The sequence below is a fragment of the Rhodococcus sp. NPDC127593 genome (genome assembly GCF_042671975.1).
In the GTDB taxonomy this organism is placed as follows: Bacteria; Actinomycetota; Actinomycetes; order Mycobacteriales; family Mycobacteriaceae; genus Rhodococcus_F.
This window is the reverse complement of sequence record NZ_JBHXWI010000026.1, coordinates 57,672-112,376: the sequence shown is the minus strand read 5'-3', so window position 1 is coordinate 112,376 and position 54,705 is coordinate 57,672. Positions and strand designations below refer to the sequence as shown.

At 68.1% G+C, this 54,705-nt stretch carries 60 protein-coding genes and 1 pseudogene (2 of these 61 running past the window's edge); 26 read left to right on the top strand and 35 right to left on the bottom strand.

What is annotated here, in order from left to right:
• On the top strand, positions 1-608 hold the 3' portion of the coding sequence (locus tag ACFVJ3_RS24395) for a TetR/AcrR family transcriptional regulator (RefSeq protein ID WP_378454489.1). 82 nt of this gene lie to the left of the window's left edge; 608 of the gene's 690 nt are visible here — the last part of the coding sequence; its start codon lies beyond the left edge, outside the window; the stop codon is at positions 606-608.
• A gap of 9 nt (positions 609-617) precedes the next feature.
• On the opposite strand, the gene ACFVJ3_RS24390 is transcribed toward ACFVJ3_RS24395, so the two are convergent.
• On the bottom strand, positions 618-1,178 hold the full coding sequence (locus ACFVJ3_RS24390) for a MarR family winged helix-turn-helix transcriptional regulator (RefSeq protein ID WP_378454488.1): 561 nt from the start codon (positions 1,176-1,178) through the stop codon (positions 618-620).
• Between the two features lie 106 nt (positions 1,179-1,284).
• Positions 1,285-1,650 (bottom strand): RidA family protein, encoded by a 366-nt coding sequence (locus ACFVJ3_RS24385; protein ID WP_009477076.1) that lies wholly within the window; start codon positions 1,648-1,650, stop codon positions 1,285-1,287.
• A 105-nt stretch (positions 1,651-1,755) separates the two neighbouring features.
• On the opposite strand from ACFVJ3_RS24385, the gene ACFVJ3_RS24380 reads away from it, so the two are divergent.
• Together ACFVJ3_RS24380 and ACFVJ3_RS24375 are read left to right on the top strand one after the other, a co-directional pair.
• On the top strand, positions 1,756-2,406 hold the full coding sequence (locus ACFVJ3_RS24380) for a UdgX family uracil-DNA binding protein (protein ID WP_378454487.1): 651 nt from the start codon (positions 1,756-1,758) through the stop codon (positions 2,404-2,406).
• A 52-nt stretch (positions 2,407-2,458) separates the two neighbouring features.
• A complete protein-coding gene (locus tag ACFVJ3_RS24375; RefSeq protein ID WP_378454486.1) occupies positions 2,459-3,388 on the top strand; it encodes an NADP-dependent oxidoreductase in 930 nt (309 codons plus the stop codon).
• A 50-nt stretch (positions 3,389-3,438) separates the two neighbouring features.
• On the opposite strand, the gene ACFVJ3_RS24370 is transcribed toward ACFVJ3_RS24375, so the two are convergent.
• Genes ACFVJ3_RS24370 through ACFVJ3_RS24350 form a run of 5 tightly spaced genes read right to left on the bottom strand, consistent with a single transcriptional unit; the run spans position 3,439 to position 6,812 of the window.
• Positions 3,439-4,377, bottom strand: coding sequence for a CopD family protein (locus ACFVJ3_RS24370; protein WP_378454485.1), 939 nt, complete (start codon positions 4,375-4,377; stop codon positions 3,439-3,441).
• Positions 4,378-4,382: 5 nt separating this feature from the next.
• Positions 4,383-4,916 (bottom strand): copper resistance protein CopC, encoded by a 534-nt coding sequence (locus ACFVJ3_RS24365; protein WP_378454484.1) that lies wholly within the window; start codon positions 4,914-4,916, stop codon positions 4,383-4,385.
• A complete protein-coding gene (locus ACFVJ3_RS24360; RefSeq protein WP_378454483.1) occupies positions 4,913-5,581 on the bottom strand; it encodes a YcnI family protein in 669 nt (222 codons plus the stop codon). Before ACFVJ3_RS24360 ends, ACFVJ3_RS24365 begins: the two co-directional genes overlap by 4 nt.
• 40 nt (positions 5,582-5,621) lie before the next feature.
• Positions 5,622-6,140, bottom strand: a complete 519-nt coding sequence (locus tag ACFVJ3_RS24355) for a hypothetical protein (protein WP_378454482.1) — start codon at positions 6,138-6,140, stop codon at positions 5,622-5,624.
• Positions 6,141-6,158: 18 nt separating this feature from the next.
• The gene (locus ACFVJ3_RS24350; RefSeq protein ID WP_378454481.1) at positions 6,159-6,812 is read right to left on the bottom strand and encodes a DUF6474 family protein; all 654 of its coding nucleotides are present in this window, start codon (positions 6,810-6,812) and stop codon (positions 6,159-6,161) included.
• 162 nt (positions 6,813-6,974) lie between these two features.
• Here ACFVJ3_RS24350 and ACFVJ3_RS24345 point away from each other — a divergent pair, with 162 nt between their 5' ends.
• Together ACFVJ3_RS24345 and ACFVJ3_RS24340 are read left to right on the top strand one after the other, a co-directional pair.
• Complete coding sequence (locus tag ACFVJ3_RS24345; protein ID WP_378454480.1) at positions 6,975-8,531, top strand: TM0106 family RecB-like putative nuclease; 1,557 nt, start codon at positions 6,975-6,977, stop codon at positions 8,529-8,531.
• A gap of 36 nt (positions 8,532-8,567) precedes the next feature.
• Positions 8,568-9,242, top strand: coding sequence for a YoaK family protein (locus tag ACFVJ3_RS24340; RefSeq protein ID WP_378454479.1), 675 nt, complete (start codon positions 8,568-8,570; stop codon positions 9,240-9,242).
• Positions 9,243-9,293: 51 nt separating this feature from the next.
• On the opposite strand, the gene ACFVJ3_RS24335 is transcribed toward ACFVJ3_RS24340, so the two are convergent.
• From ACFVJ3_RS24335 to ACFVJ3_RS24315, 5 genes are all read right to left on the bottom strand, one after another.
• Positions 9,294-9,926: a hypothetical protein gene (locus ACFVJ3_RS24335; RefSeq protein WP_378454478.1), complete on the bottom strand. Its 633-nt coding sequence runs from the start codon at positions 9,924-9,926 to the stop codon at positions 9,294-9,296.
• 154 nt (positions 9,927-10,080) lie between these two features.
• A complete protein-coding gene (locus ACFVJ3_RS24330) occupies positions 10,081-12,366 on the bottom strand; it encodes a hypothetical protein (RefSeq protein ID WP_378454477.1) in 2,286 nt (761 codons plus the stop codon).
• Entirely contained in the window at positions 12,363-12,698 is a 336-nt protein-coding gene (locus ACFVJ3_RS24325) for a hypothetical protein (RefSeq protein WP_378454476.1), read from the bottom strand. Before ACFVJ3_RS24325 ends, ACFVJ3_RS24330 begins: the two co-directional genes overlap by 4 nt.
• Before the next feature lie 74 nt (positions 12,699-12,772).
• Complete coding sequence (locus tag ACFVJ3_RS24320; RefSeq protein WP_378454475.1) at positions 12,773-13,402, bottom strand: class I SAM-dependent methyltransferase; 630 nt, start codon at positions 13,400-13,402, stop codon at positions 12,773-12,775.
• Positions 13,403-13,486: 84 nt separating this feature from the next.
• On the bottom strand, positions 13,487-14,254 hold the full coding sequence (locus tag ACFVJ3_RS24315; protein ID WP_378454474.1) for an SDR family NAD(P)-dependent oxidoreductase: 768 nt from the start codon (positions 14,252-14,254) through the stop codon (positions 13,487-13,489).
• A gap of 166 nt (positions 14,255-14,420) precedes the next feature.
• Here ACFVJ3_RS24315 and ACFVJ3_RS24310 point away from each other — a divergent pair, with 166 nt between their 5' ends.
• Positions 14,421-14,768 (top strand): hypothetical protein, encoded by a 348-nt coding sequence (locus tag ACFVJ3_RS24310; RefSeq protein WP_378454473.1) that lies wholly within the window; start codon positions 14,421-14,423, stop codon positions 14,766-14,768.
• Positions 14,769-14,833: 65 nt separating this feature from the next.
• Here ACFVJ3_RS24310 and ACFVJ3_RS24305 read toward each other — a convergent pair whose 3' ends face one another.
• The 5 genes from ACFVJ3_RS24305 to ACFVJ3_RS24285 form a co-directional block, all read right to left on the bottom strand.
• Positions 14,834-15,181: a UBP-type zinc finger domain-containing protein gene (locus ACFVJ3_RS24305; RefSeq protein WP_378454472.1), complete on the bottom strand. Its 348-nt coding sequence runs from the start codon at positions 15,179-15,181 to the stop codon at positions 14,834-14,836.
• Entirely contained in the window at positions 15,174-16,619 is a 1,446-nt protein-coding gene (locus tag ACFVJ3_RS24300; protein ID WP_378454471.1) for an ATP-binding protein, read from the bottom strand. Before ACFVJ3_RS24300 ends, ACFVJ3_RS24305 begins: the two co-directional genes overlap by 8 nt.
• 13 nt (positions 16,620-16,632) lie before the next feature.
• Positions 16,633-18,309 (bottom strand): FAD-dependent oxidoreductase, encoded by a 1,677-nt coding sequence (locus ACFVJ3_RS24295; RefSeq protein WP_378454470.1) that lies wholly within the window; start codon positions 18,307-18,309, stop codon positions 16,633-16,635.
• A gap of 82 nt (positions 18,310-18,391) precedes the next feature.
• Complete coding sequence (locus ACFVJ3_RS24290) at positions 18,392-19,102, bottom strand: TMEM165/GDT1 family protein (RefSeq protein ID WP_378454469.1); 711 nt, start codon at positions 19,100-19,102, stop codon at positions 18,392-18,394.
• Positions 19,103-19,378: 276 nt separating this feature from the next.
• Positions 19,379-19,906, bottom strand: coding sequence for a peptidase (locus ACFVJ3_RS24285; protein WP_378454468.1), 528 nt, complete (start codon positions 19,904-19,906; stop codon positions 19,379-19,381).
• A gap of 255 nt (positions 19,907-20,161) precedes the next feature.
• On the opposite strand from ACFVJ3_RS24285, the gene ACFVJ3_RS24280 reads away from it, so the two are divergent.
• The 4 genes from ACFVJ3_RS24280 to ACFVJ3_RS24265 all read left to right on the top strand — a co-directional run bounded on the left by ACFVJ3_RS24280 (position 20,162) and on the right by ACFVJ3_RS24265 (position 24,355).
• Positions 20,162-21,016, top strand: coding sequence for a polyphosphate polymerase domain-containing protein (locus ACFVJ3_RS24280; protein WP_378454467.1), 855 nt, complete (start codon positions 20,162-20,164; stop codon positions 21,014-21,016).
• The gene (locus tag ACFVJ3_RS24275) at positions 21,013-21,690 is read left to right on the top strand and encodes a DUF4956 domain-containing protein (RefSeq protein WP_378454466.1); all 678 of its coding nucleotides are present in this window, start codon (positions 21,013-21,015) and stop codon (positions 21,688-21,690) included. The genes ACFVJ3_RS24280 and ACFVJ3_RS24275 overlap by 4 nt, the downstream gene beginning before the upstream one ends.
• Positions 21,690-22,940: a CotH kinase family protein gene (locus tag ACFVJ3_RS24270; protein WP_378454465.1), complete on the top strand. Its 1,251-nt coding sequence runs from the start codon at positions 21,690-21,692 to the stop codon at positions 22,938-22,940. Before ACFVJ3_RS24275 ends, ACFVJ3_RS24270 begins: the two co-directional genes overlap by 1 nt.
• Positions 22,941-23,005: 65 nt before the next feature.
• Positions 23,006-24,355, top strand: a complete 1,350-nt coding sequence (locus tag ACFVJ3_RS24265) for a hypothetical protein (RefSeq protein ID WP_378454464.1) — start codon at positions 23,006-23,008, stop codon at positions 24,353-24,355.
• Positions 24,356-24,358: 3 nt separating this feature from the next.
• Here ACFVJ3_RS24265 and ACFVJ3_RS24260 read toward each other — a convergent pair whose 3' ends face one another.
• Positions 24,359-25,798, bottom strand: a complete 1,440-nt coding sequence (locus ACFVJ3_RS24260; protein ID WP_378454463.1) for an amidase — start codon at positions 25,796-25,798, stop codon at positions 24,359-24,361.
• Positions 25,799-25,913: 115 nt separating this feature from the next.
• Positions 25,914-26,537: a superoxide dismutase gene (locus ACFVJ3_RS24255; RefSeq protein ID WP_012691075.1), complete on the bottom strand. Its 624-nt coding sequence runs from the start codon at positions 26,535-26,537 to the stop codon at positions 25,914-25,916.
• A gap of 258 nt (positions 26,538-26,795) precedes the next feature.
• On the opposite strand from ACFVJ3_RS24255, the gene ACFVJ3_RS24250 reads away from it, so the two are divergent.
• Both ACFVJ3_RS24250 and msrA read left to right on the top strand, forming a co-directional pair.
• Positions 26,796-27,989, top strand: a complete 1,194-nt coding sequence (locus ACFVJ3_RS24250) for an acyltransferase family protein (RefSeq protein ID WP_378454462.1) — start codon at positions 26,796-26,798, stop codon at positions 27,987-27,989.
• Positions 27,949-28,659, top strand: a complete 711-nt coding sequence (msrA, locus tag ACFVJ3_RS24245; RefSeq protein WP_378454461.1) for a peptide-methionine (S)-S-oxide reductase MsrA — start codon at positions 27,949-27,951, stop codon at positions 28,657-28,659. The genes ACFVJ3_RS24250 and msrA overlap by 41 nt, the downstream gene beginning before the upstream one ends.
• A gap of 9 nt (positions 28,660-28,668) precedes the next feature.
• Here the strand turns inward: msrA and ACFVJ3_RS24240 are convergent, their stop codons facing one another.
• Together ACFVJ3_RS24240 and ACFVJ3_RS24235 are read right to left on the bottom strand one after the other, a co-directional pair.
• Positions 28,669-29,136: a DUF1772 domain-containing protein gene (locus ACFVJ3_RS24240; protein WP_378454460.1), complete on the bottom strand. Its 468-nt coding sequence runs from the start codon at positions 29,134-29,136 to the stop codon at positions 28,669-28,671.
• Between the two features lie 2 nt (positions 29,137-29,138).
• On the bottom strand, positions 29,139-29,969 hold the full coding sequence (locus ACFVJ3_RS24235; RefSeq protein WP_378454459.1) for an NmrA family transcriptional regulator: 831 nt from the start codon (positions 29,967-29,969) through the stop codon (positions 29,139-29,141).
• 80 nt (positions 29,970-30,049) lie between these two features.
• On the opposite strand from ACFVJ3_RS24235, the gene ACFVJ3_RS24230 reads away from it, so the two are divergent.
• Both ACFVJ3_RS24230 and ACFVJ3_RS24225 read left to right on the top strand, forming a co-directional pair.
• Complete coding sequence (locus ACFVJ3_RS24230; RefSeq protein WP_378454458.1) at positions 30,050-30,991, top strand: AraC family transcriptional regulator; 942 nt, start codon at positions 30,050-30,052, stop codon at positions 30,989-30,991.
• A 108-nt stretch (positions 30,992-31,099) separates the two neighbouring features.
• Positions 31,100-31,693 (top strand): hypothetical protein, encoded by a 594-nt coding sequence (locus tag ACFVJ3_RS24225; RefSeq protein ID WP_009477090.1) that lies wholly within the window; start codon positions 31,100-31,102, stop codon positions 31,691-31,693.
• A gap of 6 nt (positions 31,694-31,699) precedes the next feature.
• Here ACFVJ3_RS24225 and ACFVJ3_RS24220 read toward each other — a convergent pair whose 3' ends face one another.
• Entirely contained in the window at positions 31,700-32,011 is a 312-nt protein-coding gene (locus tag ACFVJ3_RS24220) for a DUF3303 domain-containing protein (RefSeq protein ID WP_378454457.1), read from the bottom strand.
• A gap of 26 nt (positions 32,012-32,037) precedes the next feature.
• Positions 32,038-32,451, bottom strand: coding sequence for an ester cyclase (locus ACFVJ3_RS24215; RefSeq protein WP_378454456.1), 414 nt, complete (start codon positions 32,449-32,451; stop codon positions 32,038-32,040).
• Between the two features lie 181 nt (positions 32,452-32,632).
• Here ACFVJ3_RS24215 and ACFVJ3_RS24210 point away from each other — a divergent pair.
• Positions 32,633-32,866 (top strand): annotated as a pseudogene (locus ACFVJ3_RS24210) (RidA family protein); the annotation flags it as partial.
• On the opposite strand, the gene ACFVJ3_RS24205 reads toward ACFVJ3_RS24210, so the two are convergent.
• Complete coding sequence (locus ACFVJ3_RS24205) at positions 32,863-33,792, bottom strand: LLM class F420-dependent oxidoreductase (RefSeq protein WP_378454455.1); 930 nt, start codon at positions 33,790-33,792, stop codon at positions 32,863-32,865. The pseudogene ACFVJ3_RS24210 and the gene ACFVJ3_RS24205 overlap by 4 nt on opposite strands.
• A gap of 41 nt (positions 33,793-33,833) precedes the next feature.
• Here ACFVJ3_RS24205 and ACFVJ3_RS24200 point away from each other — a divergent pair, with 41 nt between their 5' ends.
• Positions 33,834-34,700 (top strand): S49 family peptidase, encoded by an 867-nt coding sequence (locus ACFVJ3_RS24200; protein ID WP_378454454.1) that lies wholly within the window; start codon positions 33,834-33,836, stop codon positions 34,698-34,700.
• On the opposite strand, the gene ACFVJ3_RS24195 is transcribed toward ACFVJ3_RS24200, so the two are convergent.
• Positions 34,701-36,482, bottom strand: coding sequence for a hypothetical protein (locus ACFVJ3_RS24195; RefSeq protein ID WP_378454453.1), 1,782 nt, complete (start codon positions 36,480-36,482; stop codon positions 34,701-34,703).
• Between the two features lie 456 nt (positions 36,483-36,938).
• On the opposite strand from ACFVJ3_RS24195, the gene ACFVJ3_RS24190 reads away from it, so the two are divergent.
• Genes ACFVJ3_RS24190 through ACFVJ3_RS24180 form a run of 3 tightly spaced genes read left to right on the top strand, consistent with a single transcriptional unit; the run spans position 36,939 to position 39,643 of the window.
• Positions 36,939-37,934, top strand: a complete 996-nt coding sequence (locus ACFVJ3_RS24190; protein ID WP_378454452.1) for a DUF4328 domain-containing protein — start codon at positions 36,939-36,941, stop codon at positions 37,932-37,934.
• The gene (locus ACFVJ3_RS24185; RefSeq protein WP_378454451.1) at positions 37,931-38,695 is read left to right on the top strand and encodes a glycerophosphodiester phosphodiesterase; all 765 of its coding nucleotides are present in this window, start codon (positions 37,931-37,933) and stop codon (positions 38,693-38,695) included. The genes ACFVJ3_RS24190 and ACFVJ3_RS24185 overlap by 4 nt, the downstream gene beginning before the upstream one ends.
• A gap of 33 nt (positions 38,696-38,728) precedes the next feature.
• The gene (locus ACFVJ3_RS24180; protein WP_378454450.1) at positions 38,729-39,643 is read left to right on the top strand and encodes a DUF5926 family protein; all 915 of its coding nucleotides are present in this window, start codon (positions 38,729-38,731) and stop codon (positions 39,641-39,643) included.
• 69 nt (positions 39,644-39,712) lie between these two features.
• Here ACFVJ3_RS24180 and ACFVJ3_RS24175 read toward each other — a convergent pair whose 3' ends face one another.
• Complete coding sequence (locus ACFVJ3_RS24175) at positions 39,713-40,258, bottom strand: ferritin (protein ID WP_378454449.1); 546 nt, start codon at positions 40,256-40,258, stop codon at positions 39,713-39,715.
• A 228-nt stretch (positions 40,259-40,486) separates the two neighbouring features.
• Here ACFVJ3_RS24175 and ACFVJ3_RS24170 point away from each other — a divergent pair, with 228 nt between their 5' ends.
• Positions 40,487-41,677: a lipase family protein gene (locus ACFVJ3_RS24170; RefSeq protein ID WP_378454448.1), complete on the top strand. Its 1,191-nt coding sequence runs from the start codon at positions 40,487-40,489 to the stop codon at positions 41,675-41,677.
• A 9-nt stretch (positions 41,678-41,686) separates the two neighbouring features.
• On the opposite strand, the gene ACFVJ3_RS24165 is transcribed toward ACFVJ3_RS24170, so the two are convergent.
• From ACFVJ3_RS24165 to ACFVJ3_RS24150, 4 genes are all read right to left on the bottom strand, one after another.
• Positions 41,687-42,238 carry a ferritin gene (locus ACFVJ3_RS24165; RefSeq protein ID WP_378454447.1) on the bottom strand — a complete coding sequence of 184 codons (552 nt, stop codon included), beginning with the start codon at positions 42,236-42,238 and terminating at the stop codon, positions 41,687-41,689.
• 23 nt (positions 42,239-42,261) lie between these two features.
• On the bottom strand, positions 42,262-43,470 hold the full coding sequence (locus ACFVJ3_RS24160; protein ID WP_378454522.1) for an LCP family protein: 1,209 nt from the start codon (positions 43,468-43,470) through the stop codon (positions 42,262-42,264).
• A 264-nt stretch (positions 43,471-43,734) separates the two neighbouring features.
• Positions 43,735-44,553: a CPBP family intramembrane glutamic endopeptidase gene (locus tag ACFVJ3_RS24155; protein ID WP_378454446.1), complete on the bottom strand. Its 819-nt coding sequence runs from the start codon at positions 44,551-44,553 to the stop codon at positions 43,735-43,737.
• A 37-nt stretch (positions 44,554-44,590) separates the two neighbouring features.
• Positions 44,591-45,355, bottom strand: a complete 765-nt coding sequence (locus tag ACFVJ3_RS24150; RefSeq protein WP_378454445.1) for a DUF2470 domain-containing protein — start codon at positions 45,353-45,355, stop codon at positions 44,591-44,593.
• Between the two features lie 116 nt (positions 45,356-45,471).
• Between ACFVJ3_RS24150 and ACFVJ3_RS24145 the strand changes: the two genes are divergently transcribed.
• Genes ACFVJ3_RS24145 through ACFVJ3_RS24130 form a run of 4 tightly spaced genes read left to right on the top strand, consistent with a single transcriptional unit; the run spans position 45,472 to position 49,263 of the window.
• Entirely contained in the window at positions 45,472-46,164 is a 693-nt protein-coding gene (locus ACFVJ3_RS24145) for a hypothetical protein (protein WP_378454444.1), read from the top strand.
• 36 nt (positions 46,165-46,200) lie between these two features.
• A complete protein-coding gene (gene pheA / locus ACFVJ3_RS24140; RefSeq protein WP_378454443.1) occupies positions 46,201-47,136 on the top strand; it encodes a prephenate dehydratase in 936 nt (311 codons plus the stop codon).
• Positions 47,133-47,804 carry a histidine phosphatase family protein gene (locus ACFVJ3_RS24135; RefSeq protein WP_378454442.1) on the top strand — a complete coding sequence of 224 codons (672 nt, stop codon included), beginning with the start codon at positions 47,133-47,135 and terminating at the stop codon, positions 47,802-47,804. The genes pheA and ACFVJ3_RS24135 overlap by 4 nt, the downstream gene beginning before the upstream one ends.
• Before the next feature lie 55 nt (positions 47,805-47,859).
• Positions 47,860-49,263, top strand: a complete 1,404-nt coding sequence (locus ACFVJ3_RS24130; RefSeq protein WP_378454441.1) for a lipase maturation factor family protein — start codon at positions 47,860-47,862, stop codon at positions 49,261-49,263.
• A 1-nt stretch (position 49,264) separates the two neighbouring features.
• Here the strand turns inward: ACFVJ3_RS24130 and ACFVJ3_RS24125 are convergent, their stop codons facing one another.
• The 5 genes from ACFVJ3_RS24125 to ACFVJ3_RS24105 all read right to left on the bottom strand — a co-directional run bounded on the left by ACFVJ3_RS24125 (position 49,265) and on the right by ACFVJ3_RS24105 (position 53,206).
• Positions 49,265-50,059 carry an ESX secretion-associated protein EspG gene (locus ACFVJ3_RS24125; protein WP_378454440.1) on the bottom strand — a complete coding sequence of 265 codons (795 nt, stop codon included), beginning with the start codon at positions 50,057-50,059 and terminating at the stop codon, positions 49,265-49,267.
• A complete protein-coding gene (locus ACFVJ3_RS24120; protein WP_378454439.1) occupies positions 50,056-51,258 on the bottom strand; it encodes a PPE family protein in 1,203 nt (400 codons plus the stop codon). The genes ACFVJ3_RS24125 and ACFVJ3_RS24120 overlap by 4 nt, the downstream gene beginning before the upstream one ends.
• A gap of 34 nt (positions 51,259-51,292) precedes the next feature.
• The gene (locus ACFVJ3_RS24115; protein ID WP_378454438.1) at positions 51,293-51,598 is read right to left on the bottom strand and encodes a PE family protein; all 306 of its coding nucleotides are present in this window, start codon (positions 51,596-51,598) and stop codon (positions 51,293-51,295) included.
• Between the two features lie 149 nt (positions 51,599-51,747).
• On the bottom strand, positions 51,748-52,098 hold the full coding sequence (locus tag ACFVJ3_RS24110) for a metallopeptidase family protein (protein WP_378454437.1): 351 nt from the start codon (positions 52,096-52,098) through the stop codon (positions 51,748-51,750).
• A gap of 1 nt (position 52,099) precedes the next feature.
• On the bottom strand, positions 52,100-53,206 hold the full coding sequence (locus ACFVJ3_RS24105; RefSeq protein WP_378454436.1) for a septum formation family protein: 1,107 nt from the start codon (positions 53,204-53,206) through the stop codon (positions 52,100-52,102).
• A gap of 81 nt (positions 53,207-53,287) precedes the next feature.
• On the opposite strand from ACFVJ3_RS24105, the gene ACFVJ3_RS24100 reads away from it, so the two are divergent.
• Together ACFVJ3_RS24100 and serS are read left to right on the top strand one after the other, a co-directional pair.
• The gene (locus tag ACFVJ3_RS24100; RefSeq protein ID WP_005260455.1) at positions 53,288-53,707 is read left to right on the top strand and encodes an ankyrin repeat domain-containing protein; all 420 of its coding nucleotides are present in this window, start codon (positions 53,288-53,290) and stop codon (positions 53,705-53,707) included.
• A gap of 33 nt (positions 53,708-53,740) precedes the next feature.
• Positions 53,741-54,705 carry the 5' portion of a serine--tRNA ligase gene (serS, locus tag ACFVJ3_RS24095; RefSeq protein WP_378454435.1) on the top strand. 292 nt of this gene lie beyond the right edge of the window, so 965 of the gene's 1,257 nt are visible here — the first part of the coding sequence; its start codon is at positions 53,741-53,743; its stop codon lies beyond the right edge, outside the window.

Below are 54,705 nucleotides of genomic sequence, written 5' to 3'. Positions count from 1 at the left end.
ACGGTGACGATCGAGGTCGGCTCGCGTTGGTCGAGGCGGCAGGGCGGTGTTTCGCGGAGCTGGGATACGAGCGCACCTCCGAAGCGGTCATCGCTGCCGCCGCCGGGGTGTCGCAGGCCGAATTCTCCGCCCGGTTCGCGTCCCGGGACGACGCCTTCCGTGCCGTCGCCGCAGCGGTGGTCGACACGTTCGTCGAGGCCCAGCGCATCCCGGTCCCGCCGGACGCGGACCCGCGCAGCGTCCTGCGGGCGGCCACCGCGGCGTTCATCGAGACCGTCTACAGCAGTGGCCGCCTGTTCACGATGATCGAGGACCGCGCCGCCGTCGACCCGGTGATCGGGGAACAGCTCGAGGCGGCACACAACCGGATCCTCGGCCGGTACATCCGGTTCATCGAACGGCTCAACCAGGCCGGGATAGCGACGCCGTGCGCCGAACCCGCCCAGCTCGCCCGCAAACTGTCCGAGGCGCAGTGGACGGGTGCGGCGCGGCTGATCGGTGCGTCGCAGGACGAGCAGAGGCGCTTCATCGTGGAGATGACGGCGGCATCCGAACGGTTCATCGGCTTCGGTGAGGTCGCCGATCTGACAGCCCGCGCGGCCAGCTGAAATTTCCGCTCAGGCGGTGGGGGCCTGGTTCTCGACGATCGAGTGCTCGAGCTTGCGGAGCAATTCGGCCAGCGCCGCCTGATCGTCCTTCGACATCCCGCTGAGGATCTGGGACTCGTTGGCGAAGTGGGCCTCCGCGACCTTCTCGATCACCCGCAGGCCCTCGTCGGTGAGCTGCGCGTGCACGATGCGTCGGTCCTCGGCGTCGCGCTCGCGCTGCACGAGTCCCGCCTTCTCGAGGCGGTCGACGCGCAGCGTGACTCCGCCCGTGGTGACGAGGGCCGATTCCGCCAGCTGTCCGGACGTCATCCGGTATGGCGGACCCGAGCGTCGGAGGGCGGCCAGAACGTCGAACGACGCCATGTTGATGCCGTGCTCCTCGAACACGGCGGCGAGGGACGTCTGGTAGCGCAGATACGAACGATGCAGGCGGCCCAGCACTTTCAGCGGACTTACATCCAGGTCGGGCCACTGGTGGGCCCACTGGTCGACGATGTCGTCGACGGCATCGCGATCTGGAACGGGGCGTTGCGTCACCGGGCGCACCTCCTGAATCCTCGAGGGTCTCATCTGTTTAGTACCAAGATATCGAACGAAGCATAAGTGACGGCGACGCGCCGCGGGTCCCCGTCGATTTCTCGGAACGGGGACCCGCGGCGCTGCCGGACGGGTGCTGTCAGCGCCCCTCGACCGCCGCGACGGCGTCGATCTCGGCGATGGCGCCGTAGGGGAGGCTGCTGACCTCGAGGAACGTGCGCGCGGGGCGAGGCTCGTCGAAGATGCGCTCGAACTGGCGGTTCGCCTCCTCGCGAAGCGACAGGTCGGTGACGTAGTAGGTGAGCTTGACGACGTCCTTCAGCTGTCCGCCGACGGTGGCGAGGCGATCGACCATGCGGTCGACGGCGGCGTCGAGCGCCTCGGTGCGGCCCGGGACAGCGGTGCCCTCGGCATCGACGGACAGTGCGCCGGAGACGAACGCGAGTCCGCCCGCGACCACGGCCGGGCTGTAGGGGTGGTGGGCGGTGACTTCGGTGAGGGACATGGAGGCTCGCTTTCTCGGTGGGCTTCTCCGGCGACTATATCTTAGCGCTAAACTAATTGACAGGGTTGCGCGAATGAAGCTCCGCCCGACGGGTACTCGACGCACATGTCACGAGCCACGAAGCCCTCGGCCGCACCGTTCGTGCCGGACACCGTCGACCTCGACGCGCTGTCCCACGCGGCGGACGGGTGCCACGGCTGCGATTTGTACCGCGACGCCGAGCAGACCGTCTTCGGCACGGGCAAGCGGTCCGCCCGGATGATGCTCGTCGGCGAACAGCCCGGCGATCAGGAAGACCGCGCCGGTGAACCGTTCGTCGGTCCGGCGGGGAAACTCCTGAACAAGGAACTCGACGCGGCGGGCATCGACCGGAACCTCACTTACGTCACCAACGCGGTCAAGCACTTCAAGTTCGTCCCCGCCGAACGCGGCAAGCGTCGAATCCACAAGAAGCCGAACCGCACCGAGATCGTCGCGTGCCGGCCGTGGCTGATCGCCGAACTGGCGGCGGTGCGGCCCGACGTCCTCGTGTGCCTCGGGGCCACCGCCGCGCAGGCATTACTCGGCCCGTCGTTCCGGCTCACCGAACACCGCGGAGAGTTGCTGCACCTCGACGGTGAGGTGGACATCGACGTGGATCCGGACGTCTTCGCGACGATCCACCCGTCCGCCGTGCTCCGCGGACCGTCGGAGGATCGGGACGGTGCGTTCGACGCCCTCGTCGCCGATCTGAAGAAGGCCGCCGCAGCGCTGTGATCAACCAGCCGAATGTCTGGCGCGACGGACCGCCGAGGACGAGATTGTTGACATGACGAATTCCAACGCGAAGCAGACCATGAAGGCAGTCTCCTACTCGTCCTACGGTGGTCCCGAGGTGCTCGAGACCCACGACGTGCCGGTGCCCGAACCCACCGGCAATCAGGTACGCCTCGTCATCCGGGCCGCCGGCGTGAACCCGATCGACTGGAAGCTGCGGTCGGGGTCGATGGCCGAGGTGATGTCGGTGCAGTTCCCGAAGATCCCGGGCAGCGAAGTGGCCGGCGTGGTCGATGCAGTCGGTCCGGACGCGACCGGTGTGGTGGTGGGCGACGAGGTGTTCGGCTGGTCCGACACCGGCGGCTACGCCGAATACGCGCTCGCCTCGATCGTCGTGCCGAAGCCGAGTGGGCTGAGCTGGACGGACGCCGCCACCATTCCCGTCGCCGGAGAGGCCGCCACTCGGGGACTGCGGCTCCTGAACCTGAAGTCCGGTGAGACGCTGCTGGTGAACGGCGCGTCGGGAGCGGTGGGAACCCTTGCGGCGCAGCTGGCGCTGGATTCCGGTGTCACCGTGATCGGCACCGCGAGCGAGAAGCACCACGACGCGCTGCGGGAGCTGGGCGTCACACCCACGACGTACGGCGACGGCCTGGCCGCCCGCGTGCGCGAACTCGCCCCGAACGGTGTCGACGCCGTCCTCGACGTCGGCTTCGGCGGACTCGAGGCGGCGATCGAACTGCGCGGCGGCACCGACCGGATCGTGACACTGTCGGACGGTGCCGCGTTCGGCCTGGGAATCACCTTCTCGTCCGGCAACGCCGACGACTGGAGCGCGGAGACACTGCGCCGGCTGGGAGCCCTCGCCGCGGACGGGAAGCTGGCCCTCCCGCCCGCCCGCACGTTCCCGCTGACCGAAGCGGGCGACGCTCAGCGCGCAAGCGAGAAGGGCGGTAGCCGCGGGAAGATCCTGCTGCGCTGACGCGCCCGTGAGTACTTATTAACCACGGGCGGTTAATAAGTACTCACGGGTCAGGCGGTGGTGGCGAGGGCGGCGGCGAGACCGAACGGAACGGCCATCACCACCACCTCGACAATCGCGCGTCGGAGGGACGCTTCGGCGCTGATCCGATGCGCGGCGGCCTGCCCGACCCACGTTCGCCGCCACCACCAGCCGAGCCCGAGGAGCGCCGCCAACGCCACCGCCTTGGCGAGCACGATGCGGCCGTAACCGGTATCGAACAGCGGCGTCACCCCACCCAGCCGGACCGCGGCGTCGACGATCCCCGTCGCGGTCAACAGCCACACACACCGCCACGCGACGACGGAATACCGCGGCAGCCACGACGACCAGTCCCCGCGCGACCGGAGCATCAGGCCGAGAGCGGCGAGGAGCCCGAACCACACGGCCGCGGCCAGTGCATGGACGACGTCGAGAACCGAGCCGAGAACCTGCTGCGACATGTGGCCGGTGATCGGCCGTGCCACCAGGGCCAGCGCCGCGAGCACCAGCACCGGGACGGGGAGCCGGGCATCGTTGCGGCGGAACGCGACCGCCGACCACGCGGTGGCCGCGGCCGTGCACACGAGAACGGCGAGGTCGACGCGTCCCGCGCTGATCTCGGTCACGTACGCGCCGAACCGTCCGACCGACAGCTCGGACAATCCCAGAGCGTCGGCCTCCGCCGCCGTCATCGACAGCAGCACGGCCTCGGCGAGCATCCACGCACCGGCGACCGCGGTCGCCAACCGCCACAGCCGTTCGTCCCGGATGAGGGGACGGCTGTCCGCGCGACTCCACCAGCCCAGCGCGGCGAGTCCGAGGACCGCCGAGCCGAGCACCAGGCACAGCGCCCGGACGGCGCTCGACGGTGAGGGGTCTTCCGGTTGCGCCAACGCCCAACCGCACGCGACCCCGACGAGCGATGTGGGTACGGCGAACAGCAGCCAGGACTGTCGCGCCGTACCCACCGTGCTCAGTTCTCGCCGCGAGGCTTGCGGAGCGCGAACCACAGCCCGCCGCCGAACACGAGCACACCGGCAACGATGAACGGCCACAGCGGAACTCCGCCGCTGCCGGATTCACCCGAGCTGTCGGCTGCGGCGCCGGGTGTGCCCGACCCCTCCTGGGTGAGGATGAACGTGCGGGTTCCGCTCACCGGATGTCCGTCGGCGGACGTGACGCGGAACGCGACGGTGTACACACCGGCCGGTCCCAGCTCGCCGAGTTCGGCACTGACCGTGGGTCCCTCGACGACCGGGTCGCCCTTGGTCCACAGGTTGCCGTCGGGGCCCACCACGGTGAGGGACGCGAACGATTCCTGCAGCGCCTCGTTGAACGTGACGCTCACCCGTTCCGGGCCGGACGCGATCTCCGCGCCGTTCTCGGGGGTGGAGCTGATCACGACGGAATGGGCGACCGCGGTGCCGGCCCCGAGCATGCTCGCGAGCATGGTCAGCAGGCCGACCGCGATCACCTTCGCCGACGTGAAGGTGGTGCGTCTTCTCATGAGCGACGGCCCCGGACCATGGCACCGAGACCGAGGGCCGCACCGAGCGCGCCGAGGACCAGGCCGATGCCGCCCAGCCAGCGGGCGGTGTCGTCGGTGCCGGACGCCGTCGTCTCGGTCTCCTCGGACGTCGTGGCGCCGCCTGCGTCGTGGCTGTGGTCTTCACCGGTCGCCGCGGCCAGCGTGAGGGTGGGTGCCGGCTTGTCGGGCTCCGCGCCGTCGGCGCCGACCGCCTGATCCCAGTTGACGATCTCGCCGTCGCTGTACGTCTGGGCGGCCGGGAACGACACCTCGTCCTGCTCCGGCAGCGGTCCGGCGGACAGCTCGAACTGCTGGAACTGGCCGGGCGCCACACCGACACCGGGGTCGGCGGTCCACGTCACGGACTTCGCGAGCTTGGACGTCGGGTCCTTCTCGACGACCGACGTCCACCCCGGCAGCGGGGTGGTGCGGGCCGACTTCAGGTCGGGGAGCGTGACGGTCAGCTTGGTGGTGGACGCCGTCTCGGACTCGGTGGGAACGCGGAACGTCAGGACGGAGTAGCCGCCCTGCTCGGCGCCGGGGGCGACGACGGTCACGTGGGCGGCGGCGACACCGGCCGCCAGCAGCATGGCGCTGCCGGCCGCACCGGCGGTGAAAAGGGCACGGGAAACGAGGGAATTCATCGAAGGTCCTTTGAGGGTCTGAAGGGAGAAGAGGTGAGAGTCAGACCGGGACCGGGGGACCGCGACGCGAAATGCTCGCGCGCAGCAGGGCGTCCACGGGACTTGCGGGACGCGCGGGGACATGTGTCGTCGTCACCGCCGAGACGGGTTGCGGTTCGCCGCGGAGCACCACCCGCCAGACGTGGACGAGGGGGCCGTACAGACGCTCGGCATTCGTGATCAGCAGCGCGCAGATCACAGTGGCGGCCGCGTGTGCGGCGAGCATCGGCACGGCGGGGACCGCCGAGTGCACGTGCGAGGTGAGCGTGAGCGCGAAGTGTCCGGCCACCTGGCCGACACCGAGGGCACCGACCAATGCGAGCGGCCCGTGGAAGCGGGCGGGCAGTTGCGCGGTGACCGCACCGACACCGCTGCACGTGACGACCAGCAGGGTCAGGGCCGCGGATTCGGGAAGGCCGCCCCCACCGATGCCGTGCGCGGCGACCGCGAGAGCGGCCACGAGCGCGCCGACCGCCGAGCCCCGAAGGGTGGCGGTCGCGGCGGGGCGGGCGGGGGACATTGCGGTGGGTCGGGTCGGTCAGCGCACGCCGAGGCGGGCGAGGAGATCGGCTTCGACTCCGTCGAGTTCGGACGAGATGGCGTGATGAGCGGCCTTGCGGCGGGCCTGCGGCATCTGCTCGGCCGCGCGGACGGCGGTGCTGAGATCACCGAGACGGTCGCGGATGGCGGCGGCGAACTTCTGCGTCTCCGCATCGTCCGGCTTCTGCCCGAGGATCTCGGTGGTGGAGCTTTCGGCACCGGCGATGCGGGCGCTGAGCTTGGCGCCGTGCCCGGTGAAGTTGGCGAGCTGGTCGATGTCGACGCCCATGCGGTCGGCACGGCGGGCATCGATCTGCCCGCGCACGACCGTGGCGGCGCGGTAGGCGATCGGCAGCAGCACCGGCGTCAGCAGGCGTGCGACACCGAGGTACTTGCGGACGGCGGCGACCGTGAAACCCTTCTGGGCCGCGGCCTTCTCCTCGGCCTTCAACGCAGAGATCTGAGCCTTCTCGACCTTCTTCAGCGACTTCAGCTCGGCAGCCTCGAGCTTGTGGCCGGCCTTGGCGGCCTGCTTGTCGCGCTTCCGTTCGTTCTTCGCGCTCAGCTTCGCCTCCACTCCAGCCTTGTGCTTGAGTGCCTTGGCTTCCGCCTTGCGGGTGGTTCGGGACTTGCGTTTCTTCAACAACCCCATCGAAAAGACCCCTTTTCCTGGTGTTTCAGCGCAGCCCACGCTACCAACTGCATCCGGTGCTTCGGGATCAGCCTAGGGGAGCACATAATCTTCGTCATCGTGTGTTCCCATATCGGTCAGCAATCAGAACCCGACACCTCTCCCGGAAAGGTGCCGGGGACGGTGATCGATGCCAGCGCCCTGACGCGGTGCCGCCACCGGGTGCACCTCGATGCGGCGTTCCCCGAACAACTCGCGGCCGCGCCCGAGGACCCAGGGGTCCGTCAGCGTCAGGATGCCGCCGCCGCCAAGCGTGAAGACGTCCGCCGAATCCTCACCGACCACGCGCCGGGACGGTGGGTGCAGATCGATACCGAGCAGAGCCTGCGCCGGCGGGCCGAGGACACCCTGGCTGCGTGCGAGGCAGGCGCGGACCGCATCTGGGGCGCCGTGTTCCCACTCGACCGGGACGCCGGCCGGAGGGCACGCTGCGAGATCCTCATCCGTGACGGGGACCACGGCGGGTACATCCCCGTGATCGTCGTCAACCACAAGGTCACCGATCCCGGCCGCGGTGCGGTGACGTCGGACCTGTTCGAGTGGCAACCGCGGGAGGACGCGGCGCGGAAGCCGCGCAGTCAGGTCCGTGACCAGATGCGCGTCGCGCAGGTGTACCGGATGCTCGAGCGGCACGGGCTCGCGAGTCCGGCCCTCGTCGCAGGCGCGATCGGCTACGGCTCCGACGTCATCTTCGTGCACGATCTCACCACCATCCTCGACGACTACGACGAACGCTTCGCCGACCGGCTCGCCGTCGCCCGCGGGGAATCGGCGACCGTGCCGTCGAGGATCGGCGAATGCCGTTCCTGCCCGTGGTGGCCCGGGTGCGAGGAGCAGCTGACGCAGACGCACGACGTGAGCCTGGTGGCCACCGGTTCGCGCGCCGACATGCTGCGCGATGCGGGCTGCCACACCATCGACGACCTCGCGGCGTGGGACCGCGAACCGCTCGAGGACTGGCCGCACGGCGCGTTCGAGGACGCCGTCGTCACCGCCAAGGCGTGGCTCGCCGGAGCGCCGCTGGTGCGACGGTTCCCGGAGATCCGGGTGACCCGCGCGGACGTCGAGGTCGACGTCGACATGGAGAGCTACCAGGAACACGGTGCCTACCTGTGGGGCACGCTGCTCAACGTGGACGGGGTGTCGGCGTATCGGCCGTTCGTCAGCTGGGATCCGGTGCCCACGCAGGACGAGGCACGGTCGTTCGCCGAATTCTGGACGTGGCTGATGGCGGAGCGGGAAGCGGCGGCGCTGAGCGGCAGAACCTTCGCCGCGTACTGCTATTCGCGGTCCGCGGAGGACAAGTGGTTGCTGGATTCCGCCCGCCGGTTCGCCGGGGCGCCCGGCATCCCCACCGAGGCCGAGATCCGCGAATTCATCGACAGCCCCCAGTGGGTCGACATCTACCAGGCGATCAGCGATCAGTTCATCTGCCCGGGCGGCAAGGGTCTCAAGAAGATCGCCCCCGTCGCCGGGTTCCGGTGGCGCGACGCCGACGCCGGCGGTGAAGCGTCGATGAGCTGGTACCGCGAGGCGGTCGGCTACGACGGCGAACCCGACCTCACCCAGCGCGAACGGTTGCTGCAATACAACGAGGACGACGTCATCGCCACGAAAGTACTGCGCGAATGGATGTCGGATCGGGCCGAGAAGGAGATCCCGCTCGCGTCCGACCTCTAGGCTGCAAGGCAGGCCCGATTCGGTGGGGGTGGTCAGGTGGAGGTGCCGAAGACATCCACGACGCTGCGGTTCGCTCTGCTCCTCACCGCCGCAGGCGGCTTCCTCGACGCCTACACCTACATCAGCCGCGGCGGCGTCTTCGCGAACGCTCAGACCGGCAACGTCATCCTCATGGCCATCGACCTGTCGGAACGGCACTTCCACGCCGCCCGGGCACACCTGTGGCCGATCCTCGCGTTCATCGTGGGTGTCGCGTTCGCGCACCTGCTCAAGGGTGAACTCGCCCACAGCGTCTTCGACCACCCGATCCGGATCGCGTTGGTCGCGCAGATCGTCGTCCTCGTCGCGGTCGCGTTCATTCCCGCAAACGTCCCCAACGCGCTGGTCACCGTTCCCATCGCGTTCGTCGCCGCCATGCAGTTCGGCCTGTTCCGCACCATCGGGTCGCTGTCGTACATCGCCGTCGCCACCACCGGCAACCTCATGCGCTTCACCGAATCGGCGTACGCCGCATACATCGAGAAGGTCCCCGAATCACGCCAGCACACCCGGGTGTACGCCGCCATCGTCGTCAGCTTCGCCGGTGGCGCCGTCCTCGGCGCGTTCGCCACCCGCTACTTCGGCGGATCCGCCGCGTGGATCCCCGCCGCCCTCCTGTGCGGAGCGCTCGTGCTGTTCTACGTCGACGACAGGCGGCGGCGCCGCCTGTGAGCGGTTGGCGAGTCCCTGGACTCCTCAGGCGCGCACGGGTGGCGAAGCCGCCTACTCGGAATTCGCGGGCCCGATCCACTCCGGATACTGCACCGCAACAGGCATGGTCGGCGGTTCGAACCCGGCAGGCGGTACGAGATGGCCGGACGCATTCGGGGCGAACGCCGGGAACTGCTGCTGCCACCAGTCCGTGCAGCCCTGCGGAATGACATCACCATTCAGCCGACGCAGGTAACGAAGTTTGGTGATCTTCCAGCCCTCGAACACATTCCACGTCGGTACTCGGTGGGCACGCGCATCCCGCTCAGCGGCGTCGGCGTCTGGAACGCTCGGCTGGCCCGGGTGGTCGGTAGTGCGCTCGAGTTCGACCTGGAATGCGACGTTGAGCCCTTCGACGCTGAGATTCGTTCCCGGAGCGGCATGCAGGTTGTAGCTACACAAGGTCGCACCGATACCTGTGCCCGTCTCTTCGTAAGCGGTGATGCGGACGAAGTTGGTGAGAGGAATTTGCTCGTCCTCGTCGGGCTCGAGCCAGGTGAAGAACTCTTCCTTGTCGGGGTCGCCGTGTCGAGCGGGGCCACCGACGGCAGCGGGATACCCGGGAAAGGAGTGGGCCTGTCCGACGAACCGCGTGTAGTCGGCAGCCTCGTAGGTAGCACGGACCAACTCAGGACCTCGCTGCATCAGATCGATGCCAGGATCGGCCGACCAGACGTTCGTGTAGAGAATGGTGGGTTCCTGTTCGACATCTCCGGGTTCATGTCCAACTCTGGGAGCGCAGCCTGTGGCAAGGATTGTCACAGCCGCGACCACCACGGACCGCAGGGAAGGCCTGCGCTCAACCGTCATTGCGGATCACATCGTCGTAGCCGTTGCGCATTCGCTCGCCATTGCCGTCTGCTGGATCGCCGAGACGACTGAACATGGTCTGATAGCCATCCTTGAGGAGCGAACGGGTCACGGAATCGGATTGGACATCCTCCCAACTTCGAAGCTCTCCGGAACTGTCGAATGCCCAGGGGAAGTCGACGCGCGACGATGGCGGGAGTTCCGGTGTCGCCCGCAGAATGTTGTAGTAGTCGCGGTAGAAGTCCGGAGCCTCCAGGGCGACGGATGGTGCCGGCCCCGGCGCCTTGCCGATGATGGCGTCCTTCAACGGGTCGCCGCCCGCATCGATCATGGTGTTGATGAACTCCCCGCCGGGAAGCCGGTCCAGGCCTACGGAGCCGACGCTGGTGAGCGCACCGTAGGCCGCCGCCTTACGGTCGTAGATGGCCTGCGCCTGCTCGGCCTTGTCGCTGTAGCTGTCCTCGGTCGAGAGGATCAGCCCCCTGTCCATGAGGCCGTGGATTCGGCCGGCGGTGGAGAGGGCGCCACCGGCTAGGGGTGCCGACGGGTCGTGCGCGTACCGGCCCTCGGCGGCGAGGATTTCCTGAATCGAGGACTGGGTGAAATGCGTTCCCGCCTCCGGGTCGGTGTTCATGACGGCGAAGACGTTCGACGAGCCGCCGAAGTGGTTGTTGTCGGCGGTGTCTGCCCAAGTGCCGATGTCGAATCCGGGGTTCTCCGGTCTGCCGGCGCCCGCGAGATCGCTGATGTACGGACTCATGCTGTGAGACACAGTCCGAAGGAGGTCCGGATTGATCTCCCCGACGGATTGCCCGTTGGTTCCGGGTATTCCCCTCAGTGTGTCCCAGTCGGTACTCATGTTCTCGGCGACGGCCGACATGATCTGTCCGCTGCGTGTGGCGGATTTGACGTCGGCCCGATTGTCGGGGTCCTCGACGGTTGCCTCTGCATCGGCGAACTGGAACATCGAGGCTGCCGCTTGCCCGTTGTCGGACCAGTTGTGAGTGAGCACGTCGCGAACGAGATTCTGGCCGGTGTCGGGATGCGTGACCGCGTCCTGGACGGCGACCCTGTCGTCGCCGACGGCGGTGAATATGTCTTCGGTGATTGCCGTGTTTTCGGTGCCCCGACCGTCGACTGTGAAGTATTCGAACGCGTGGTTAGGGTTCTGCTCGTGCGCGACCTGGGCGTCCAGGTACTGGCGACCGACGTCCAGTAGGTGCTGATCGAGGCTGCTGCCGCTCTTGTATTGCGGATCGGCGGCACGGACGATGTCGGCAATCGCCTGGTTGTCGGCGACTCCGTTCAAATCGACGCTGGATGCGCCGGCGGACCCGACCATCTTGAAATCCCGGACCACGAGGTCGTCGCGAGTCAGCGATTCACGCATCTTGTCGGGAAGCAGGTTCAGGCCGCCGTTCGTCGGCACCTGCGAGTCACCCTTGACGGTGGCGGTGACCTTGTCGTACGACACGATCTGGAGTGAGTTCGCCAGGGCGTGCCCGGAGTCCGGAGGCAGTTTGTCGATGATCTGCTGGATCTCCTGCGGGCTCTTTCCGTCCAGTGACCGGCTGATCTGGTTCAGATACTCCATCTGAGACGCAGGGATTGTTGCGGTGTTGCCGGAGTTGACGGCGTCGAGTTGTTCGGGTGTCAGTTCCCCGCCTTCAACCAGCCGCCGGACCTGCTCTGGATTCATTCCGGCGGGGTCGGACACGAGTTGCGTCCCGTCGGACGCACCTTGATCGGAGCCCAGTGTCGCGGCCGAAGTGAATGTGGCCCGCAATCCGTCGCGAGCCGAACTGAGAGCGTCCTTGACGGACGCGTCGGCGGTCTCCGTCGCCGAGGCCGCGTCGGTGATCTCGCGTTGCCATCCGGTCATCTCGATCACACGATCGTTGTCGGGATCGGGGTTCGTGGGATCGGTGACGATCAAGTCATCGGCTACACGGAAACCCGCAGACTCCGCGGCCGCGATCGCCATCCGTCCGCGCTGCAGAGGCGCGTCCACGTCGTGGAAACCCTGCTTCGCGCGGTTGGCGAGAGCTTCGAGCTGATCCACCACCACAAGGACTGTCTTCTTGTCGGCGTTCGCTCTGTTCTGGGCGGCCTCGGCGGTCTTACCCTCCCAGTAGGCGTCGTTGACCTTGGTCACGCCGTCGACGTATCGAGTGAAGAGATCTTCGACCTTGGTGCCGAGGGCGATCCAGGCGTCACCGATCTCGGTCAGCGTCGAGGGATTCCAGGATTCGATCTGGGTGCGAGTGATGCTCATGCGTCACCGCTCCAGTCGCCCGTTGCGTTCGTGTAGGCAGCGACGAATCGGTCGGCCGACGATTCGTCCTGGCTGCGGTACTCCTGCGCAACGTGGATCATCACGTCCCCGGTCTCGCCGAGTCTTTCCTTGATCGCTGGGACAAGCGCTGCATCAACGAGATCCGCCGAGATCCCGGCCGCCTCGATGACCGAGGACATCACGCCCCCCACGCTCGACGTAAACGGTCCCGCCGCCGGGCCGGTTCTCAAACCGCCGGCCTCGTCGGCAAACCCGTGCAAGGTTCCCCCCAGCTTTTCGAGCTCGTCCAGATCAGCTTTCAACGTTCCCACGAAGCCCCCCTCGTCTGTTCACGAATCGAGAGCAGCCTAGCGCCGCCTTCGTGCCCGACGAGTCCCTGGACTCCTCAACCGCGCACGGGCGGCGAAACCGCAACTCCGAGGGAGTAGGCCCCGACGATCTTCGGCGCGGATGCCTCGTAGAACCGGTCGAGGTCCTGCACGTCGAATCCGGCGTTCGTCACCAGGGTGGGAATGTCGCGGGTGAGGTGGCACCCACCGGCGACGGCCTTCTGGATCGGTTCGAGCCGGCGCTGCCACCGCTGGACGTTGGCGTCCGGGGCGAGGCCGTGCTCGACGAAATGCAGTGTGCCGCCCGGTTTCAGGACGCGCCGGACGTCTCGGAGCGCGGCGGCGACGTCCGGGATGGTGCACATCGTCCACGTGGACAGTGCGGTGTCGAAACTGTTGTCCGGGAAGGGGAGTGACTGGCCGTCCAGGCCGGACCGCTCGACGGGTGTCGCCGACGCCGCCAGGCGCTTGCCCGCCAGCTTCCAGCCGAGGTCGGCGGGTTCGACGGCGCTCACCGAATCGACGGCGGCCGGGTAGTACGGGACGTTGAGACCCGACCCGAATCCGATCTCCACCACGCGCCCGTGCAGACCGGCGCAGACGCGTCGCCGCGTCGGCTCCGTGAACTTCATCCCGCAACTGATGTCGACGAGCCGCGGAACGATCCGGTCCGAGTAGAAACCCATTTCAGCCCTCCTAGGGCGCTTCGCGCCCCGTGCGCCTTTTTGGTAGCTGGAGCAACCAGAAAGGCGCACGGGCGGCGGAGCCGCCTACCGCGGCGCCATGCGCAGAGCGCCGTCCATACGAATGGTCTCACCGTTGAGGTAGTCGTGTTCGACGATCATCTGAGCGAGCTGTGCGTATTCGGCGGGCTGACCGAGGCGCGAGGGGAACGGCACGCCCGCCTCCAGGCCCTTGCGGTATTCGTCGGTGACGCCGGCGAGCATCGGGGTGTCGATGATGCCGGGGGCGATGGTGTCGACGCGGATGCCGAACTGCGCGAGGTCGCGGGCGGCGGGGACGGTCATGCCGTGCACCCCACCCTTGGATGCGGAGTAGGCGATCTGGCCGATCTGGCCCTCGAACGCGGCGACGGACGCGGTGTTGATGATGACGCCGCGCTGCCCGGACTCGTCGACGGTGTCGGTCTTGGCGATGGCGTCGGCGGCGAGGCGCATGACGTTGAACGTGCCGAGCAGGTTGACGGTGATGACGGTGCGGAACAGTTCGAGGTCGTGCGGGCCCTTCTTCGACAGGATGCGCCCGGCCCAGCCGACGCCGGCGCAGTTGACGACGATGCGCAGCGGCAGATCCGACTCGACGATCTTCTCGATCGCGGCCTGGACCTCGTCGCCGCTGGTGACGTCGGTGGCGAGGAGGGTCACGCCGTCGGGGACGTTGTCGCCGGCCCGCTCGATGGACTGCTGCAGGTCGAGTCCGAACACGGTGGCTCCGGCGTCGGCGAGACGCTTGGCGGTGGCGGCGCCGAGGCCCGAGGCTGCTCCGGTGACCAGTGCGGCGGTTCCCTGAATTTCCACAGTTCGCATCCTTACTTTCCCGGCGACCTCCGTTGGCCGACCCTGGTGACCTGCACCATAACGCCCGCTCGGTGTGACAGCAGAGGCGAGGGAAACGTCAGGGCGGGGGAACAGGTAGTTTGTCTTCTCGCGCGATCAGGGGACGCGCAGGACCGTAGGGGGACGGATGACCGAGGACCAGCTCGAAGTGGACCGTGACGCGTTGGTGCGGTGCATCGCCGCGTGCGACACGTTGGCAGCCGACATGCAGGACCTGCGACAGCGAGCGCACCGCGAACTCGCGCCCGAGAGCTTCGGTCTCGGCGAAACCCATCTGCGGTCGGCGGCGGAACTGGCTGCGCGGTTCCGGGCGACGGCGATCGGCGGCCCGGACGTCGCGGACGAGAATTCGGCGGTCGGGACGTTCGCGGCGCACGAGCGTTACGCGCTGGATCTGAAGGCGACGTTCGAAGCGGCGCTGGCCCGGTACGACGAGCAGGACGCGGAGACGGCACACCGCCTCGAGCACCTCTGACGGCGCTCGGTGTGCAGTTCTGCAGGGAAATGTCGGGTGCGGGTCGGCAGTTCTGCGCACTCGTGTCAGTGAACGTGCGCCTGCCAGTCCGGTGGAACCCGGGAGCCGGGACCGGGGACGGTCTGGTCGATCGGATGATGTTGCGGCGGAGCAAGGTCGGGGCCCTCGAAGGCCGTCTCGGTGGCGTAGTTCCAGAACCAGTTCTCGCCCGGTTCGAAGCTCCGCACGACGGGGTGTCCGGAGTCGGCGGCGTGTTTGGTGGCGTGCTGTTCCGGGGAGGAGTCGCAGCAACCGATGTGGCCGCACTGCGCGCAGCGGCGCAGGTGCACCCACCACCCGCCGTCGCTGTCGCATTCGGCGCATCCGTCTCCGCTCGGCGGCACGCTCGGGTCGATTCCCTCCAGCTCACCCATCTGAGGCTCCTTCTGCTGCGACTTCGGGTTCGATCGGAATGCGGACCTGGAACCGGGTGTCGCCCGGTTCGGACTCCACGCGCAGGTCGCCGCGATGCTTCTTCACGACGATGCGCCACGAGATGTCGAGGCCGAGCCCGGTTCCCTCGCCCACGGGTTTCGTGGTGAAGAAGGGCTCGAAGATGCGCGACCGGATCTCTTCGGGCACACCCGGTCCGGTGTCGCCGATCTCGATGAGGGCCATGTCGCCGTCGCGCCGGGTGCGGACGGTGAGGGTGCCGTGGCCGTCCATGGCGGCGACGGCGTTGTCGATGAGGTTCGTCCACACCTGGTTGAGTTCCGCGGCATAGGCGGGGATCTGCGGCAGCGTCGGGTCGTATTCCTTCACGACCGTGACGGAGTCGCCGATCTTGCGACCGAGCATCACCAGCGAGCTGTCGAGCAGTTCCCGTAGATCGACGCGCTGGTAGGGGGCACGGTCCATCTGCGAGTACTGCTTCGCGGCGTTCACGAGCGTGGAGACCCGGGCGGTCGAGTCGGCGATCTCGTTCATCAGCAGTTCGGTCTCGATGGTGTAGTTGAGCCAGCGGATCGCGCTCTCGACCATCGATTCGTCGTCGACGCTGGCGACGATCCGCTCGAGCCACGGCACGTCGAGACCCGCCTGCACGAATGTGGGCGCCAGGTCCCAGCCACCGGAGACGCCGTGGTCGTCGAACCAGTCGCCGAGCTCGTCCTCGCGGTCGGACGCTTCGAGCGGGGTCAGCGTCGGCGCCTTCGCGACCAGTTCGGCGGTCTCCTCCTGCAACCGGATCAACGTGGCCAGCGCCTGTCGGTCGTACACGCCCGACGCGATCACGCTCAGTTTCTGCCGCATGTGCGACACCCGGTCACGCAGCGACGCCGTCGCCCGGACGGCGGCGGCCGCCGGGTTGTTGAGCTCGTGCGTGAGCCCCGCCGACAGCGACCCCAGCGCGAGGAGGCGCTCCCGCTGATCGACGACCTGCTTCGCGTTCTGGCTGCCGAAGAACAGCCCCTCCAGCAGGTGCACGGCCATCGGGAACCATTCGCGCATCAGCTGTCCGAAGCGGTCGGCGTCGAGGACGAAGAACTTCGACGGGGCGGTGACCCGCATCGACGCCGTGTACGTCTGGGGAGCGCGGTCGCCGAGATACGACTGCCAGGCCCCGGAGTACACGCCGCGCTGGGACGTCCGGCTGAACTCGATCTCCTCGCCACCCGACAGCTTGCTCAGCACGAGCTCGCCTTCGATCAGCACGTAGAAGCACGTCGCGATCTCACCTTCCGCGAACACCGGGCCGGGTTCGATCAGCTCGACGTGCCCTTTCTCGCACAGCTGCTCGAGCTGGTGGTCGGTGAGCTTCTCGAAGAGGAACAACGTCCTCAGCTCGGGGGGATTGCACGGGAGTTGGGTCATGGTCTGCCCCTGGTCACGGTTGGCCGATGTAGCGGTGGACGAGCATCACGGCCATGGCGCCTTCGCCGACCGCCGACGCCACCCGCTTCGCCGATTCGGAGCGCACGTCACCCGCCGCGAAGATGCCGGGAACGCTCGTTTCGAGGTGGTGGGGGAGACGGTCGAGGGGCCAGCCGCTCGGTGGTTTCCCATCGACGACGAGGTCGGGTCCGGACACGACGAACCCGTTCTCGTCCCGCACGACGACGCCCTCGAGCCACTCGGTCCGCGGTGCGGCACCGATGAACAGGAACAGGAAACCGGCGTCGACGGTCTCCTCGTCTCCGGTCGCGTTGTTGCGCAGCCGGACCTTCTCGAGGTGCCCCTCGCCCTCGACGCCGATCACCTCGGTGCACGGCCGGACGCGGATGCGCGGGTTCCGTTCGATCTGCTGGACGAGGTAGTACGACATCGAATCCTCGAGCGACTGTGCCCGCACGACGATGGTGACCGACCGGGCGCCCCGCGACAGGTACACCGCCGCCTGTCCGGCGGAGTTGGCCCCGCCGACGATGTAGACGTCCTGGTCGGTGCAGCGGGCGGCCTCGGTGACGGCGGAGCCGTAGTAGACGCCGCGACCGGTGAGGTCGTCGACTCCGGGCGCGGGATGACGCCGGTAGGAGACGCCGGTCGCCAGGATCACCGTGTGCGCGTCGATGGTGTCGCCGTCCGCGAACCGGACGGTCCGTGCCGATCCGTTGATCTCGAGCGCGACGACGTCGCGGGTGGTGATCAGTTCGGCCCCGAACCGGGTGGCCTGCCTGCGGGCCCGTTCGGCGAGCTGCGCGCCGGACACACCGTCGGGGAACCCGAGGTAGTTCTCGATGCGCGAACTCTGACCGGCCTGCCCGCCGGTCGCGGTCCGTTCGATCAGGGCGGTGCGCAGACCCTCCGAGGCGCCGTACACCGCGGCGCCCAGACCGGCCGGCCCGCCGCCGACGACCACGAGGTCGTAGAAGTTCTCCGACGGGTCGGTCCGGAGTCCGAGATGCCGGCCCAGCTCGGTGTCCGACGGCTCGACCAGGCATTCGCCGTCGGAGCAGATCACCACGGGCAGGCGCCGGCCGTCCTCCCCGGCGGCGTTGAGCAGTCGCCCGCCCTCCGGCTCGTCCGACATGTACCAGCGGTACGACAGCTGGTTGCGGGCCAGGAATTCGCGCACTTCCGAAGACCGCGGCGCCCAGCGATGACCCACGACCTTCGTCTCTTCGGCGGGGTGGTGGTCCGCCGACGCCCATGCCTCGAGCAGGGCGTCGACCACCGGGTACAGCTTCTCCTCGGGCGGGTCCCACGGTTTGAGCAGGTAGTGGTCGAGGTCGATGACGTTGATCGCCTCGATGGCCGCGTCCGTGTCGGCGTAGGCCGTGAGCAGCACCCGCCGCGCGACCGGATACAGGTCTATGGCCTTCTCGAGGAACTCGATCCCGCTCATCGACGGCATCCGGTAGTCGGCCAGGATCGCCGCGACGGGATCGCCGCGCAGCTTCATCTGCTTCATCGCGTCGAGTGCGGACTCGCCGGATTCGGCGCGGATGATCCGGTACTTCTCGCCGTATCGGCGCCGCAGATCCCGGGCGACGGCGCGCGAGACCCCGGGATCGTCGTCGACGGTGAGAATCGCCGGCTTGCCGCTCGCTACGGGATGGTTCACACACGCCCTCTCGTCCGTGAGAACTGCGAGGTACTCCAAGGCTTCCGAGTATTGCCCCGGGGCGCGTCTTTGTCGACCGGGTTCAGTCCTGGTGCTGCATTTGTTCGGGCTCTGCCGCGGCACCGCGCCGTCGCCGTGACCACACAGCGCGACCGGCCGCACCGGCCAGCGCCAGAACGACGACGCCGGCGCCGGCGATCGGGCCGGCCACGGTGCCGGGGAGCAGACCCTCGAGCAGCAACCAGATGCCGAACGCGAAGAACAGAACGGCCGCGCCGATGCGGATGACACTCTCGGGCAAATGCTTACCCAGCACGGCGCCGACGACGATGGCCAGGGCGTCGGCCGCGACCATCCCGACGGTCGAGCCGATCCACACGCCGACCGTGTCGTGGTCGGTGGCGAGCGTGATGGTGGCGAGCATGGTCTTGTCGCCGAGTTCGGCGAGGAAGAACGCGGACGTGACGGCCAGGAACGCCGAGCGGGTGGCCCGCCCAGCCTTGAGCTGCTCGTCCTCGCTGAGGTCGTCGCCACGCAGCGTCCACGCACCGAAGATCAGGAAGGCCGCACCGCCGACGATGCTGATCGCAGCGGTGGGGAGCGCGACACCGACGTAGTGGCCGACGGCGACCGACACCAGGTGGACCACGGTGGTCGCGACGGTGATGCCGGCGATCACGACCCACCAGCGGTAGCGCAGGGCGAACGTCATCGCCATCAACTGGGATTTGTCTCCCAGTTCGGCGACGAAGATCACGCCGAAACTCAGTAGTGCGGCGGTCAGCACGGGCATCCTCCTCCAGTGGTCGGTCGGAGGATGACGGGTGGATTCCTCCGGCCTGGCAGACGCGGGTACGTCTGTCCGGCCGAAGGTCTCGCCCACCGGCGCCGGGTGATCCGGCGGCGGTTCGCCAGGCCGGGTCCGGTGCGGTGAAGCAACGAGCCAGTATGTCGACACAGGCGATTGGGGGCTACTCCCCTTCGATGTCCGTAACGTTAGCGTGACTAATTCGAAAAGGCAAAGGCGGCAAGAAGTTTGGGATACCGACCGCAGAAACTTCGGGTACCCTCACGAGGCCAGCAGCATGGCCAAAACGGCAGTGTCGGGATTGCTGATCGGGTCGATGCCGACCCGGCTGACCATGGACGTCACCGTCCCGTCCGCCTCTGCCTCCACCCACGCCGCCCGGTGTTCCAGCCCCAGGTGGGGGAGACCGGGGAGCAGGACGCAGCCCGAAGCGGCGCCCGCGCACTCCGGGAGCGACGGGGTCGTCTCGGACGGCGGGTGCAGCAGCATCAGTGCCGGCGGCTGATGATCCGCGAAGCGGCCGGGAGCGAGCGCGAACTCCCCGAGAACGGTGCCCTCGGCCACCACGAGGCCGACGGTCTCGGGCTCGGGCTCCTCGGGCAGGTCCTCGTGCGCACCGAAGACCGTCGTGGTGTGGAGCAGCCCCGGAACGCACGCTACCCGCACGGCGAGCGCGAGCAGCTGGGCCCATTCCTTGGTCGTGTCGGGCCAGCGCCCGGAAATGACGAATCCCCGCAAGGTACCCGCGGCCTGGAAGGGCGAGATGCCGATGTAGCCGTCCCTGTTCATCTCTGCCTCCTCGGTGTGATGACGCGCTTCGAACATGATTCGTTCTGCACACCTCGTTGGGTACTTGAAGGATGCGCCCGACAGTGCCTGGCACACAAGAGCAGGGGAGTGCTAACTGCCACAGGTGAACACAGGCACAGGAGCGGATGAACGGCATCTGACGGTCCGCCGTACAGAAAACTGCCAGCTTTACTGCAGGTTTACTCGAGGCGTGGCGGTTGAGGTGGTAGAGCCCACCGACGAAAGGCCGAAAGTATGGGACTGTCCGCGCCCGAACCGGAAGCGTCCGGATATCTGAAGACCGCCAGTGCGCTGCACGCGTTCAACCGGTACGAGATCAAGTACCTCGCCCACGAGTCGGACGTTCCCCGCCTCCGTGAGGCACTCTCGGGGCACATGGCGTCCGACGAATTCTCGCCGGTGGGCGGCTACCCCGTGACCAGCCTGTACTACGACACCCAGAATCTGCGCTTCTACTGGGAGAAGATCGAGGGCCTGAAGTTTCGCCGCAAACTGCGGGTGCGGCTGTACGGGCCGCCTGCGGAGGCCACCGCCGAGACTCCCGTCTACGTGGAGATCAAGCAGCGGGTCAATCGGGTCACCCAGAAACGCCGGATCCAGCTGCCGTACTCGGATGCGATGCGGCTGTGCAACGCAAGGCGGCCGATCGACCACGATGCCTCGGCGCGGCCGTTCGTGAACGAGGTGTCGACGCTCGTCGGCAACCTCGACCTGTGCCCGACCGTCACCACCGGGTATCTGCGTGAAGCGTTCGTCGGTACGGACGCCGATCTGGGTCTGCGCGTCACGATCGACCACCGGGTGCACGGGCGCGACCGCGACTTCCACTTCGCGGCGCCGGCCGAGAACCGCTTCATCATTCCGCCGCACCTGTGCATCGTCGAGATCAAGGCCAACGAGCGGGTGCCCTACTGGGTCACCGATCTCACCGCGCGACTGGACATGTCGGTGGTCCGGGTCTCGAAGTACTGCCAGAGCGTGGAGGCCTTCGGGCTTGCGCCCCGATCCCGCATGCATGTCCCCGACGAGCTGTTCCCGTCACCGACCGACCGCGACCGCACCCTCGCGAAAACAGGAACCCTGTCATGAATTTCGATCTCCAGGATCTCAGTGGAACGTTCTCGACGTTCGACATCGTCGTCTCGCTCGCGTTGTCGTTCGTGTTGTCGGCGATCATCGGGTACGTCTATCGGCTGACGCACAAGAACGTCTCCTACAGCCAGTCCTACGTCCAGACGCTCGTGATGGTCGGCATGGTGATCACCCTGATCATGCTGGTGGTGGGTTCCAACATCGCCCGCGCGTTCGCGCTCGTCGGTGCGCTGTCGGTGGTGCGATTCCGCAACGCGATCAAGGAAACCCGCGACGTCGGGTTCATCTTCCTGGTCATGGCCATCGGCATGACGACCGGCACCCGGTTCTACGTGCTCGCCATCGCCGCCACCGTCGCGATCTGCCTCGTGCTCGTCCTGATGAGCCGGTTCGACATGTTCAAGCTGGACGTGCAGCGGCAGGTGGTGAAGGTGCAGGTTCCGCCCGAGCCCGGCTACACCGCCCTCGTGGAGGACGTGCTGATCGACTACACCAAGGAGTTCGAGTTGGTGAGCACGGAGTCGGTGCGGTCAGGGGCACTCACCGAGCTGTACTACACGGCGCAGCTGAAGGCGGGCAGGAAACCGGCGGAACTCATCTCGGCGCTCAGCGGCGTCAACACCGGCCAGCGGGTCACCGTTCTCACCGGTTACGACCAAACCGACATCTGATGCGCCGCAGACTCGTCCACCGGCTACCGACCCGGGTCCGTCAGCACTGGAAGATCCTCGCCGCCTTCCGGGACCAGGGCGAGAAGAAGTGGATCACCGCCGACATCACGATCGACGGCACCCTCGTCACGGACGCCGGGGTGCGGCTGAAGGGCAACTCCACCCTGATGGGGCTCCGCGGGACCGGTGGTCCCGGCGGCGGGCAGCGCGGGATGCCGGCGGGGATGGAACCTCCCGCGGGAAGGGCGATGCCGGAGGGTGAGGGCGCAGGCGGGCCGGGCGGCATGGTCACGCTGTCGGCCGAGGACCCGGCGTCGCTGCCGCTGCTGATCAGCTTCGACAGGTACGTGTCGGGGCGGGCGTACCAGGGGATGACGCAGCTGTCGGTCCGGCCGGGATCGCCGGTGCTGAACGAGGCGGTGTCACTGTCGCTGACCGCCGAATCCGGCCAGCCCACCCAGCGGTACGCCTACACCACGTACTCCGTGAACGGGTCGCCGACGCAGACCCGGCTCGTCCTCGAACACCCGGACGAGGGGTATGCGAACTCGCTGTTCGACAGCGACGGCGTCCTCTACAAGGCCGACGCCAACTCGAGTTTCACGTATCAGGGCGACGACCAGACCACCTACGCGGATCAGTTCGTCCAGATCAACGCCGAAGGCTCCCAGGACCTGCAGCCGATCATCACGCTCCTGAAATGGCTGGACGGTGCGTCCGACGAGCAGTTCGACGCCGAACTCGCCGACCGGGTGGACGTCGAATCCTTCGCCCGGTACGTCGCCACCCAGAATCTGCTGGTCAACAGCGACGACATGGCGGGTCCGGGCAAGAACTACTACCTCTGGTACGACCTCGGCACGAGGAAGATCTCCGTCGTGTCCTGGGATTTCAACCTCGCGCTGAGCGGCAACACCGATGCGGGCCCGCACGACTCGATCGGGATGGGCGGTGGCGCCGCGCCGGGTGGTGGCATGCCCGGCGGCGGAGGTGGCGGGAACGCGCTGAAGGAGCGGTTCCTCGCCTCGGAGGCTCTCGCGAGCGTGTACGAGGACGCGTACCGCGAGCTCTACCGGCACTTGTTCGGCAGTGGCCGGGCCATCGAGATCCTCGACGAGATCGCGCAGACGGTCCCGGCATCCGACGGACTCGGCGCCGAGAAACTCACATCGGAAGTCGAGACCCTGCGTGCGCGGTTGCAGGCCCGCACGGACGCGCTGGCCGCGAACAAGGTGATCGTCGCCGGGTAGACGTCACAGAGAATCCTCAGAATCATCACAATCTGCCGCTACGAAAGCCGCCTATCCTCGCCGGAATGACCTCTGAGCGCGCACGGAACTCTGCGAATCACGCCCGACCCGAGTCGACGCGAAAGGTCCTCACGTCGCGGCGCGTCGCCGCGGCCACCATGGCCGGCCTGATCCTGGCGTCCGCGGGGGGACTCGGGTACGTGTTCCTCGGTGACGGCGCGGCAGACAGCCGGACCGTGGCAATCGTCAACACCGACGCCGGCGCGACCGTGGACGGAAAACCGGTGCGTGCGAGCGACACCCTGATCGACAAGCTCGAGGCGAACGAGGCCTTCGACTGGCAGGTGGTCGACGCGGACGCGGCGGCGGGCGGCGACTGGTTCGCCACCGTGACCGTGCCCGAGGACTTCAGCGAGGCGGTGTCCTCGGTGTGGGGCGCGAAGCCGCGGCAGGCGACCCTCGACCTCGACGTCGCGGGTTCCGACCCCGGTGCGTCCGAGGAACTCTCCGGAGTGGTGTCCTCCCAGATCGGCGCGGACGGCATCACGGATCTGCTGGCGAACATGTCCTCGTCGCGGACGCGTTTCCAGCAGGCGGGCATGACGGCCGGGTTCCTCGCAGCGGGCACGGCCGCGGCGGACGATGCGGCGCAACAGCTGACGGAGGGCGCCGACACTCTGCTCCCGTATCTCGAGACGGCACGTTCCGGCTCGGTGCAATTGCTGGGCGTCGCCGACCAGGTGGCGGGTGTGGTCGGTGAGACGTCGGGAACGGCCGACGACCTCGCGGACCGGTTGAGTGCGCTGGGCCTGACGCTGGGCGAGGCGAACGACAGCGCCACCCAGATGCGCACCAGGATCGACGACGCGATCCGCGTTCTCGACGCCACACCCGTTGCATCGGACGTGGTCCCGTCGCTCCGTCAGGTTCGTGCCGACCTCGATCTGCTCTCCTCGCAGCTGGGTTCGGTGCCCGGTCTGCTGGGCGGAGGGGTCGGCCCCGACACGGACCTGGGCGAACTCGTGCGTGTCGCGATGGGTCAGCTCACCGACGCCAGCAATCAGCTGAGCAGCGGGGCACGGCAACTGAACGACGGCATCGTCCCGATCGCCGATCAGGCACCGGACATGCTCGAAGGCGCCACCTCACAGATCGTCGACGGGTTCGCGAAACTGAAGACGTTGTCCGGGCAGCTGTCCACCGACCTCAACAACGGTGTCGCGGCGATGCCGGTGCGCACGGCGGCTCAGCAGAACCAGTTGGCGACGGTGCTCGCCGAACCGGTCGCGGTGACCCGCACCCTCTCCGCGCCGTCACCGATCCTCACCGCCGAGCACCTCGCCGTCGGCTTCGGGATCACCACCGTGCTGCTGGCGGGGGCCGTCGTGTGGATGGGTCTGCGGCGCAAAGCCTGATCGTCAGCGGGCGTCCTGGATACGACGCCACGGCGTGGCCTGCTCGAGCTCGAACGCCAACTCGAGCAGCGTCCGCTCGTCGCCGTGGTCGGCGGAGAAGTGCGACGCCAGCGGCAGGCCGCGGGACGTCTCGTGCATCGGCAGCGAGATGGCCGGTCCGCCCGACGCGTTGTTGAGCGGCGTGAACGCCGTGTAGGCGATCAGCTTGTCGAAGAGCTCCTCGAAACTCTGTGTCGGCGAGAGGTATCCGAGCTCCGGAGTCGTGTGGGCGAGGGTGGGCGACAGGATCACGTCGTACTTCTGGAAGATCTGCGCGTACTCACTGTATGTGCGCCGCAACCGGTAGAGCACCCGCGGAGTCTTCGCGATCTTCTTGCGGTACATCGCGGCGAGTCCGCGCGTCAGGTTGTCCGTGGCGTCGCGGTCGAAGTCCGGTCCGAGCATCCGCTTGCCGTTGCTGGAGATGACGAACGACAGAAATCCCCAGTAGATGCAGAAGTCCTCGACGAACGAGGAGTTCACCGGCATCGGGCACTCCTCGACGTGGTGACCGAGGTCCGCCAGCAGATCGGCGGTCGCGTGGACCGACTTGCGGGTCTCGTCGTCCGTGCGGGACACGGTGACCGAATCGACCACCACCCCGACCTTCAGCCGGGTGCTGCTCGGCCCCTCGACCGACCGGATGGGTGGCAGCGCCGGATTGCGGTAGTACCGTTCGGCGGCCGCCATCCACCGTGCGGTGTCCCGCACCGAGCGGGTGACGGCGCCCTGCGCGATGATCCGGATCGGCAACGTCTTGTCCATGGCGTCGGGGACCGTCCGACCGCGGGACGGCTTCAGGCCGACGAGCCCACACGCGGCCGCGGGAATGCGGATGGATCCGCCACCGTCGTTGGCGTGCGCGATCGGCACGACCCCCGAAGCGACGAGTGCGGCCGATCCGCCGGACGACGCTCCCGGCGAGAACGCGGGATTCCACGGATTGTGCACGGCCTCGGCGTCCATGAACTCGGTGGACGCGCTGAAGCCGAACTCGGGCAGCCTGCTCTTCCCCAGAGACAGCACACCCGTCGACAGGTACTGCGTGACGAAGTCGCTGTCGGCCCGGGCGGGCTGCGCGGCGAAAGCGACGCTGCCGTGCTGCGTGGGCAGGCCCGCGACGTCGACGTTGTCCTTGACGACGGTGGGCACTCCCGCGAAGAGACCCTCGTGCGGGCGGTCCGCCTCCGTCAGCGCACGGTCGAAGTCGGCCAACGCCAGGGCGTTCAGGGCGGGTCCGACGGATTCGGCGCGCGCGATCGCCGCCTCCGTCACCTCGCGGATCGACACCTCGCCGGAGGCGATCCGTGCCGCGAGGCCGGTGGCGTCGAGGTCGCCGAGCGCGTCTTCGCGGAATGCGTGGACGACGGTGTCGTCACGGGCGGGGTTGCTGAACTCGGTCACTTCCGAAGCCTATTGGACGCTCGGCCTGCAGGGATGGAATTCCGGTCGCGAAACGAGCACGGGCGCACGGACACACCCGAGAGTGGTCCGTGCGCCCGTGGCCGCGAAGAGGAAACTAGACGATCAGGCCCGCGGTCTGCGTGCGTGCCTTCTCGAAACGAGCGGCGACGTCCGCCCAGTTCACGATGTTCCAGAAGGCCTTGACGTAGTCGCCCTTGACGTTCTGGTAGTCGAGGTAGAAGGCGTGCTCCCACATGTCGAGCAGCAGCAGCGGCGTGAGGCCGATCGGGATGTTGCCCTGCTGGTCGTACAGCTGGACGATGAGCAGGCGCTGGCCGATGGAGTCCCAGGCCAGGATGGACCAGCCGGAGCCCTGGATGGCGTTGGCGTTGGCCGAGAAATGGTTGCGGAACGCGTCGAAGCCGCCGAACTGGTCGTCGATCGCGGCAGCGAGCTCACCGGTCGGCTTGTCGCCACCGTCGGGCGAGAGGTTGTTCCAGAAGACGGTGTGGTTGGTGTGGCCGCCCAAGTGGAAGGCGAGGTTCTTCTCGTGCAGGTTGACCACGGCGGGCAGGGTGTCCGACTCGCGGAGTTCGGCCAGCTTGTCGAGGGCCGTGTTGGCACCGGTCACGTACGCGGCGTGATGCTTGTCGTGGTGCAGTTCCATGATCTTGCCGGAGATGTGCGGCTCGAGAGCTGCGTAGTCGTACGGGAGTTCCGGCAGCGTGTAAACAGACACGAGGGTCCCTTCATCTATGGGCGTGTGAGCCCTAGTGTTTCCGGGTGCCGACGACACGTGGGCACGCGTCTGACACCCGCCTTTGGCGAATCGTTCTCGGGTATATACCCAATCTCATTGGTACACCCTGCGCAACAGTTGGGGTCACGGAGCGATTCCCGGAAAGGAAAGTTCGGGCACCCGAAAAAAGGCTGGCGCGGCGACACTGGATGTCGTGAGAATTCGTCCGACCGGTGAACGGAACCTTAAGCTGACGCGATGCCTTCGCTGATACCTGTTGCAGATTCGCATGCGGCCGCGCCGCGTGTGGAGCTCACGGGCGCGAACCTGCTCCGCTTCTTCGCAGTTCTGGCCGTGATTTACTCGCACATCTCGTTCTATCTGATCGACGACCTCGGAACCGGATGGTGGTTCATCGACGTCGTCTACCAAATCTTCATCGAGCGAGGCGGTCTCAACCAGCATCTGTCCTTCCTCGGGGTCGCCGTCTTCATGATGCTGACCGGGGTGCTGATCACCCGTTCGGCTATTCGTCACGAGCCCGGGCAATTTCTGTTCAACCGGCTCGGACGAATCCTGCCCGCATTCTGGGTGGCCGTTCTCGCCGCGATCGTGCTGGTCCGCCTCGGCATCAACGGCATGTTCAGCGGCCAGGACGGGGTGTCGAATATCGACGCGGCCCTGAGTTTCGTGCTCGGCGGATTCTTCCTCAAACCCGAGGTGGCGGTTCTCGGAGTCACCTGGACCCTCGCCGTGCAGATCGTCTTCTACCTCGCCTGCGTGGCCGCGCGCCCCGTTCTGCGCACCCTGCCCATCGCGATGCCGATGGCCGGTGCCGCGCTCTGCGCGCTGATCCTGCTCTACAACCTGTACGCGCCGCAGCCGTACACGGTTCCGATGCTGTCCAAGATCGCCGCGACGCTGCCGGCCGTGTTCCTCGGGCAGATCATCTACCTCGGCTGGGCGCGGCTCGCGGACTGCCGGTGGATCGTCGTCGCCGGGCTGGCCCAGGTCGAGGTCATCCGCCTCGCCACCGACTTCCGCGTGTACTGGGCGGGCGATCATTACCTCTGGACGTTCGCCGTCGTCACCGCGGGCGTCGTGCTGGTGGGCCGATACGACGGGCCCGCGGCGCACTGGGCCGTCGTGCGGTGGACCGCGACGCGCAGTTTCGCGATCTACCTCGTCCACACTTTGATTCTCTACCGCGTGTACGAGCACACGGTCGGCTCGTTCGGCGAGACCGGAGCGGTGGTCGCATTCCTCGTGGTGACGGCACTCGTGTCGGAGGCGCTGTTCCGGTGGGTGGAGGTCCCCGCGACGGCGTGGGTCACCGCTCGCGTCGAGCGGATGCGCGCACAGGCGGCGCTCGCGCAGGAGGCCACTCCGGCACCGCGCGTAGCATCGAATCATGTCTTGGTACGACGAGCTTCTGGGTCGAGCAGCCGCTAAGTCCGTAATGGTCACCGCCGAGGATGCCCTCCCCGGCCGCAGCCAGCCGATTCCCGTTCCGGCGACGCACTTCGTCAACGGTCACCCCCTGCAACCCCCGTTCCCCGAGGGCATGCAGACCGCGGTGCTGGGCATGGGATGTTTCTGGGGCGCCGAGAAGGAGTTCTGGCAACTGGACGGCGTCTACAGCACCGCGGTGGGATATGCCGGCGGCTACACGCCCAACCCCACCTACGAGGAGACCTGCTCCGGTCGCACCGGGCACACCGAGGCGGTGCTCGTGGTCTTCGATCCCAAGGTGATCTCGTACGCCGAGATCCTCAAGGAATTCTGGGAGAACCACGACCCCACGCAGGGCATGCGGCAGGGCAACGACCAGGGAACGCAGTACCGTTCGGCGATCTACACGATCGACGAACAGCAGGTGGAGATCGCCGAAGCCACCGGTGAGGCCTTCGAGAAGAGGCTCGCCGACGCCGGATACGGGGCGATCACCACGGAGATCGCCCCGCTCACGCAGTTCTACTACGCCGAGGACTACCACCAGCAGTACCTCGCGAAGAACCCGGGCGGTTACTGCCCCGTGCACGCCACCGGCGTCAGCTGCCCGGTCGGTCTGCTGAAGCAGGACGAGGTCCCGGCGCAGACCGACATCCTGCCGCCCTCGTAGCCTCCGGTCTCAACCGCGGGTCGCGGACCACGTGAGCACAGCGGACGCCGCGATGGCGCTGACGGTGCGCACGTGGTTCCACCCGGTCCAGCCCGACACGTAGTCGCGCCAGTACACCGCCGAGTCGGCGGCGGTGGGATCGATCGCGTCCAGCGCGTTGTTGTGCGGCACGTGGTAGACGATGGTCAGGACGATCCCCACGAGATACAGCGCGCAGGCGATCACCGCGTAGACGGCCGAACTGTCGTGCCGCACCACGCTGACGACCGCGAGCACGATCGACGTCAATGCGGTGCCGAACAACGCCGTCATGAACCAGAAGTTCGGCGCCTCGCGGTTGATCGCCTGCATTGCCGAGATGCCCTGAGCCGGTTCCAGGCGACCGAGCCCGGTCATGATGAACGTGGAGAACGCGAACATCACGCCGCCCACCACGCCGGCGCCCACCGCCGTGACGATCGTCAGATAACGCTCCATGGTCAGACCCTCCAGACACCGGCCGCTGCTGCGGCGCGGACGTAGTCGGTGAAGTCGCGGGGCGCGCGCCCGAGTGCGCGTTCCACCCCGTCGGTGAGCGATGCGTTGCGCCCGTCCAGCACTTCGTCGAACAGGTAGGTGAGCAGGCCGATCGCGTCGGACGGTACCCCCTGCCCGCCCAGGGCCGTCGAATACTCTTCCGAAGTGACTGGTGTGTACCGGATTTCGCGACCCGTTGCCTCCGAGATCGCGGCGACGGCGTCACCGAACGACAACAACCGCGGCCCGGTCAGCTCGTACAGTTCGCCGGCGTGGCCGTCCCCGGCCAGTGCGGCGACGGCGATCTCGGCGAGATCGTCCGCGTCGACGAAGGGTTCGAGCACGCGTCCGTCGACGGGCAGCGCGAGGTCGCCTGCGAGCAGTGAGTCGAGCATGAAGCTCTCGCTGAAATTCTGGCTGAACCAACTCGACCGGAGGATCGTCCACTCGGCTCCCGCCTTGCGGACGGCGAGTTCGCTGCGCTCGGCCTCGGTTTCACCGCGACCGGAGAGCAGGACGAGTCGCCGGGCCCCGTTCGCGACGGCCAGGCCCGCGAACTCCTCGACGACCTCCGCCGCTCCCGGTACCGCGAGATCCGGGTAGTAGGCGATGTACACCGAGGTGATTCCTTCGAGCGCCGGCCGCCACGTGTCCCTGTTCTCCCAGTCGAACGGGGGACGGCCGGAGCGGGAGCCGCCCCGAGCGGGCACGTCTGCGGCGGCGAGCCGGGCGAGGACGCGGCTGCCGACCTTGCCGGTGCCGGTGAGGACGAGTGTGTGCGGTGTCGTTGTCATGTCTTCAGTCAAGACGGCGTCGTCGAGACTTTCCATGGTTGAAACGCGCTGATACATACGCGAGCGTCTACGCTGGACTTGTGGATCCCCTCGCCGGTCTCATCAGTGGTCCCCGTGCCGCAGGAGCGTTCGTGCTCCGCTCGATCATGGAACCGCCATGGTCGCTGCAGATCGACGACCACGCGCCGCTCAGCCTCGTCGCGATGGGCCGGGGCGAAGCGTGGGTCCTTCCGCACACCGGCGACCCGGTTCAGCTCACCGAGGGTGACGTCGCGATCGTCCGCGGACCCGAGCGGTACGTCGTCGCCGACCATCCGGACACCCCGCCGCACGTGATCATCAACCCCGACCAGAGCTGCACAACGCTCCGCGGGGAGCCGCTCGCCGAGGCGATGGACCTCGGGGTACGAACCTGGGGAAACAGTGCGGACGGCCGCACGGTCATGCTGACCGGGACGTACCAGACCCCGGGCGAGATCAGCATGCGACTGCTGACCGCGCTCCCGGAACTCGTCGTGCAGCGCCGCGCCGACTGGGACTCGCGGCTGGTCACCCTCATGCACGACGAAGTGGTGCGCGACGAACCCGGACAGGAAGCGGTGCTCGACCGCCTGCTCGACCTGCTGCTGATCGCGGTGCTGCGCGCCTGGTTCGCGCGGCCGGCGGCCGAGGCGCCGTCGTGGGTACGGGCGCAGAGCGACCCGGTGGTGGGCAAGGCGATGCGCATCCTGCAGAACAACCCGTCCCGCCGGTGGACCGTGGAGTCGCTCGCCGCGGAAGCCGGTATGTCGCGGGCTGCCCTCGCACGGCGGTTCACGGACCTCGTCGGCGAACCTCCCATGACGTTCCTCGCCGGCTGGCGGCTGTCCCTGGCCGCGGATCTGCTCCGCGAACCCGACGCCACGGTCGCGTCGGTGGCCCAGCGAGTGGGGTACGGGAGCGGATTCGCGCTGAGTGCGGCGTTCAAACGCGTGCGCGGAGTGAGCCCCAAGGAGCATCGTGAGATGGCGGGGAGCAGATGAGTGTATTACGGCACAGTGCCCAAAGACACACCGGATTAACTTGATCTTGTTTGCCTTGCGTACGACCCTGGATGGTAGGGAATTGTCGGCGAGAGGACCGGATCCGGAATGTGGAACAACTCTCAAGCGCGGGGGCTGCGTAAGCGGTCGGCCCGTCAGCGGCACAACCCGCTACTCCGGCGCTCGGACCGGATCGAGAACATGCTCACCCTCGCGGTCGTGGTGCTCGCGTTCGCGATGCTGCCCCTGGCCATCCTCGTGGGCGCCCGGACCATCGACAGTCAGCTGACGCTGGCGGAGAAGCAGGTCGCGGACTACCGCACCGTCTCCGCCACCACGCTCGCCGACTCCACCGGCGTGTCCGTCACCTCCGACGTCGCACCGTCGGGCGTCGACACCGCCCCCGCCAAGTGGACGTGGGGTAACGAAACCCGCCACGCCGACATCACCGTCGACCCCGCCACGCCTTCGGGAACGAAGGAAGACATCTGGGTCAACGCCGACGGCAACCTCACCACCGAACCGATGTCGCCGTCCGCGGCACGAGTGGCCGGCGTGATCGCCGGGCTGTTCACCTGGTTCGCGGTGATGATGATCGCGCTGTCCGGCTTCCTCATCTGCCGCGCCTCCCTGAACCGCGCCCGCGACGCGCAGTGGGACCGCGACCTCCGCCAGTTCCTGGATTCGACCACCCGGCACTGAGCCTGCTCAGCTGATCGAGCCCCTGAACTCGACCGCCTGCTGCGCAGCCTGCGTGGTGACGGCGATGTCGGCGACAGGGTAGACGTGGAACTCGAAGAAAGGTCCGAATTTCGTCGGGCCGTCCAAGACGTCGTTCGGGTCGTCCGCCTCGACGAAGGCGAATCCCCCGGTTCCGTCCAGGCGACCGAGGAAATGATGGAAGTTCGCCCCTTCCGCCGGCGTCCATCTCGCGAACACTTCGAGGCTCCGCCGCGCAGCTTCCTCGTTCTCGGCGGCGGACCCACCATTACGCAGCGTCCAGGTAATCACGTACTTCATCGCACCCTCCCGAGGGTGTGCCGGGATCAGCTCGCGGGGACCGCGCCGAGCTGCTGAAGGAATCCGAGCGTGTCCCACACCTGCCAGGTCTCGGCGATCTTGCCGTCGGCCAGCCGATGGATCGAGATCGCGTCCACTCGGATCTTGTTGCCGGTCGGCGCAATCCCGTTCATCTCACCGACGTGCGTTCCCGTGCCCGTCCAGCGCACGACGACGCGGTCACCGGCCGAGAACATCTCCTCGATGGTCCAGTGCCCGTCCACCCCGTCCTGGTAGGCCGAGATCGCCGCCACCATTCCCGCGGGACCCGGCCCACCCGGGACCTGGGGATCGTGCATCTCGTGGTCGCTGCTGAACAGCTCCACCGCTATCTCGTTCTTTCGATCGTTGTTCATCTCCTCGTAGAATCGACGCACTACCGCCTCTTCCGCAGAACCCATCACAACCTCCGGCGTACTCGAGAGTCCACACGGCCGTTCCGGTCGTACTTCGAGCATTCCACCGGCGGAAAGGGAACGGAATGTTGCTGAGCGCGCCGAAAGACCCGAGCCGTCGTCGAGTGGAGGTGTGATGGGCGCGGAGTCCCGACTACGTGAACCTGGGCCTGGTGCTGCCCCGAGAGTCCGTCGCGCGGTGGGCGATCTCGACCGCATCGGTGCGTGGCTCACCGTCACGGGGTTCATCAACGCCGAGCCGGGCTACGACCAGACGACAGCGGTGCTCAACGGATACTCCGAGGTGGTACTCGACGTGTTCGGCCCGGAAATCGGCGACCACGCCCGGACGGCGATCGGGGTGGCCGCGCTGCCCCTGAATCTTCCGGTCGTCGTGGCCGCCGAACTCGAGCTTGCCTAGCTCAGTTGCGGAACGACCTCACTGGCGACCAGTTCCAGGTGGTCGAGGTCGCCGAGATCGAGGGTCTGCAGGTAGATCCGCTGCGATCCGGCCTCGGCGTAGCGGCCGATCTTGTCGACGAGCTCGGCGGGCGACCCGGCGAGGCCGTTCTCCCGCAGCTCGCTCACCTCGCGTCCGATGCTCGTGGCGCGTTTCGCGATCTCCTCCTCGGTGCGCCCGCAGCACAGGACGAGCGCGTTGGAATACACCAACTCGGTGGGGTCGCGATCGATCGCCTTGCACGCGAGCCGGACCCGTTCGATCACGTCCCGCGTCTCGTCGACGGACTGGAACGGGACGTTGAACTCGTCCGCGTACTTCGCGGCCAGCGCAGGGGTCTTCTTCTTGCCGGTGCCGCCGATCAGGACGGGCGGACCCTGCGGCTGCCGCGGCTTCGGGAGTGCGGGCGAATCCTTGACCGTCAGGTGCGTCCCGTCGTAGGAGAAGGTCTCACCGAGCGGAGTGCGCCACAGCCCCGTGATCACCGCGAGGGATTCCTCGAGCCGCTCGAACCGCTCCTTCAGCGGCGGAAACGGGATGCCGTACGCCTGGTGCTCCCCCTCGTACCAGCCGGCGCCGATGCCGAGGTCGACGCGGCCGCCGCTCATCTGATCGACCTGCGCCACCGAGATCGCCAGCGGTCCGGGATACCGGAACGTCGCGGACGTGACGAGGGTGCCGAGCCTGATCGTGGACGTCTCCCGGGCGAGACCCGCCAGCGTGATCCACGCATCGGTCGGTCCGGGAAGACCCTCGGTGTTCATGGCGAGGTAGTGATCCGACCGGAAGAACGCGCCGTACCCGAAACGTTCGGCGGCCTGCGCCACCGCCAGAAGATCGTCGTAGGTGGCACCCTGCTGGGGTTCGGTAAAGATTCGCAACTCCATGTGAACCACTCTGCCCGATCCGTGATCGGTACGCTGATTTCATGGCCAAGATCCCACTGAACCTGCCGAAACCGCTGGCCGACAAGCTGCCCGACGCGTTCGGAGGCTCCAGCGCCGGCGTGGTGCCGGTGGTGCGGCTGCAGGGGATGATCGCATCCGGCGGCGCGGGTTTCGGGCGGGCGCTGAGCGCGGAATCCGTCGAGGAACCGTTGCGACGCGCGTTCACCACCCACGGTGCGAAAGCGGTGGCGCTGCTGATCAACAGTCCCGGCGGGTCGCCGACGCAGAGTGAATACATCGCCGCCCGCATCCGGCAGCTCGCCACCGAACACGAACTGCCCGTGCTCGCGTTCTGCGAGGACGTCGTCGCGTCCGGCGGCTACTGGCTGGCCTGCGCGGCCGACGAGATCTACGCGACCGCCACGTCGGTGGTCGGCTCCGTCGGCGTCATCTCGGCGGGCTTCGGGTTCTCCGAACTGATCGACCGGCTGGGCATCGAACGGCGGCTGCACTCGGCCGGCGAGGCGAAGGCCCGCCTCGACCCGTTCTTCGCGGAGAAGTCCGAGGACGTGCAGTGGCTCGAACAGATCCAGGAAGGCATCCACGACGAGTTCCGCGACTGGGTGGTGGGTCGCCGAGGGGACAAGCTGAAGGCGGACGGGACCGAGCTGTTCAACGGCGACGTCTGGCTGGGGCGCCGCGCCGTCGAGCTCGGCATCGTCGACGGGATCGGCACACTGCGCGAGGTGGTGGAGAAGCAGTTCCCCGACGCCACCCTCGAAATGACCGGACCGCGCCGCTCCCTCTTCGCGAAGCTCGGGCTGCCCGCTGCGAGCTGGGACGAGGTGGCCGCCGCGATCGTCGGTGCGGCCAGTGCCCGCGTCGCGTGGTCGCGGTACGGGCGGTAACTACTTCGGCACGACGACCCCGACCGGGCCCGCGCCGATGCACAGCGACAGGTCCGGGGTCAGGGCGCTCACCCGCACGCTCCGACCGCTGCCGGTGAGCCGCACGAACACCGAATTCGGGCCGCGTTGCACCGGCACCCGCACCGGGCTGCCGACCTCCATCGCGACGGCGATCTCCCCGTCCGCAGTGGCCATGTAGTTGAGCTGCGCAGTCCACTCCCAGCCGGTCAGCGGTCCGTCGAGGGGAAGCGGGACGAAACTGCGCTGCTCCACCAGGTTCCCGCAGTCCGGGACGGGTCCGGGCTCGATCGCGCGCACCCACGTGACCTGGGCGTCGACCACCGAACCCGCGTCGTCGATCATCCGGAGGTCGGGGGTGCTGTCGGAGAACTCGGGGCGGTCCCGCAGCGGTGCGAGGACCCGGCTCACCAGGTTGTTCGGGTACGCGACCGGCAACAGCACCCAGATGGACGCGGGCTGCTGGAGGATCGGCGCGTCATCCCGCTCGGCGAGCGACGCACGCGCGGTCGCGAGGTAGGCGGTAGTCGGGTTCTCCTCCCAGCTGCGGGTGAACGTGTACGTCGACCACAGGCTGCTCGCGACGAACGCGACGACGGCGGTCACGGCCACCAGCGGCCGCACCCGAACCGGGTCGGCGCGTCGGCGGGGTGCCCGGGCGATGACCGCGACGGCGATCGCGAGAATCACCGCGGTGTCCGTGAAGTAGCGCAGGGTCTGCGCGAGTTCGTAGGTGGTGTCCGCGCCCCATCGGGTGACGACCATCGCGGTCACCGACAGCAGGAAGTACCCGGCCGTGAGGATCCACACCCAGCCGATGCGGCGCTTCAGCTGGACCGTCGTGACGACCGCCGCCATGAGGACCACCCAGCCGACCACCTCCAGCGTCGTCGACGGGGAGGCCCACGGGGGACTCGGAATCCACCGTTCCCACGTCCACGGCCCACCCACGAACGTGGGCAGCAGCCCGAGCGACGTGCCGTGGTGGAACAGTTCGAACGCGCGCGACGCACCCGCCCACTCCCACTGCGACGCGACGGTGGAGAAGTAGAACGCCGCCCACACCGCGAGCACCGCCGCCGACGGGATCCAGAGGGCCGCGCCTCGCCGCAGCGTCGACCGCACAGGCCGCTCCCGCCCGCCGACGTGCGCGAGCAGGGCCACGGTCGCGAACGCGGCGAACGGGACCACGACGGACTTCTCGAAGAACAGCAGCGACGCGATCAGCACCAGCGTGCCCGAGACCGCGTACCGCCGCCGTCCGGTGCGGCACACCTCGAGGGCGTCGCGCGCCACCCACGCCAGCGCGATCTGCAGGGGCAGTGCGTTGAGCGCCGCCGCCCACCAGGCGAACGCCGGCACAGTCAGCGGAGAGAACAGATAGATCGCCAGCGGAACCAACAGGACGGGTCGTGGACCGAGGATCGTGCGAAGTAACCGGAAGACCGCATACGACGCCACCGCCTGCAGCGCGATCATCGTCAGCATCGGCAGGATCCACTCATACGGCGCGACGCGCGTCGCGATACCCGCCACCAGGAAAGCTCCCGGCATCAGGTGACCGTCGTGGTCGTAGAGCAGCAGGTCGGCCGAGAGCAGCGGGAGGCTTCCGCCGCGTCCGGCGAGGATCAGATCGTCCCAGTAGAAATCGCTGTTGGCGGCTACCCACGTCCGCACGAGAAGTTGCACCACGACGAGGGCTGCCGCCACCTGGAGGACACGGGCGGGCCCGAGGTGCCACCGCGATCCGACGTCGTCCGTCATCGTTTTCCGAGATTACAGATCGGGTGGAACCAAACCGCGCCGGGCTGCGTCAGATCAAGTGTCGGGGCATTTTTGCCCGGCACAGGTGGGGGAGACGACGGCCGGTCCGGAGTTCTCGGGTCGCTTCGCGGGCGATCCGAACTGGAGGGGTAATTCCGGGCCGAGCCGTCGGTCACCGAGTCCGATTGTTCACCGAGCTGCGATGTCAAATTCATCCACCGTTGTGGACCGTTCATCCGAGGCTGTCAACAAACACGGATTCGCATGCGCTCTGACCTGTGTATAGGGACTACTCGCACTGTCCATAACTGTGTATGAACCTGTGGAAACTGTGGATAACTCCGCATTTCACGTGGTGCAGCTCACACATTCTCCCCAAAAAGGACGATTCGGTCGTGGGCTGCCCGCATTCGCGGGTCGTGACAGAATCGGCAATGTGAAGTGGGTGCGGAGGGCATGAGCGTCGTCGTTCAGGTGTGCGCGCGATGCGCGGCTCGGTGGCCGGTCCTCGGCTCCCCGGCGCAGTGGTGTCCCCGTTGCCACGGTGTGCTGCTCGCCCCCGTCTGCACCGACCAGCACCAGCCACCCGCGAGTCGGGGGTTCCGCTGGATCGCGCGATCCCCGCTGCGGCGCAGCGGTCTCGCGGCCGAGCCGCCGACGTCGAGCCCCACCCCGCACTACACCGAGATCCCCCGCTGGGGACTCCACGATCACGTCGAATCACCCTCCGCGCGACGCGACTGGCCGGAACTGCTCGCCGGCAAGGCGGCCTTCTTCCTCACCCTCACCGCCGGCCTGTACGCGTTCGCCGTGATCGCCGAACTGGGCCGGTACGCCGTCCTCCTCCGCAACCGGACCCGGCTGATCGACCCCACCCTGCTCGCCGTGTCCGACATCGCGGTGTTCCTCGGCCAGGCCGGCGGGATGCTCCTCGCGCTGCTGTCGGGGATCGGCGGAGTGTGCTGGCTGCTGCGGATGCGTCGGCGTACGTTCGCCCGGGCCAAGACGTCCGACCCGCGCACCCCCACCGAGGTGATCGTCGGTTGCGCGGTGCCGGGCCTGAACCTGGTGATGCCGGGTGTGTACCTGCTCGAGGTGATCCGCCGCGATCCCCGCGCGGTCCTGCTGGTCCGAGCCTGGTGGAGCCTGTGGGTCTTCGGCGCCGTGCTCGTCGTCTTCAACTGGTTCTGGCGGTCCAGGCCGGGACTGCAGGCCATGGCGGACGGTGTCCTGCTGGCCGCGTTCACGGCGCTGGTCGCTTCCGCGACCGCCGTACTCGCACTGATGGTGCTCCGGCGGCTCGAGGGCCGGACGCTCAAGGGGGCGAAGGAGCCCGTCACCCGCTGGGTGATCGCCACCGGGCCGCCGCCGCAGAAGGACGCGGAGAAGGCTGTGGAGAAGTCCGCCGAGAAGACGCCCGAGGTCAGCGACCGGGAAGCCGTCGCGTCGTGAGCCCCGACCGGCGCGGCCCCCTGGTGGTGGCGCACCGCGGCGCATCCGCAGCGATGCCGGAACACACGCTCGCCGCGTACGAGCTGGCGCTGGAAGAGGGCGCGGACGGGCTCGAATGCGACGTGCGGCTCACCCGCGACGGCCACCTCGTGTGCGTCCACGACCGCACTGTCGACCGGACGTCCACCGGGACCGGCGTCGTCAGCGAGATGACCCTCGAGGAGCTGGCGGAGTTCAATTACGGCACGGAAGACGAGCCGGCCGAACTCCTCGAGCTGAGCGCGCTGATCGCACTCACCCTGGACTGGACGGCGCGCCCGGTGAAGCTCTTCATCGAAACCAAGCATCCCGTGCGTTTCGGCGGTCTCGTCGAGAGCAAGGTGCTCGCCGAACTGCAACGCTTCGGCATTGCCGCACCCCCGTCCGCCGACCACTCCCGCGCCGTCGTGATGTCGTTCTCCGCCGGAGCGGTGTGGCGGATCCGCCGGTCGGCGCCGATGCTCCCGACCGTGCTGCTCGGCGAATCCGCCCGGTACCTCGGCGGGGGCGCCGCGACCACCGTCGGCGCCACCGCGGTCGGTCCCTCGGTGAAGACGCTGCACGAACACCCGGACATCGTCGACAAGGCCGCCGCCGCAGGGCGCGCCACGTACTGCTGGACCGTCGACAACCGCAGCGACGTCGAACTGTGCCGCGAACTCGGGGTCAGCTGGGTGGCCACCAACCACCCCGGCCGCACCAAGAAGTGGCTGGCGTCCTGACCGGACCGGCGTCGGCGTGTAGGTTTTGGCGTCGTGGCAAAGAAGAGCAAGAGAAACAGTGGTCCGAAGCCCGACAGTGCCCGCGCCGAGAAGCTCGCGCAGCGGCAGGCGGAACGGGAGAGCGCCGCAGCGGCCGTGACCCGGCCGTTCGAAGGCCTCGCCGCCGAATGCGATCTGGTGGCGCTGCGCGAGTTCGTCCCGTCGGCGACCGCCCCGCTTCCCGTCAAGGATTCGTCCCGTCCGGTGACGCTCGCGACCGTGCTGCCCGGTGCCGTCGCGGCGCTGGTCCGCGACGAGGGTGACAGTGCCACCGGGTTCGTCGGTGTGCAGGTCCAGGCGCATTCCGCGGATCTCGGCGCCGATCTGGCCGCGTCCGTCGCCTGGGTCCGTGACGCCGCGGCCGGCGAATCGCTGGCCTCAGCCAACCCCGGATCCGAGACCCCGGCACTGGCCGACGTGATCGACGCGGACGCACCGCTCGACATCACCGTGCACCAGGATTTCAACTGGTGGATTCCCGAAGGCGTCGAGCCGGCCCCCGAGGTCGCGACCACCGTGCAGCACGCGAATGCGGCGATCATGCCGTCCGCACGAGTCGAGGCCGAGGGTGTCGTCGCGGCGTGGTGGGTCGATGCGGGCCAGAAGGCGCACATCCGCTGGGTGCGCCCGGAAAACGAGGACGATCTGATGCTGGCCCTGGCGCGCGTGCACGCGACCGGCGGTCTGCACCTCGGTGAGGGTTCCCGCTACGCCGGGTCGTTCCGGACACACGGTCTGCTGGTCCCGGTGTTCGACCTGGACCGCGAAAAGCATGCGAACGAGTGGGCCGCCGCCACCGTCGAACTCGGTCAGCGTCTGGCCGAGGCGCTCGCCGTCGACGCGCCGCTCACCACCGAGGAGCGACGCGCCCGCGACGGACTGCGTGGCCGCCAGGTCACCCTGCGATAGGGCCCTTCGCGCCCGTGCGCCTTTCTGGTAGCTACCACAACCAGAAAGGCGCACGGGCGGCGGAGCCGCCTAAATGGAGCCGCCGGCTGCGTGCGGTGCCCCGGACGTGTCTGCGACGCCGCTCATCTCGCGTGCGACGAACTCCTCGAGATCGAACAGGTTGCTGCCCGCGCGGTCGGCGATGGTCAGCAGCGTCGTCATGCTCGCGACCTCCTCGACCTGCTCCTTGAGGAACCACTGCATGAACTGCTCGCCGAGGTAGTCGCCCTCCTCGCGGGCGGTGCTCGCCAGCTGCACGATCTGCTCGGTGACCGACTGCTCCTGAGTCAGGGCGAGTGCGATCGGCTCGCGTGCGTTGTCGAACTGGCCCTTCGCCGCGTCGACACCCGACAATTCCACGGAGATGTCGCGATCGAGGAAGTACTGGACGATCATCATGGCGTGGTTGCGCTCTTCGACGGCCTGCTTGTAGAAATGCTTGGCCAACTGCGGCAGGTCCGCATTGTCGAAATAGACGGCAGTCGCGATGTACTGGTGTGACGCGTTGAATTCGTTGCGAATCTGGTCGTGAAGCAGAGCGTGGAATTTCGTCTTGTGCGCGTCAGTGGAAGTCATGAAATGGATAATATCGCTGGTCAGAGCGGGTGTCATCCAAGTTCAACCTAATTTTGGGAAGCGTTCCCAAACTAAAGTCAACCTAATTTCGGGACCATTTTGATGTCATTTTCCTAACCTGAACTGGCGACGGATCCCCGACGGGAACGGGGCAAACCACGTCGGCGGGCACCCGTCCGTGTATAAAATTCACAGCGTTCTGACGGCGCGGCCCGGAGGGGCAGGCACATGTTGAGACGACCCGGTGCATGGATAGCGTTGATCCTCGGTGCCCTTTTCCTGGGGGCGACGATTCCCGCCCCGGCGCAGGCCGACCCGCTGTATCCCTGGCCGGATCCCGACTCCTTCTATCTCGCTCCGGCCGACCTCGGGGTCCTTCGTCCCGGCGACGTCGTGCGGACGCGGCGGATCGACACCTGGATGTACGCGAATTCGGACGGGTGGCAGATCGCGTTCCGGTCGACGAACTCGACGGGGCATCCGATCCTGGCCGTCACCACGGTTCTGCTTCCCCGCGGTGTCGCGAATCCTCCGCTCGTGTCGTATCAGGCGATCGTGAATTCGCTCGGAACCAAATGTGCCCCGTCACACTCGTTGTTCAATCTGGAACTGCAGGAGTCGCCGGGCCTGTATCTGGGTCTGCAACGCGGCTGGGCGGTCTCGGTGCCCGATCATCTCGGCCCGACCGGCGCCTACGGTGCCGCGAAGCTCGGGGGAATGATCACCCTCGACAGCGTCCGGGCGGTGCAGCGGGTGGCCGAACTGGGGTTGTCGCACAGCCCGGTGGCGTTGGCCGGATATTCGGGTGGGGGAATGGCCAGCGCGTGGGCCGCGGCGCTGGCACCGAGTTACGCGCCGGAGCTGAAACTCGACGCGGTGGTGGCGGGTGGGATTCCCGCGGACCTCGAGCAGATGGCCCAAGGCCTGGGATTCAATCCGCACCCGGGGTTCGGGCTCGCGTTCGCTGCCGCGATCGGCTTGGAACGTGAATACCCGGACCAGCTACCGATCTCGTCGCAGCTGAACGCGACCGGGCTGTGGCTGCGCGAGTGGATGTCGAACGAATGCCGCCGGTTCCTTCTGTTCCACGGCGCCTTCCGCAGCGCCGGGCAGCTGGCTGCCACCACCAGCCTCATGGCGAGTTCGGGCGCGCACCAGGTACTGCGCGACAACAGCCTGCGGTACTTCGAGGGTGTCCCGACCGCGCCCCTCTACCTGTGGCACGGAACCCTCGACGGGTTGACGCCATTCGATTCGGTTGCCGAGACCGCGCACCGCTACTGCGCCGCCGGCGCCCGACTGACGTTCGTCCCGTACGAGATATCCGAGCACATGACGACGGCAGTGGTGGGCTTTCCGGACGCGTACGAATACGTGGCCGCGCGGTTCCGCGGCGAACCGGCGCCCACCCGCTGCTGACCCGAAGGGTCAGACGCCGCCGCCTGCGCTCTTCGGCGCACCCGGCCGGATCGGTGAGTTCCCGCTCATCTCGCGGGCGATGAAATCCTCGATGTCGAACAGATTGTCGCCGGCACGTTCGACGATCGTCAGGAGCGTGTGCATGCTTGCGACCTCCTCGACCTGTTCCTCGAGGAACCACTGGACGAACCGCTCACCCAGGTAGTCGCCGGTGTCGCGGGCCGTCCGGGCGAGCTTGGTGATCTGTTCCGTGACGACGCGTTCCCGTTCCACCGCCAGTGCGACGGGGGCGCGCACCGAATCGAAATCGGTGACCACGTCGTCGATGCCGGGGACTGTCACTTGGAGGTTGTTGTCGATCAGGTACTGGATCATCATCAGCGCGTGGCCGCGTTCCTCGGCGGCCTGGGAATAGAACCGGCGAGCGAGTTGCGGGAGATCGTGCGAGTCGAAGTAGACGGCCACCGCGATGTATTGCTGGGATGCGGTGAACTCGTTGCGGATCTGCTGCTGCAGAAGGGCATGGAACTCGCTGGGTGCTTTCGGCGCCGGTTGCGTCATGGGTGTCAGTTTACGGCCGTGCGTCACGGTCCGGTGGTGACCAGTTCGGCCGGGACCTGACGGTCGTTCGCCAGCGCGTCGAAGAACTGGGACGCCCGGTCGTGATCCCAGAGCAGCACGTTTCCGGCTCCGTCCACGTCCTCGAACCCGCCGACGGGGACGGTCGTGGTGATCATGTCGCCGCGTACCGCCCAGGCGAGTGCGGCGAGGTTCCAGATGTGGTCGCTCTCGTCGACGCGCAGCGATGCGGCGGTGTCGGTGACGAGGGGCCAGACGCGGAACGGGTTGAGCCACGTCGCGGGACTGGTGGCCTTCGACATCAGGGCCGCCATGAACATCCGCTGATGGTTCATCCGGTCGATGTCGGCGAGCGCGGTCGCGCGGCTGCGGACGAAGCCGAGGGCCTGCGCCCCCGACAGTTCCTGGCAGCCGGGCGCGAGGTTGATCCCCGCGAGCGGGTCGTCGATGGCGGTGTCCAGGCACATGTCGACGCCGCCGATCGCGTCGACGATGCCGGCGAAACCGCCGAACCCGATCTCGGCGTAGTGGTCGATGTGCAGACTGGACGCCTCCTCGACCGTCTGGGTCAGCAGTTGCGGACCACCGAACGCGAACGATGCGTTGATCTTGTCCTCGCCGTAGCCGGGGATCGACACGTACGAGTCGCGCGGGATGCTCACCATGGTCGCCGGGCCGCCGCCGCTGGGGACGTGCACCACGATGATGGTGTCGGTGCGGTCGGGGCCGCTGTTGCCGCCGGTCGACAGTTGCTGTTCCTGCTCGGGGGTCAGCCCGGTGCGGCTGTCCGAACCGACGAGCAGCCAGTTCGTGCCGGGGGTGTCGTCGATCCGGCCGGGGTAGTCGGCCAGCGCGTCGATCCGGTTCAGCGAACTGTCGAGGTAGTAGGTCATGCCCGCGAGCGCCAGGACCAGCACCAGGAACAGGATGCCGATGCGTCGGCCCCAGTTCTGCTTGCGTTTGGGGCGTCGCTGTTGCGGGGGCTCCGGGGTCCGCGGCGGCGCGAGCGGCGGCGGTGGTGGTGGCGTGCGAGGGGGAAGCCGGTCGGGCACCCGTGACGGCGGTGGCGGCGCGTCACGGTAGGGCTGCGGCGTCTGGGTGGGCGCGTAGCCGCGCGGACCCTGCGGCGGCGCCGACCGGGACAACTGCGGTTCGGGGGCCTGCGACCACGCCTGCTGGGGCGGCGGGCCGCCCCGTCCGTCGCGGCGGATCACCTGGGTGCCCTCCGGCGGCTGCGCCGGGGGACCCTGCCGGGGAGCGGGGTGTCGCGGGCGGGGCGCAGGAGGTCCCTGTTGCGGGGGACCCTGCGGTGGCACCCGCCGCGTCTGCGGAGGAACCCGCTGGTCGGGCGGTGGCATTCGGCGGTTCGGGGGCGGCGGCACCTGCTGCCCGCCCTGCGTCCGCCGGGGCGGACGGGGCGGCAGCGGAGGATAGGGGGCGTCGCCGGTCACCCGCACGACTTTACTGGTCCGGCCGGATTACGGAATCCAGCCGACGTGCCCGCGCAGGGCGGCGTAGCCGACGAACGCGACCGAATCGATGGTGGCGTGGGCGATCACGAGAGGCCACAACCGTCCAGTCTTCTGCCAGTACCGGCCGAACACCAGACCCATGGCGACGTTGCCCAGCCCGCCGCCGAAACCCTGGTAGAGGTGGTATGTCCCCCGGAGCACCGCCGACGCGAGGAGTGACGAATTCTCGCTCCACCCGAGCTGCCGCAGCCGGGTGATCAGATATGCGACGACGAGCACTTCCTCCGCGCCGGAGTTCGCGATTGCCCACAGGATCAGGGCCGGCAGCCGCCACCAGTGATCTCCGATCGTGCTGGGCACGACGGTGAGGTTGGCGCCGATCGCGCGGGCCAGCAGGTAGAAGCCGAGCCCGGGCAGACCGATCAGTGCGGCGAGCCCGACACCCTGCGTCGCGTCGGGACGCCAGCGGAATCGGCCGAGCCCGACGGCGCGCGGGCCGAGGCCGCTGCGCCACAGGAGATACAGACCCAGGGCGCCCCAGGCGAGGAGTTTCACGACGCCGAGCAACTGCCGGGCCACATCGATGATCTGGTTCTCAGCGCGGGCGAGGTTGAGGGCGACGGCCTGATCGGCAAGGTTGCCCGGGGTCAGCAGCGATTCGGACAGTGACAGCAGCCCCGACAGTCCGCTCGTCCCGAACGTGACGAGCAGGACGATCGTGATCTCGATCCACAGGGCCCGGCGCTCGCTCCCGGTGACCGGCGGAGCGGCCGGTTCGGGTGAGGCAGGCCGTATCCAGGAGGCGAGCGTTGCACGCGAGATCACGCGGCACACGCTAGCGTGCGCCGAACCGGAATGCCGATCAGCCGCGCGCGCGGAGTCCGTTCACGAACGGGCATCCCACCAGCAGCCGGATCGCCCTGCTCAGTGCGACGGCGTCGTCGACCGGCGCGGAGAACGGCATCCAGATGTCGCGGTCGCCGTGGTCGTTCTCGACACGCAGTCGCAGTCCGTACCGGTCGATGCCCAGGGGGCGGACGCGTCCGCGTCGCATGTGGGGCGGCAGTTTGCGGGACAGCATGTCGATGAGGTCGCGGTGGTCCTCGTCGAGATGCTGGAGCCACGCGGTCTCCATTTCCCAGAACGGGTCGGGCCGGGCGGCGAGCAGATCGTCGAGGGCTACGGGTTCGGCGCCACTGGTATCGGCGACCACCGCCGATTCGAGGCGGAGTTGCAGCAGCGTCGCATCGTGCCCGACGTCGAGAAGTCCGGGGTGCGGGTATTCGGACGCCACCTCGTCGGCCAGTGTGCGGGTGTGTGCCTCGCACAGCGCGTGGAGGTTGCCGCGCAGCCAGACGAGCGATCGCACGGGCTCACGCAGGGCGAGCGGCGAGTTGTCGGTCAGCTCCAGCACGGCGGGGATTCCGCCGCCGCCGGCGAGCCAGGACAGCGTGGCGGCCGCCGATTCGGTGGGCACCGCGACGACGACGTCGCCGCTGGACCGCAGGTGGTGAACCGACGTGACGGTCGGTGCGCTGCCTTCGACGGCGAGTACCGCGTCCTGGGTCCGTGCGCACGAGCTACGCACACGCTCGGCGGTGGACGGACCGGTGGTCGTGACGGGCATGGAGCCTCCTTCAGGTTTCCGCGATACTGAGGTAACCCTAACCTAATGTGACCGCGTCGGCGATGGCAAGACCCCGAGACGAATCCGGTCCACGAGGTGGGCATTACGGTGGGGAGGTGGCTATACCCCTCTCCCTCGGCGTCCCGCGTTCCCGCGGACCGCAGTCGTTGCTCGCGGAACTTCTCAGCGGGAACCAGGACACGAGCCCGGCCGCAGGCGGCGCACTCGGACCGCGGGTGGTCCCGGCGTCGGCACTGCTCGACGCCGTCGGGACCGACGCCGGCCGCGTCATCGTGCATCTCGACGTCGACCCGTCCGTTCTCCGCACCACCGAGCAGGCGTCCTACGAGGCGGTCCGGTTCCACCTCGACTGCCCCGCGGACCAGCTCGGCGACGCGGTAGTGCTGCGGCTGCCCTCTCCGCTCGCGGTGTTCGTCACCGCAGACGGAAGCGACGACCCCGGTCTCGCCGAGACGGCGCAGCAACTCGCGGACGCCGGCCGCATCCCGGGCCTCGCGAGCGGACACTCGATCGGCGAGGTCGCCGACTTCCTGGCCGTCCTCGCGCACGCGGACGTCGGATACGTGGCGAGGGCCCGTGACACGGGCGAGGTGCTCGCGCTCCTGTCCGGGACCGTTGCGTCCCTTCGCGGCGACGACGTGCGGGCCGCGCTCGCGGCACCGGATCCGACGAGGCTCACCTCGCTGATCCCCGAGGCCGCGGAGGCCGTCCGCGAAGTCCTGCTGGGGGTCGAGGTGCACGACCCGGCGCTCGTCGCCCGTGAGCTGGCGGACGCGGGTCTGCGGTAAACATTCACCGTCAATGCGCCGGAGCGTCGACGCTCGGTGCGTAATCTCGTAGGCGTGCCAAAGATCGCGTATTTCGGACCCTCGGGAACCTTCACGGAGATGGCGCTCGCCCAGATCGAGGCCGCGGGTGCCTTCGACGGCCCGGTCGAGCGGGTGGCCGCGACGAGTCCGCCCGCCAGCCTGGCCAAGGTGCGCGACGGTGTCGTCGACGGTGCCGTCGTTCCCATCGAGAGCTCCGTCGAGGGGGCCGTGGTGCCCACCCTCGACTCCCTCGCCCTGGGCGACCGCCTGCAGATCGTGGCCGAGACCGAACTCGACGTGGCGTTCACGATCCTCGGCAGGGCGGGCATCGAACGGCTCGACCAGGTGCGCACCGTGCGGGCGTACCCGGTGGCGGCCGGTCAGGTGCGAATCTGGCTGGAGGAGAACTGCCCCGGCGCCGAACTCCAGACGGCGTCCTCCAACGCAGGCGCCGCCGAGGACGTGGCGAACGGCCTCGCCGACGCCGCAGTGTCCACCGCGCTCGCGGGCGAACGGCTCGGGCTGCGCAGCCTCGCCGACGGGGTCGCGGACGAGAAGAGCGCCCGCACCCGATTCGTTCTCGTCACCGCCCCGACCCGGGTGCCCGCACGCACCGGCGGCGACCGCACCTCGGCCGTCCTCGAACCCCACAACACCCCCGGCTCCCTCGTCGGTGTGCTCTCCGAATTCGCAACGCGCGGAATCGATCTCATCCGGATCGAATCGCGCCCGGTGCGCACCACCCCCGGCTTGTACCGCTTCTTCGTCGACTGCATCGGGCACATCGACGACCCCCTCGTCGCCGAGGCGTTCCGTGCCCTGCACCGCAAGTCGCACGTGCGGTTCCTCGGGTCCTGGCCCGCGGCGAACCCCAGCGGCCCGCCGCCGCCGTCCGACGAAGACGCAGCGGACTGGATCGAACGAATCCGTCAGGGAGAGAGGGAATCGTGAGCGGCAAGCTGATCCTGGTCCGGCACGGGCAGACCGAGGCCAACGTCGAGCGCAGGCTCGACACCCGGCTGCCCGGTGCCCGGCTGACACCCGAAGGGCTCTCCCAGGCCGAACGGCTGGGCACCGAACTCGCCGCCAGGGCGACGACGGCCGCCCTCGTGTCCTCGCAGGCACTGCGCGCCCGGCAGACGGCGCGCTTCGTCGAACTCGCGTCGGGCATCGCCGTCCAGGTACGGGAGGGATTGCACGAGGCCCAGGCCGGTGAACTCGAGGACCGCAGCGACGAGGAGTCGCACAAGCTGTTCATGAAGACGTTCCACCTGTGGCACACCGGCGAGCTGGACGCCCGGGTTCCCGGCGGGGAATCCGCTCAGGACATCCTCGAACGGTATGTGCCGGTCGTGGACTCCCTGCGGGAGCAATACCTCGACGACCCTGCGGAATCGGGAGACGTCGTGCTGGTCAGCCACGGCGCCGCCATCCGGCTCGTGGCGGCGCAACTCGCCGGGGTGCCCGGGCTGTTCGCCGCCAACAATCATCTGGCGAACACACAGTCGGTGGAGCTGACGCCGCTCGCGGGCGGCGGCTGGGAGTGTGTGCGCTGGGGAACCGTCGAGCCACCGTTCGAGCACCGGGTGATCCCCGGCGCCGACGACCCGATGGGGTGACGTCGTTGCGCGCACCCTGGGGTTGCGCGACGATGGAGGAAACCGTCCTCGAGGAGTGACGGCGGTGGATTGGTTCGTTGGCGATGACTACTCGCTCGGTCGGCTGCTCGTCACCGAGGGGCTCGCCGCGATCTACCTCGTCGCGTTCGTGGCCGCGAGAAACCAGTTCAGGCCGCTCGTCGGAAGCAACGGGATGCTGCCCATCCCGGTCTTTCTCCGCGCCGTCACGTTCGGACGTTCACCGAGCATCTTCCATTTCCACTACTCGGACAGATTCTTCGAGGCGATCTGCTGGACCGGTGCCGGACTGTCCCTCACCGCGCTGCTCGGTCTGACGCAGGTCATCCCGCTCGCGGCGTGCATGCTCGTGTGGTTCGCCCTGTGGGTGCTCTACCTCTCAATCGTCAACGTCTCCCAGATCTGGTACAGCTTCGGCTGGGAGTCGTTGCTGCTCGAAGCGGGTTTTCTCGCGATCTTCCTGGGCAATGCCTCGGTCGGTCCGCCGATACTCGTGCTGCTCGTGCTGAGGTGGTTGCTGTTCCGCCTCGAATTCGGGGCCGGGCTGATCAAGATGCGCGGCGACCGATGCTGGAAAGACCTCACCTGCCTGTACTACCACCACGAAACCCAGCCCATGCCCGGACCGTTCAGCTGGTACTTCCACCGGCTGCCGAAGCCGCTGCACAAGGTGGAGGTGCTCGGCAACCACGTTGCTCAACTGGTGGTGCCGTTCGGGCTGTTCGCGCCGCAACCGGTCGCGGCCGTCGCCGCGACGGTCATGATCGTCACCCAGCTGTGGCTGGTGGCGAGCGGTAACTTCTCGTGGCTGAACTGGACGACCATCGTGCTGGGACTGTCCGTCATCCCGGACAGCGTGTACGCGAAGGTGCTGCCCTTCGACGTCCCGGCCGCCGGCGACTCGGCGCCGATGCCCTTCGTCGTGCTGGTGATCGCGGTGACCGCGCTCGTCGTCGTGTTGAGCTACTGGCCGATTCGCAACATGATCTCCCATGGACAGCGCATGAATGCGTCGTTCAACAAGTGGCACTTCGTCAACACGTACGGCGCGTTCGGCAGCATCACCCGGGTGCGTTACGAGGTGATCGTGGAGGGCACGTCGGACGCACACGCCAGTGTGCGTTCCGAGTGGAAGGAGTACGGCTTCAAGGGGAAACCGGGAGACGTTCGCCGGCGGCCGCGCCAGTTCGCGCCGTATCACCTGCGGCTCGACTGGTTGTTCTGGTTCACGGCGATCTCGCCCGGCTACGCCGAACCGTGGTTCCGGGGTTTCGTCGAGAGGCTGCTGCGGAACGATCGCGACACGCTGAAGCTGTTGCAGTACAACCCGTTCCCCGAGGAGCCGCCGAAACACGTGCGTGCGCGCATGTACCGGTACGAATTCACCACCTGGAAGGAGCGCCGCGAGACCGGCGCATGGTGGAAGCGGCAACCGGTGTAGGTCAGTGGAGCCGGTCGGCCAGCGACTCCAGCGCCTGCCGCAGGCGCTGCGGGGTGCCGGGGCTGAGCGACGACCACGCCACCCCGTGCGCGGAGACACTGGACGAGCCGACGATACGCCCGGCGCGGGTGTCGAAGACCGTGACGGGTCCGCCCACGGGATCGTATCGTCCGTCGCCGTAGACGATTCCGACGATCTCGGCGTAGGTGGTGCAGCCGGCCATCGCGTTGCCGAGGACGATCGCGTCGCCCGCGGTCACCCCGAGTGCGGTGAGGGCGGCCGCGAGCGACTTGCCGTCCCCGCCTTGATCGAAGGCTTCGCCGAGCTGGACCGTGGGTGCGTTGACGACGCCGACGTTCATCGGGTCCACGGCCCCCAGCGCTCCGATCACAGAGGCGAAGATGTCGGCGCCCGCATCCTGGACGACGTACGTGTCGCCGGCGCGCAGGGTCAGCACCGCGAGGGCATCGCCCTGGGAGATGCACAGTCTCGAGATGCTGCCGTCGACGTACCAGCGCAGGGCGATCTCCCACAGCGGTCGGGCGAGAACCCGCAGGCGGTCGGCGAGTTCGGGGTGAACCCCGCCGCCCGAGAGCAGATCCCGGGCGGCGAGGGTGTCGACGGCGCCGCGGAACGCTGCGTCCCTGGCGTCGTACGTGTCGTACCGCGGGGTGGCGTCGACCACCACCGGCAGCACGTCGAGTGCGAGCGTGTCGACGAGATAATCCATTTCGTCGAGGCTCAGGGTCACCGCCGGGAGGGTCGGTACGCCCGGCTGGGTGCCCAGATCGATCACCGTCCGGACTCCCGGTGGTCGGGGTTCGCGCCGATGACCGAGGGAATGACGGTGCGTCCGTCGGAGAAGTGTTCGAAGTTCTTCAGGTAGTCGGGGGTCTCCCGCTCGTCCTCGTCCTGCGAACCCGCCCCGGCCGCGCCCGCTCCGCGCCCGACCGTCATCGGTCCGCTACCGGTGGCGCCGCGCGCCGCCGCAGCCGGGTTCACGTCGGCGCGAACGTCTCCGATCACCCCGCCGGGTGCGGTTGCCGGTGCGCCGGGCCGTGCGCCCTGGCTGCCGTCCGTCTTGCCCCAGCCCTCGGGCAGTGTCGCCCCGCCCGCGGCGCCCGCACCGATCGCACCGACCGAGGTGCGGGCTGCCGCAGCGCTGGTCGAGGCAGAGCCGCCGCCGTACGCGCCGCCCGACATCATCGGCGCACCGCCCACCATCGGGGTGACGCCGCCACCGGTGACCGCGGACAACGCCGCGCCGCCGATGTTGCTCGCCGCCGACGTGGCGGTGGAGACGGTGGTGCCCGCGATGCTGCCGACCTGGGACGCGGCCGTGGTGACGGCCGGGTTCTGGCCGGCGGCCATCAGTGCGGCAGCGGCGGCACGCGTCGGATCGAACTCTCCGTCGGACGGGATTTCGTCGAAACTCCCGACCTCCTTCGAATCGGCCTTGGTGACGATACGAGGGGGCTGCCTGTACGCGCGTGTGAGCGCCAGGATGTTCGACGCGGCCTCGTAACCCTCCATCACGAGCCCGGCGCGAATATCCATCGCGCGGTCCGCGGCTTCGGCGGCCGCGGCGGTGCCGTTGAGCGCACCGCCCGTCGAATACGCGGTGGCCTTCGCGGTCTTCACGGCGACGATCTCGGGGATGCTGGGCATGATGAGCGCGGCCGTGGTGTAGGCGCCCGCTTCGAGCCCCGCCTTCACGGCGGTGTCCGCGGCGAGTTCGGCACATTCGGCCGTCCACACCGTGAACGGCGTGATCTTCGCGAGCGCCGCGACCGCGGACACACCCTGCCAGCCGGCCGCGAGTTCGGCCATCACGCGGACCAGCGTGAGGTTGGCGTCGACGAAGCTCGTGGACAGTGCCGCCCACGCCGCGCTCGCCACGCTGAGCGGCACCGGGCCCGCGCCCGCGGCGAGGGTGGTCGAGTTGACGGTTGCCCCTCGGGGCAACCAGATGACACCTGTCAGTCCCATGGTCATGTCTGGTCTCCTAGTGGTCTCGAGGCGCCGGCCGTCACATGCCCGCAGCGAGGGACGCGCCGAGCGCAAGGTCCTCGGCGACATACAGCGCAGCCTGGGTGCGGAGCGTGTTCGCGGTCTCGCGCATCTCGAGAATGCCCTGGGCGACAGCAGGAGTGAACGTGTTGGCAACGGTGCCGAAGTAACCGGCCGCGTGCAGAGAGACCTCTTCGCTCCCGGACGGGAGCACGCGGATGGCCGCGGAGTTGAGAGCGACCGCTGCCTCGAGACGCGCGGCGAGCGCGTCGAGTTCCACGGCTGCGGCGACAAGAGCTTCAGGTGCGACGTGCAGAGCTGGCATAGCGTCGAACTCCTTCTTGACCTAGGCAGGCGGAAGGCAGTTGCCCCCCGGCAAACGAACTGCATGTGCAGCTGTCCCTACACACTTGGACGCTGCACCGCGCTCTTCGGTTCCCCCCGATCCCGAGAAATTCTTCTCGGGAAAACCGTTCATCCCCAGCCGAGCTCGTGCAAGCGATCTTCTTCTATCCCGAAGTAGTGCGCAACCTCGTGTATCACGGTGACGGCCACCTCGTGGACGACTTCCTCCTCCGAACTGCAGATTTCGAGGAGGGCGTCGCGATAGACGGTAATCGTATCGGGCAGCGATCCGCCGTAATGGCTGTCCCGTTCCGTCAGCGCGATCCCGTGGTAGAGGCCCAGAAGAAACGGGTCCTCGTCGTTGCGGTCGTCGACGAGGACGACGACGTTGTCGATCGCGGCCGCGAGCTGGGGTGGGATCAGATCGAGTGCGTCGCCCACCAATTCCTCGAATCGGTCGGGCGTCATGCTCACCGCCACATCAGTTCCCGGGGACCGGAGCTGCGCCGGGAAGCGGCGTCGGCATCGACCTGCCATCCGGGACCGGCGGCGGCGGCACGGGTGCCGCGCCGTTGATGAGGATCTCGCCCTTCGCCGAACCGGTGATGGTCGAGAAGCCGCCGGCGTCGGTCTCCTTGCCCACCGAGCAGTTCACCCGCCTGCTGCCCGCGAGCCAGCTGTCGAGTTCCAGGTTGTCCCAGAACAGCGTGAGCGTCTTGTTCCGCAGCGCGTCGGCGGAACCGAGGTACTCGTTGGCGGCCTGCGTGCACACGCCTTCGAGATACTTGTCCTGGTCTTCGACGGACGGCATCGAGGCGGGGAACTGGGTGGCCAGATCGACGACGGAGATCACTTCGAAGGCGTGGGGTTGCGCGCAGTCGACGGGATCGGTGGGCACGTTCTGGTTGATTCCGATGCAGGTGCCCGGATCCCAGATGTTGGATTGGTCCTGCTCGGCCACCCTGCCGGTGAACGGCAGCAACGTCCCTGCGGTGCTGGAGAATTGGAGGCCGCACCGCAGTGTGCGCTCGCCCGCCGCCCAGCCGGACTCGCTGGGGAACATGAGACCGACGCTGAACTTGCCGTACGGATCGAACTTCGCGCCGAGGTAGGTGTCGACGGCGGGCACGCAGTGTTCGTCGCGCAGCGCGGCGAACCGCAGCGCACCCGGGTAACGCGAACCCGGACCGAACTCGGCGCCCGGATACACGCTGAGATCCAGCGGCGCCGCCACCTCGAACCGGTGCTCCTCCGAGCAGTCGACCTTCGCGACGTCCTTCCGGTCTTCCTGCGGATCGTTCGACGGAGTCCAGTCGAGGCAGTCGCCTGCCGCCGCCGACGCGAACGCGTCGCCCTCCACCGAACCCGTCGCCTGCGGTCCGGAACCGGGCGAGTGCGTGGGGAGGTTCTCGCTGCGGTTGAAACCGCCGGCGATCGCGAACGTGGCGATCGCCGCCACCACGGCACCTGCCGCGACGGCCGCGAGCGCGCGACGCGTCGTGGTCGCGGACATGCTGCGGGGCGCCTTCTCCGGTTGCCCGGCGTTCTTCGGCTGGGGGTCGGCGCCGTTCGACTGATCTGAGGACATCGATTTCCATAATGCCTGTTCCGATCGTGGAAGCAGAACAACTCCCGCAATCGGCTCGAACCTGGCGTAACTTCGACGACCATGAGTGACGATCCTCAGCACTCCGCCGAGCCGGTGGATCCTGAACTGCAAGAGCTCGCCGGGCGTGTGTTCGACACGGCACGATCCGGCGACGCCGTGTCCTTGGCCACGTACCTCGACGCGGGTGTCCCCGTGAACCTGGCCAATCAGAACGGCGACACTCTGGTGATGCTGGCCGCCTACCACGGTCACGCCGTGGCCGTTCAGGTTCTGATCGACCGCGGCGCCGACGTCGACCGGCTCAACGACAAGGGACAGTCTCCGCTGGCAGGGGCGCTGTTCAAGGGTGAGGACGCCGTTGTGCGGACCCTCGTCGCCGGTGGTGCCGACGCCACGACCGGCCACCCGACCGCCGTCGACGCCGCCCGCATGTTCGGCCGCGAAGACCTTCTGAGCCTGCTGGAACCGAAACCGGAGTGAGCCGCTCCGCGGCGCCCGGTAGGGTTTGAAGCCGTGATTGACCTGAAGTTCCTCCGCGAGAACCCCGACGCCGTCCGCGAGTCGCAGCGCACCCGTGGCGAAGATCCCGCCCTGGTCGACGCATTGCTCGAGGCCGACGCCTCCCGTCGCGCCGCCGTTCTCGCCGGCGACAATCTGCGTGCCGAGCAGAAGGCGTTCGGCAAGAAGGTCGGGCAGGCGTCCCCGGAGGAGCGTCCGGCGCTGCTCGAGGGGTCCAAGGAACTCGCGGCCAAGGTCAAGCAGGCCGAGGCCGAGCAGCACGAGGCGCAGGCCGCGCTCGACGCCGCGCACCGGGCGATCTCCAACGTCGTCCAGGAGGGCGCCCCCGCGGGCGGCGAGGACGACTTCGTCACCCTCGAGACGGTCGGCGACATTCCCACGTTCGACTTCGAACCCAAGGACCACCTCGAGCTGGGTGAGTCGCTGGGGCTGATCGACATGGAGCGTGGCGCGAAGGTCTCCGGCGCCCGCTTCTACTTCCTCACCGGCTTCGGTGCGATGCTGCAGTTGGGAATGCTGCAGCTGGCCGCGCAGAAGGCGATGGCCAACGGCTTCCAGATGATGATCCCGCCGGTGCTGGTGCGACCGGAGATCATGGCGGGAACCGGGTTCCTCGGCGCCCACGCGGACGAGATCTACCACCTCGCCGACGACGATCTATACCTCGTCGGCACGTCCGAGGTCCCGCTGGCCGGGTACCACTCGGGAGAGATCCTCGACCTCGCCGACGGCGCGAAGCGGTACGCAGGCTGGTCGACGTGCTTCCGCCGCGAGGCCGGCAGCTACGGCAAGGACACCCGCGGCATCATCCGGGTCCACCAGTTCGACAAGGTGGAGATGTTCACCTACTGCAAGCCCGAGGACGCCGACGCCGAGCACCAGCGCCTGCTCGCCTGGGAGCGCGACATGCTCGCCGCCATCGGCGTGCCCTACCGCGTGATCGACGTGGCCGGCGGCGA

Coding starts and splice junctions, on each gene's coding strand:
- ACFVJ3_RS24390 (WP_378454488.1), bottom strand. CDS start 1,178: ATGAGACCCTCGAGGATTCAGGAGGTGCGCCCGGTGACGCAACGCCCC.
- ACFVJ3_RS24385 (WP_009477076.1), bottom strand. CDS start 1,650: ATGTCCCTCACCGAAGTCACCGCCCACCACCCCTACAGCCCGGCCGTG.
- ACFVJ3_RS24380 (WP_378454487.1), top strand. CDS start 1,756: ATGTCACGAGCCACGAAGCCCTCGGCCGCACCGTTCGTGCCGGACACC.
- ACFVJ3_RS24375 (WP_378454486.1), top strand. CDS start 2,459: ATGACGAATTCCAACGCGAAGCAGACCATGAAGGCAGTCTCCTACTCG.
- ACFVJ3_RS24365 (WP_378454484.1), bottom strand. CDS start 4,916: ATGAGAAGACGCACCACCTTCACGTCGGCGAAGGTGATCGCGGTCGGC.
- ACFVJ3_RS24360 (WP_378454483.1), bottom strand. CDS start 5,581: ATGAATTCCCTCGTTTCCCGTGCCCTTTTCACCGCCGGTGCGGCCGGC.
- ACFVJ3_RS24355 (WP_378454482.1), bottom strand. CDS start 6,140: ATGTCCCCCGCCCGCCCCGCCGCGACCGCCACCCTTCGGGGCTCGGCG.
- ACFVJ3_RS24350 (WP_378454481.1), bottom strand. CDS start 6,812: ATGGGGTTGTTGAAGAAACGCAAGTCCCGAACCACCCGCAAGGCGGAA.
- ACFVJ3_RS24335 (WP_378454478.1), bottom strand. CDS start 9,926: ATGCAGCGAGGTCCTGAGTTGGTCCGTGCTACCTACGAGGCTGCCGAC.
- ACFVJ3_RS24330 (WP_378454477.1), bottom strand. CDS start 12,366: ATGAGCATCACTCGCACCCAGATCGAATCCTGGAATCCCTCGACGCTG.
- ACFVJ3_RS24320 (WP_378454475.1), bottom strand. CDS start 13,402: ATGGGTTTCTACTCGGACCGGATCGTTCCGCGGCTCGTCGACATCAGT.
- ACFVJ3_RS24310 (WP_378454473.1), top strand. CDS start 14,421: ATGACCGAGGACCAGCTCGAAGTGGACCGTGACGCGTTGGTGCGGTGC.
- ACFVJ3_RS24305 (WP_378454472.1), bottom strand. CDS start 15,181: ATGGGTGAGCTGGAGGGAATCGACCCGAGCGTGCCGCCGAGCGGAGAC.
- ACFVJ3_RS24300 (WP_378454471.1), bottom strand. CDS start 16,619: ATGACCCAACTCCCGTGCAATCCCCCCGAGCTGAGGACGTTGTTCCTC.
- ACFVJ3_RS24290 (WP_378454469.1), bottom strand. CDS start 19,102: ATGCCCGTGCTGACCGCCGCACTACTGAGTTTCGGCGTGATCTTCGTC.
- ACFVJ3_RS24285 (WP_378454468.1), bottom strand. CDS start 19,906: ATGAACAGGGACGGCTACATCGGCATCTCGCCCTTCCAGGCCGCGGGT.
- ACFVJ3_RS24280 (WP_378454467.1), top strand. CDS start 20,162: ATGGGACTGTCCGCGCCCGAACCGGAAGCGTCCGGATATCTGAAGACC.
- ACFVJ3_RS24275 (WP_378454466.1), top strand. CDS start 21,013: ATGAATTTCGATCTCCAGGATCTCAGTGGAACGTTCTCGACGTTCGAC.
- ACFVJ3_RS24270 (WP_378454465.1), top strand. CDS start 21,690: ATGCGCCGCAGACTCGTCCACCGGCTACCGACCCGGGTCCGTCAGCAC.
- ACFVJ3_RS24265 (WP_378454464.1), top strand. CDS start 23,006: ATGACCTCTGAGCGCGCACGGAACTCTGCGAATCACGCCCGACCCGAG.
- ACFVJ3_RS24250 (WP_378454462.1), top strand. CDS start 26,796: ATGCCTTCGCTGATACCTGTTGCAGATTCGCATGCGGCCGCGCCGCGT.
- msrA (WP_378454461.1), top strand. CDS start 27,949: ATGTCTTGGTACGACGAGCTTCTGGGTCGAGCAGCCGCTAAGTCCGTA.
- ACFVJ3_RS24240 (WP_378454460.1), bottom strand. CDS start 29,136: ATGGAGCGTTATCTGACGATCGTCACGGCGGTGGGCGCCGGCGTGGTG.
- ACFVJ3_RS24235 (WP_378454459.1), bottom strand. CDS start 29,969: ATGACAACGACACCGCACACACTCGTCCTCACCGGCACCGGCAAGGTC.
- ACFVJ3_RS24225 (WP_009477090.1), top strand. CDS start 31,100: ATGTGGAACAACTCTCAAGCGCGGGGGCTGCGTAAGCGGTCGGCCCGT.
- ACFVJ3_RS24220 (WP_378454457.1), bottom strand. CDS start 32,011: ATGAAGTACGTGATTACCTGGACGCTGCGTAATGGTGGGTCCGCCGCC.
- ACFVJ3_RS24215 (WP_378454456.1), bottom strand. CDS start 32,451: ATGGGTTCTGCGGAAGAGGCGGTAGTGCGTCGATTCTACGAGGAGATG.
- ACFVJ3_RS24205 (WP_378454455.1), bottom strand. CDS start 33,792: ATGGAGTTGCGAATCTTTACCGAACCCCAGCAGGGTGCCACCTACGAC.
- ACFVJ3_RS24200 (WP_378454454.1), top strand. CDS start 33,834: ATGGCCAAGATCCCACTGAACCTGCCGAAACCGCTGGCCGACAAGCTG.
- ACFVJ3_RS24195 (WP_378454453.1), bottom strand. CDS start 36,482: ATGACGGACGACGTCGGATCGCGGTGGCACCTCGGGCCCGCCCGTGTC.
- ACFVJ3_RS24190 (WP_378454452.1), top strand. CDS start 36,939: ATGAGCGTCGTCGTTCAGGTGTGCGCGCGATGCGCGGCTCGGTGGCCG.
- ACFVJ3_RS24175 (WP_378454449.1), bottom strand. CDS start 40,258: ATGACTTCCACTGACGCGCACAAGACGAAATTCCACGCTCTGCTTCAC.
- ACFVJ3_RS24170 (WP_378454448.1), top strand. CDS start 40,487: ATGTTGAGACGACCCGGTGCATGGATAGCGTTGATCCTCGGTGCCCTT.
- ACFVJ3_RS24165 (WP_378454447.1), bottom strand. CDS start 42,238: ATGACGCAACCGGCGCCGAAAGCACCCAGCGAGTTCCATGCCCTTCTG.
- ACFVJ3_RS24150 (WP_378454445.1), bottom strand. CDS start 45,355: ATGCCCGTCACGACCACCGGTCCGTCCACCGCCGAGCGTGTGCGTAGC.
- ACFVJ3_RS24120 (WP_378454439.1), bottom strand. CDS start 51,258: ATGACCATGGGACTGACAGGTGTCATCTGGTTGCCCCGAGGGGCAACC.
- ACFVJ3_RS24115 (WP_378454438.1), bottom strand. CDS start 51,598: ATGCCAGCTCTGCACGTCGCACCTGAAGCTCTTGTCGCCGCAGCCGTG.
- ACFVJ3_RS24105 (WP_378454436.1), bottom strand. CDS start 53,206: ATGTCCTCAGATCAGTCGAACGGCGCCGACCCCCAGCCGAAGAACGCC.
- ACFVJ3_RS24100 (WP_005260455.1), top strand. CDS start 53,288: ATGAGTGACGATCCTCAGCACTCCGCCGAGCCGGTGGATCCTGAACTG.